Annotated in this window: 51 protein-coding genes and 7 tRNA genes; 38 read left to right on the top strand and 20 right to left on the bottom strand. The window is 45.0% G+C overall.

Translation table 11 applies throughout. The features are described 5' to 3' along the window. Positions 1 to 115: 115 nt before the first annotated feature. From lolB to OAG1_RS07065, 13 genes are all read left to right on the top strand, one after another. The gene (lolB, locus tag OAG1_RS07125) at positions 116 to 709 is read left to right on the top strand and encodes a lipoprotein insertase outer membrane protein LolB (RefSeq protein WP_152781503.1); all 594 of its coding nucleotides are present in this window, start codon (positions 116 to 118) and stop codon (positions 707 to 709) included. Continuing rightward, positions 690 to 1,568 carry a 4-(cytidine 5'-diphospho)-2-C-methyl-D-erythritol kinase gene (ispE, locus tag OAG1_RS07120; RefSeq protein WP_338625224.1) on the top strand — a complete coding sequence of 293 codons (879 nt, stop codon included), beginning with the start codon at positions 690 to 692 and terminating at the stop codon, positions 1,566 to 1,568. Before lolB ends, ispE begins: the two co-directional genes overlap by 20 nt. Positions 1,569 to 1,636: 68 nt before the next feature. Continuing rightward, entirely contained in the window at positions 1,637 to 2,578 is a 942-nt protein-coding gene (locus OAG1_RS07115) for a ribose-phosphate pyrophosphokinase (protein WP_016402182.1), read from the top strand. Positions 2,579 to 2,783: 205 nt separating this feature from the next. After that, positions 2,784 to 3,407, top strand: a complete 624-nt coding sequence (locus OAG1_RS07110) for a 50S ribosomal protein L25/general stress protein Ctc (protein ID WP_338625219.1) — start codon at positions 2,784 to 2,786, stop codon at positions 3,405 to 3,407. Further along, on the top strand, positions 3,407 to 3,997 hold the full coding sequence (gene pth, locus OAG1_RS07105) for an aminoacyl-tRNA hydrolase (RefSeq protein ID WP_016402184.1): 591 nt from the start codon (positions 3,407 to 3,409) through the stop codon (positions 3,995 to 3,997). Before OAG1_RS07110 ends, pth begins: the two co-directional genes overlap by 1 nt. 25 nt (positions 3,998 to 4,022) lie before the next feature. Beyond that, the gene (gene ychF, locus OAG1_RS07100; protein WP_016402185.1) at positions 4,023 to 5,114 is read left to right on the top strand and encodes a redox-regulated ATPase YchF; all 1,092 of its coding nucleotides are present in this window, start codon (positions 4,023 to 4,025) and stop codon (positions 5,112 to 5,114) included. Positions 5,115 to 5,511: 397 nt separating this feature from the next. After that, positions 5,512 to 5,588: transfer RNA gene (locus tag OAG1_RS07095), tRNA-Met, on the top strand. Positions 5,589 to 5,623: 35 nt separating this feature from the next. After that, positions 5,624 to 5,708, top strand: a tRNA-Leu gene (locus OAG1_RS07090). A gap of 37 nt (positions 5,709 to 5,745) precedes the next feature. Continuing rightward, positions 5,746 to 5,820, top strand: a tRNA-Gln gene (locus OAG1_RS07085). A gap of 122 nt (positions 5,821 to 5,942) precedes the next feature. Further along, positions 5,943 to 6,017: transfer RNA gene (locus OAG1_RS07080), tRNA-Gln, on the top strand. A gap of 143 nt (positions 6,018 to 6,160) precedes the next feature. After that, positions 6,161 to 6,237 (top strand) — tRNA-Met (locus OAG1_RS07075). Positions 6,238 to 6,259: 22 nt separating this feature from the next. Then, positions 6,260 to 6,344: transfer RNA gene (locus OAG1_RS07070), tRNA-Leu, on the top strand. 38 nt (positions 6,345 to 6,382) lie between these two features. Further along, positions 6,383 to 6,457, top strand: a tRNA-Gln gene (locus OAG1_RS07065). 106 nt (positions 6,458 to 6,563) lie between these two features. Here OAG1_RS07065 and OAG1_RS07060 read toward each other — a convergent pair. Then, positions 6,564 to 7,721 carry an FAD-dependent monooxygenase gene (locus OAG1_RS07060; RefSeq protein ID WP_338625214.1) on the bottom strand — a complete coding sequence of 386 codons (1,158 nt, stop codon included), beginning with the start codon at positions 7,719 to 7,721 and terminating at the stop codon, positions 6,564 to 6,566. Further along, complete coding sequence (locus OAG1_RS07055) at positions 7,708 to 7,977, bottom strand: hypothetical protein (protein ID WP_338626456.1); 270 nt, start codon at positions 7,975 to 7,977, stop codon at positions 7,708 to 7,710. Before OAG1_RS07055 ends, OAG1_RS07060 begins: the two co-directional genes overlap by 14 nt. On the opposite strand from OAG1_RS07055, the gene miaB reads away from it, so the two are divergent. Genes miaB through lnt form a run of 5 tightly spaced genes read left to right on the top strand, consistent with a single transcriptional unit; the run spans position 7,939 to position 13,410 of the window. Further along, positions 7,939 to 9,366: a tRNA (N6-isopentenyl adenosine(37)-C2)-methylthiotransferase MiaB gene (gene miaB, locus OAG1_RS07050; protein WP_338625211.1), complete on the top strand. Its 1,428-nt coding sequence runs from the start codon at positions 7,939 to 7,941 to the stop codon at positions 9,364 to 9,366. The two genes, OAG1_RS07055 and miaB, sit on opposite strands and share 39 nt — an antisense overlap. A gap of 57 nt (positions 9,367 to 9,423) precedes the next feature. Continuing rightward, complete coding sequence (locus OAG1_RS07045; RefSeq protein WP_016402189.1) at positions 9,424 to 10,485, top strand: PhoH family protein; 1,062 nt, start codon at positions 9,424 to 9,426, stop codon at positions 10,483 to 10,485. A gap of 2 nt (positions 10,486 to 10,487) precedes the next feature. Further along, positions 10,488 to 10,934, top strand: coding sequence for an rRNA maturation RNase YbeY (ybeY, locus tag OAG1_RS07040; RefSeq protein WP_016402190.1), 447 nt, complete (start codon positions 10,488 to 10,490; stop codon positions 10,932 to 10,934). A gap of 37 nt (positions 10,935 to 10,971) precedes the next feature. After that, positions 10,972 to 11,856: a CNNM family magnesium/cobalt transport protein CorC gene (corC, locus tag OAG1_RS07035; RefSeq protein WP_016402191.1), complete on the top strand. Its 885-nt coding sequence runs from the start codon at positions 10,972 to 10,974 to the stop codon at positions 11,854 to 11,856. Then, positions 11,857 to 13,410, top strand: coding sequence for an apolipoprotein N-acyltransferase (lnt, locus tag OAG1_RS07030; protein ID WP_338625206.1), 1,554 nt, complete (start codon positions 11,857 to 11,859; stop codon positions 13,408 to 13,410). Positions 13,411 to 13,616: 206 nt separating this feature from the next. Here lnt and OAG1_RS07025 read toward each other — a convergent pair whose 3' ends face one another. Further along, positions 13,617 to 14,111, bottom strand: coding sequence for a hypothetical protein (locus tag OAG1_RS07025; RefSeq protein WP_016402193.1), 495 nt, complete (start codon positions 14,109 to 14,111; stop codon positions 13,617 to 13,619). Positions 14,112 to 14,284: 173 nt separating this feature from the next. Between OAG1_RS07025 and leuS the strand changes: the two genes are divergently transcribed. From leuS to lipA, 14 genes are all read left to right on the top strand, one after another. Then, positions 14,285 to 16,864: a leucine--tRNA ligase gene (gene leuS / locus OAG1_RS07020; protein ID WP_338625203.1), complete on the top strand. Its 2,580-nt coding sequence runs from the start codon at positions 14,285 to 14,287 to the stop codon at positions 16,862 to 16,864. 45 nt (positions 16,865 to 16,909) lie between these two features. After that, positions 16,910 to 17,404: an LPS assembly lipoprotein LptE gene (gene lptE, locus OAG1_RS07015; RefSeq protein ID WP_016402195.1), complete on the top strand. Its 495-nt coding sequence runs from the start codon at positions 16,910 to 16,912 to the stop codon at positions 17,402 to 17,404. A 1-nt stretch (position 17,405) separates the two neighbouring features. After that, positions 17,406 to 18,416, top strand: a complete 1,011-nt coding sequence (holA, locus tag OAG1_RS07010; protein WP_338625199.1) for a DNA polymerase III subunit delta — start codon at positions 17,406 to 17,408, stop codon at positions 18,414 to 18,416. Next, complete coding sequence (nadD, locus tag OAG1_RS07005; protein WP_338625196.1) at positions 18,409 to 19,050, top strand: nicotinate-nucleotide adenylyltransferase; 642 nt, start codon at positions 18,409 to 18,411, stop codon at positions 19,048 to 19,050. Before holA ends, nadD begins: the two co-directional genes overlap by 8 nt. A gap of 57 nt (positions 19,051 to 19,107) precedes the next feature. After that, the gene (gene rsfS / locus OAG1_RS07000) at positions 19,108 to 19,452 is read left to right on the top strand and encodes a ribosome silencing factor (RefSeq protein WP_016402198.1); all 345 of its coding nucleotides are present in this window, start codon (positions 19,108 to 19,110) and stop codon (positions 19,450 to 19,452) included. Continuing rightward, the gene (gene rlmH / locus OAG1_RS06995) at positions 19,449 to 19,919 is read left to right on the top strand and encodes a 23S rRNA (pseudouridine(1915)-N(3))-methyltransferase RlmH (protein ID WP_016402199.1); all 471 of its coding nucleotides are present in this window, start codon (positions 19,449 to 19,451) and stop codon (positions 19,917 to 19,919) included. The genes rsfS and rlmH overlap by 4 nt, the downstream gene beginning before the upstream one ends. Positions 19,920 to 19,929: 10 nt before the next feature. Further along, positions 19,930 to 21,792, top strand: a complete 1,863-nt coding sequence (mrdA, locus tag OAG1_RS06990) for a penicillin-binding protein 2 (RefSeq protein WP_040307274.1) — start codon at positions 19,930 to 19,932, stop codon at positions 21,790 to 21,792. 2 nt (positions 21,793 to 21,794) lie between these two features. Next, positions 21,795 to 22,907: a rod shape-determining protein RodA gene (rodA, locus tag OAG1_RS06985; RefSeq protein WP_016402201.1), complete on the top strand. Its 1,113-nt coding sequence runs from the start codon at positions 21,795 to 21,797 to the stop codon at positions 22,905 to 22,907. Between the two features lie 8 nt (positions 22,908 to 22,915). After that, positions 22,916 to 23,893, top strand: a complete 978-nt coding sequence (mltB, locus tag OAG1_RS06980) for a lytic murein transglycosylase B (RefSeq protein ID WP_338625189.1) — start codon at positions 22,916 to 22,918, stop codon at positions 23,891 to 23,893. Beyond that, entirely contained in the window at positions 23,883 to 24,692 is an 810-nt protein-coding gene (locus OAG1_RS06975) for a septal ring lytic transglycosylase RlpA family protein (RefSeq protein ID WP_338625187.1), read from the top strand. The genes mltB and OAG1_RS06975 overlap by 11 nt, the downstream gene beginning before the upstream one ends. Before the next feature lie 93 nt (positions 24,693 to 24,785). After that, on the top strand, positions 24,786 to 25,964 hold the full coding sequence (locus tag OAG1_RS06970; protein ID WP_016402204.1) for a serine hydrolase: 1,179 nt from the start codon (positions 24,786 to 24,788) through the stop codon (positions 25,962 to 25,964). Between the two features lie 139 nt (positions 25,965 to 26,103). Beyond that, positions 26,104 to 26,367 (top strand): DUF493 family protein YbeD, encoded by a 264-nt coding sequence (ybeD, locus tag OAG1_RS06965; RefSeq protein ID WP_016402205.1) that lies wholly within the window; start codon positions 26,104 to 26,106, stop codon positions 26,365 to 26,367. Beyond that, positions 26,367 to 27,023 carry a lipoyl(octanoyl) transferase LipB gene (gene lipB, locus OAG1_RS06960; protein WP_338625183.1) on the top strand — a complete coding sequence of 219 codons (657 nt, stop codon included), beginning with the start codon at positions 26,367 to 26,369 and terminating at the stop codon, positions 27,021 to 27,023. The genes ybeD and lipB overlap by 1 nt, the downstream gene beginning before the upstream one ends. After that, the gene (gene lipA / locus OAG1_RS06955; RefSeq protein ID WP_016402207.1) at positions 27,020 to 27,988 is read left to right on the top strand and encodes a lipoyl synthase; all 969 of its coding nucleotides are present in this window, start codon (positions 27,020 to 27,022) and stop codon (positions 27,986 to 27,988) included. The genes lipB and lipA overlap by 4 nt, the downstream gene beginning before the upstream one ends. An 83-nt stretch (positions 27,989 to 28,071) precedes the next feature. On the opposite strand, the gene OAG1_RS06950 is transcribed toward lipA, so the two are convergent. From OAG1_RS06950 to OAG1_RS06930, 5 genes are all read right to left on the bottom strand, one after another. Then, positions 28,072 to 29,292: an outer membrane protein transport protein gene (locus tag OAG1_RS06950; protein ID WP_338625180.1), complete on the bottom strand. Its 1,221-nt coding sequence runs from the start codon at positions 29,290 to 29,292 to the stop codon at positions 28,072 to 28,074. A gap of 108 nt (positions 29,293 to 29,400) precedes the next feature. Beyond that, the gene (locus OAG1_RS06945) at positions 29,401 to 30,390 is read right to left on the bottom strand and encodes an efflux RND transporter periplasmic adaptor subunit (protein WP_016402209.1); all 990 of its coding nucleotides are present in this window, start codon (positions 30,388 to 30,390) and stop codon (positions 29,401 to 29,403) included. Between the two features lie 3 nt (positions 30,391 to 30,393). Next, entirely contained in the window at positions 30,394 to 30,891 is a 498-nt protein-coding gene (locus OAG1_RS06940; RefSeq protein WP_338625177.1) for a magnesium transporter, read from the bottom strand. A 69-nt stretch (positions 30,892 to 30,960) separates the two neighbouring features. Further along, the gene (locus OAG1_RS06935) at positions 30,961 to 31,455 is read right to left on the bottom strand and encodes a hypothetical protein (RefSeq protein ID WP_338625175.1); all 495 of its coding nucleotides are present in this window, start codon (positions 31,453 to 31,455) and stop codon (positions 30,961 to 30,963) included. 48 nt (positions 31,456 to 31,503) lie between these two features. Next, a complete protein-coding gene (locus OAG1_RS06930; RefSeq protein WP_338625173.1) occupies positions 31,504 to 33,480 on the bottom strand; it encodes an alkyl sulfatase dimerization domain-containing protein in 1,977 nt (658 codons plus the stop codon). Between the two features lie 151 nt (positions 33,481 to 33,631). On the opposite strand from OAG1_RS06930, the gene OAG1_RS06925 reads away from it, so the two are divergent. Then, on the top strand, positions 33,632 to 34,561 hold the full coding sequence (locus OAG1_RS06925; protein WP_338625171.1) for a LysR family transcriptional regulator: 930 nt from the start codon (positions 33,632 to 33,634) through the stop codon (positions 34,559 to 34,561). A 105-nt stretch (positions 34,562 to 34,666) separates the two neighbouring features. Here the strand turns inward: OAG1_RS06925 and OAG1_RS06920 are convergent, their stop codons facing one another. From OAG1_RS06920 to OAG1_RS06910, 3 genes are all read right to left on the bottom strand, one after another. Next, complete coding sequence (locus tag OAG1_RS06920) at positions 34,667 to 34,909, bottom strand: hypothetical protein (RefSeq protein WP_016402214.1); 243 nt, start codon at positions 34,907 to 34,909, stop codon at positions 34,667 to 34,669. A gap of 109 nt (positions 34,910 to 35,018) precedes the next feature. Further along, the gene (locus tag OAG1_RS06915; protein WP_338625169.1) at positions 35,019 to 35,603 is read right to left on the bottom strand and encodes a PEP-CTERM sorting domain-containing protein; all 585 of its coding nucleotides are present in this window, start codon (positions 35,601 to 35,603) and stop codon (positions 35,019 to 35,021) included. A 694-nt stretch (positions 35,604 to 36,297) separates the two neighbouring features. Then, complete coding sequence (locus tag OAG1_RS06910) at positions 36,298 to 37,758, bottom strand: DUF3360 family protein (RefSeq protein WP_152781546.1); 1,461 nt, start codon at positions 37,756 to 37,758, stop codon at positions 36,298 to 36,300. A 360-nt stretch (positions 37,759 to 38,118) separates the two neighbouring features. On the opposite strand from OAG1_RS06910, the gene OAG1_RS06905 reads away from it, so the two are divergent. Then, the gene (locus tag OAG1_RS06905; RefSeq protein WP_338625165.1) at positions 38,119 to 40,695 is read left to right on the top strand and encodes a DUF294 nucleotidyltransferase-like domain-containing protein; all 2,577 of its coding nucleotides are present in this window, start codon (positions 38,119 to 38,121) and stop codon (positions 40,693 to 40,695) included. A 256-nt stretch (positions 40,696 to 40,951) separates the two neighbouring features. Continuing rightward, positions 40,952 to 42,298 (top strand): glycosyl hydrolase family 8, encoded by a 1,347-nt coding sequence (locus OAG1_RS06900; RefSeq protein ID WP_338625162.1) that lies wholly within the window; start codon positions 40,952 to 40,954, stop codon positions 42,296 to 42,298. A 42-nt stretch (positions 42,299 to 42,340) separates the two neighbouring features. On the opposite strand, the gene OAG1_RS06895 is transcribed toward OAG1_RS06900, so the two are convergent. Beyond that, a complete protein-coding gene (locus OAG1_RS06895) occupies positions 42,341 to 44,104 on the bottom strand; it encodes a sigma-54-dependent Fis family transcriptional regulator (RefSeq protein WP_338625160.1) in 1,764 nt (587 codons plus the stop codon). Between the two features lie 243 nt (positions 44,105 to 44,347). On the opposite strand from OAG1_RS06895, the gene OAG1_RS06890 reads away from it, so the two are divergent. Further along, complete coding sequence (locus tag OAG1_RS06890; protein WP_338625158.1) at positions 44,348 to 45,868, top strand: aldehyde dehydrogenase family protein; 1,521 nt, start codon at positions 44,348 to 44,350, stop codon at positions 45,866 to 45,868. A 73-nt stretch (positions 45,869 to 45,941) separates the two neighbouring features. On the opposite strand, the gene OAG1_RS06885 is transcribed toward OAG1_RS06890, so the two are convergent. Further along, a complete protein-coding gene (locus tag OAG1_RS06885; protein WP_016402222.1) occupies positions 45,942 to 46,664 on the bottom strand; it encodes an SDR family oxidoreductase in 723 nt (240 codons plus the stop codon). 133 nt (positions 46,665 to 46,797) lie between these two features. Here OAG1_RS06885 and OAG1_RS06880 point away from each other — a divergent pair, with 133 nt between their 5' ends. Further along, positions 46,798 to 47,643, top strand: a complete 846-nt coding sequence (locus tag OAG1_RS06880; protein WP_338625155.1) for a LysR family transcriptional regulator — start codon at positions 46,798 to 46,800, stop codon at positions 47,641 to 47,643. Between the two features lie 5 nt (positions 47,644 to 47,648). Here the strand turns inward: OAG1_RS06880 and OAG1_RS06875 are convergent, their stop codons facing one another. Continuing rightward, a complete protein-coding gene (locus OAG1_RS06875) occupies positions 47,649 to 50,063 on the bottom strand; it encodes a glycoside hydrolase family 2 protein (RefSeq protein WP_338625152.1) in 2,415 nt (804 codons plus the stop codon). Positions 50,064 to 50,465: 402 nt separating this feature from the next. Here OAG1_RS06875 and OAG1_RS06870 point away from each other — a divergent pair, with 402 nt between their 5' ends. Beyond that, complete coding sequence (locus tag OAG1_RS06870) at positions 50,466 to 51,032, top strand: hypothetical protein (protein WP_338625150.1); 567 nt, start codon at positions 50,466 to 50,468, stop codon at positions 51,030 to 51,032. A gap of 432 nt (positions 51,033 to 51,464) precedes the next feature. On the opposite strand, the gene OAG1_RS06865 is transcribed toward OAG1_RS06870, so the two are convergent. The 6 genes from OAG1_RS06865 to OAG1_RS06840 all read right to left on the bottom strand — a co-directional run bounded on the left by OAG1_RS06865 (position 51,465) and on the right by OAG1_RS06840 (position 57,628). Then, positions 51,465 to 51,992 (bottom strand): histidine phosphatase family protein, encoded by a 528-nt coding sequence (locus tag OAG1_RS06865; RefSeq protein ID WP_338625148.1) that lies wholly within the window; start codon positions 51,990 to 51,992, stop codon positions 51,465 to 51,467. A gap of 69 nt (positions 51,993 to 52,061) precedes the next feature. After that, complete coding sequence (locus OAG1_RS06860) at positions 52,062 to 53,315, bottom strand: glutamate-5-semialdehyde dehydrogenase (RefSeq protein WP_338625146.1); 1,254 nt, start codon at positions 53,313 to 53,315, stop codon at positions 52,062 to 52,064. A 10-nt stretch (positions 53,316 to 53,325) separates the two neighbouring features. Next, positions 53,326 to 54,435 (bottom strand): glutamate 5-kinase, encoded by a 1,110-nt coding sequence (proB, locus tag OAG1_RS06855; protein ID WP_016402228.1) that lies wholly within the window; start codon positions 54,433 to 54,435, stop codon positions 53,326 to 53,328. 105 nt (positions 54,436 to 54,540) lie between these two features. After that, positions 54,541 to 54,936: a sigma factor-binding protein Crl gene (gene crl / locus OAG1_RS06850; RefSeq protein ID WP_016402229.1), complete on the bottom strand. Its 396-nt coding sequence runs from the start codon at positions 54,934 to 54,936 to the stop codon at positions 54,541 to 54,543. A 76-nt stretch (positions 54,937 to 55,012) separates the two neighbouring features. Further along, positions 55,013 to 56,242 (bottom strand): alpha/beta hydrolase, encoded by a 1,230-nt coding sequence (locus tag OAG1_RS06845; protein ID WP_338625143.1) that lies wholly within the window; start codon positions 56,240 to 56,242, stop codon positions 55,013 to 55,015. Positions 56,243 to 56,338: 96 nt separating this feature from the next. Next, positions 56,339 to 57,628: an NCS2 family permease gene (locus tag OAG1_RS06840; RefSeq protein ID WP_338625141.1), complete on the bottom strand. Its 1,290-nt coding sequence runs from the start codon at positions 57,626 to 57,628 to the stop codon at positions 56,339 to 56,341. Positions 57,629 to 57,671 lie beyond the last annotated feature (43 nt).

The following is a 57,671-nucleotide window of genomic DNA, read 5'->3' as shown; positions in this document are numbered from 1 at the left end:
TAAGCCGCGCCTGATTAGCTAAAATTTATCGCCTAAAGCGACACATCTTTGCTTTTAAGCAATTTACAGCCGCTACCTTGAACTTTTATACTGCAAAAAAACAATCGGAATTGCTGTGCGTCATCTAGCTGCTCTATTCATTTTGGTACTTGGCCTTAGCGCATGTACTTCTCCTCCGCCCATTACTACGCAAAACAGTGAATGGGGCCAGCACCTAAGCGAACTTCAACAGATAAAAAATTGGCAACTTAGCGGCAAAATAGCCTTTATCAATGACAATGAAAGACAAGCCGCCAACCTATTCTGGCAACAAAACAACAATAAAAGTGTACTGCGTATTAATGGGCCACTTGGCATGCAAGGTATCGAGTTGCACTACCAGCCAGGTAAAGTATGGGTAAAAACCAAAGATGAAGAGTACCAAGGCAGCGATGCGCAATTGTTAGTTTACCGTTTAACCGGTTGGCAAGTACCGGTAGAGCAACTGCCCTCTTGGTTGCTTGGCATTCCAACTCAAAATGATTACCAGCTTAATGCTCAAAACCGTTTAGCCGAGTTCACCACCAAAGAGCAATGGCAGATTGATTACTTAAACTATGGGCAATATAACCAACATACCCTGCCCCGTCAGCTAACACTTCGCTCGGCCGACAACCTACTAAAACTGAATATTCACAAATGGCAAATTAATGACTCAACACCCCATTAGCGGTCCATGGCTCTCACCAGCTAAGTTAAACCTGTTTCTATACATCACAGGTCAGCGCGACAATGGCTACCATGATTTACAAACCCTGTTTCAATTTATTGACTGTTGTGACCAGCTTTATTTTAAGTTAACAGACGATGGCGTAATTAACTTAGAAAGCCAACTAGATTTCCCAGCCGAAGATAACTTAATTGTAAAAGCTGCGCGTTTGCTACAGCAACACTGTACTGTTAGCCGAGGCGCCAATATTAAACTAGACAAACAACTGCCCATGGGCGGTGGTATTGGTGGTGGCTCTTCAAATGCAGCAACGGCTCTATTGGTGCTAAACCGCTTATGGCAATGCGAATTAAGCTTAACCGAGTTAGCCCAGCTAGGTTTGCAACTTGGCGCTGATGTGCCTATTTTTATTCATGGCCATAGTGCATTTGCCGAGGGTGTAGGAGAGCAAGTTCAAGCAGTAGACATTGATGAGCCTTGGTACGTTGTTTTGCATCCCGATGTACATGTTTCTACGCAAAGTGTATTTGGCCACCCAGAGTTGCCAAGAAACACGCCTAAGAGAACATGGCAGCAGCTTTTGAACGATAATTGGCAAAATGATTGCCAAGAAATTGTGGCTAAAGTTTATCCGGAGGTTGCACAAGCTCTTAGCTGGTTGGTAGAATACGCGCCGTCGAGGATGACAGGAACAGGTTCATGTGTTTTTGCCGCCTTTGCAACAGAGCGTGAAGCCTTGTCAGTGCTGAATAAACGCCCTAAAAACATTTCTGGTTTTGTGTGTAAAGCCTGTAACCAATCGCCGCTTCATCGGCAGTTGGCTAACGAAAAAACACTCTTAAACACAGCAGGTTTTTAAGAAATTTCATTCTTTCAAACTTAAAAAACGTAACGCTCTTTTGACCCGATAAATCTGAGGTTTCCATCGTGCCAGACATGAAACTCTTCGCCGGTAACGCCACGCCCGAACTTGCCCAGCGTATCGCTGACCGCCTCTATACCACCCTAGGTGATATTTCAGTAGGTAGATTCAGTGATGGCGAGATTAGTGTACAAATCAATGAAAACGTTCGTGGTGGAGACATCTTTGTTGTCCAATCCACTTGCGCTCCAACAAACGACAACGTGATGGAGCTGATTGTTATCGTTGATGCTCTACGTCGTGCCTCTGCGGGTCGTATTACTGCAGTAATTCCTTACTTTGGCTACGCTCGTCAAGACCGTCGCCCACGCAGCGCGCGTGTGCCAATTACCGCAAAAGTAGTGGCAGATTTCCTATCAAGTGTAGGTGTTGACCGCGTACTAACTGTTGACCTTCATGCTGAGCAAATTCAAGGCTTTTTCGACGTACCAGTTGATAACGCTTTTGGTAGCCCAGTATTACTACAAGACATGCTAGACAAGAATCTAGAGTCTCCAGTAGTTGTATCACCAGACATCGGCGGTGTTGTACGTGCGCGTGCAGTAGCTAAAATGCTAAACGACAGCGACTTAGCGATTATCGACAAACGTCGTCCTCGCGCTAACGTGGCTCAAGTTATGAACATTATTGGCGATGTTGATGGCCGTGACTGCATCATGGTAGATGACATGATCGATACTGGTGGCACACTTTGTCAGGCAGCTGCAGCACTTAAAGCAAAAGGCGCTAAGCGCGTATTTGCTTATGCTACTCACCCAGTATTTTCTGGTAATGCTGCAAACAACATTACCGAATCAGCACTAGATGAAGTGATTATCACTGACTCTATTCCGCTAACTGAAGAAATGCGTAATGTTGAGAAAGTTCGTCAATTGTCACTAGCACCAATGCTAGCAGAAGCTATTCGTCGCGTAAGTAACGAAGAGTCTATCTCTGCAATGTTCTAACTAGCATTAGACAAAGAATCTTAAAAAGCGCGGTAATGTGAATTACCGCGCTTTTTTATTGGCTTTCAAAAACGTCAATGGTAGAATGCCGCGCCTTTTGAATTGAAGTGGCCAAGTGTTACTCACTTTAACGCTGATTCAACGAGGTACTGGTTAGAGTTTGGTCGCGAAACTTTAGCCTCATTTTATTATTTGGAGAAACACAATGTCTAACATTAAACTTGACGCTGAACTGCGTACAGACCTAGGGAAAGGTGCGAGCCGCCGCCTACGTCACGAAGAGAAAGTTCCTGCTATCGTTTACGGTGCTGGTCAACAACCTGTATCAATCACTCTTGAGCAACGTCACGTGATGAAAGCTCAAGAAGCTGAAGCATTTTACTCAAGCATCATTACTTTAAGTGTTGCTGGTGAAGCAGTAGACGTATTAGTAAAAGACATGCAGCGTCATGCATACAAGCCACGTGTTCAACACATCGATTTCCAACGTGTTGATAACACTAAAGCTATCCACAAAGCTGTACCTCTGCACTTCCTAAACGAAGATTCTGCAGAAGCAGTTAAAAACGGTGGTAAAGTACATCACTTAGCTACTGAGATCGAAGTTAGCTGTCTAGCTAAAGATCTACCTGAGTACATTGAAGTGGACGTAGCTAACCTAGAACTAGGTAGCTCACTACACATTTCAGATATCACTCTACCTGAAGGCGTTACCTCTGTTGAGTTAGCTAAAGGTGAAGATCACGACCAAGCAGTAGTATCTATTACTACTCCTAAGGGTACATCTGAAGAAGCTTCTGATTCTGAAGAAGAAGCTACTGAAGAATAGTGATAAACGATATTCGTTTACTCGTGGGCCTGGGTAATCCAGGCCCCGAATATGCAGCCACCCGCCATAACGCTGGCGCATGGTTAGTCACTCAGCTAGCCAACAATCATCACGTCCAACTAAAACCAGATAGCAAACATTTCGGATTAACCGGCCGCATTCAAATGGCGGGTCAAGAAATGCGTTTGTTAATTCCTACAACGTTTATGAATCTTAGTGGCAAGTCTGTCGCTTCTTTAGCTAAATTCTATCGCATTGAACTTGAGCAGATTATGGTTGCTCATGATGAACTCGATTTACCACCTGGCGTAGCTCGCTTTAAAAAAGGTGGTGGGCATGGCGGCCACAATGGCCTGCGCGATATCATCAGCAAATTTGGCAACAATAAAGATTTTCATCGTTTACGGATAGGTATTGGACACCCCGGTCATAAAGACCGTGTTTCTGGGTTTGTTCTAGGTAAAGCGCCTAAAAACGAACAACTACTGATTGATGATGCAATTGATGAGGCGGTACGCAGTACCGATGTTTTGCTTAAAGATGGTTTAAGCAAAGCAATGAATCGATTACACAGTTACAAAGCGGGCTAAGCCCCTTACACAAATAGGTATTATTATGGGATTTAAATGTGGCATCGTTGGTTTGCCAAACGTAGGCAAGTCGACCCTTTTTAACGCTCTGACGCAAGCCGGCATTGAAGCTGCTAACTTTCCATTTTGTACTATTGAGCCAAACACCGGCGTAGTACCGGTTCCTGATGAGCGCCTAGACGCCCTAGCAGCCATTGTTAACCCACAGCGTATTCTTCCAACCACCATGGAATTTGTGGACATTGCAGGTTTGGTTGCCGGCGCTTCTAAAGGTGAAGGCTTAGGTAATAAATTCTTAGCTAATATTCGTGAAACCGACGCGATTGGCCATGTTGTTCGTTGTTTTGAAAACGACAACATCGTTCACGTATCTGGCAAGGTTGACCCTGCAGAAGACATCGACACCATTAACACCGAGTTAGCGTTATCTGATTTAGATACCTGTGAAAAAGCGCAAATCCGCGTTGCTAAGAAAGCCAAAGGTGGCGATAAAGATGCCAAATTTGAAGCAGAAGTATTAGTAAAAGTACAAGCGCATTTAGAAGCTGACTTAATGCTACGTAGCTTAGAGCTAAGCAAAGAAGAAAAAGCAGCCATTGCTTACATGAACTTCTTAACTGCTAAGCCAACAATGTACATTGCAAACGTAAATGACGATGGTTTCGAGAACAATCCTTACTTGGATAAAGTGAAAGAGATTGCAGCAAGCGAAAACGCAGTAGTAGTAGCCGTTTGTGCAGAAATTGAAGGCGAAATTGCCGAGCTAGACGCCGAAGAAAAAGCCGAATTCATGGAAGAAATGGGCCTAGAAGAACCAGGTCTAAACCGGGTAATTCGCGCAGGTTACGAACTACTAGACTTACAAACCTACTTCACAGCAGGTGTAAAAGAAGTTCGCGCTTGGACCGTACCCGTGGGTGCTACAGGCCCGCAAGCAGCCGGTAAAATCCATACCGATTTTGAGAAAGGCTATATTCGTGCAGAAGTGGTTGGTTACGACGACTACATTGAGCACCAAGGTGAAGCTGGCGCAAAAACAGCCGGTAAATGGCGCCAAGAAGGTAAAACTTACGTAGTAAAAGACGGTGATGTGATTCACTTCTTATTTAACGTATAAACCTTATCTGTAAACCCAAAAAGCCAACGTTAAGTTGGCTTTTTTGTATCTGCAATTCAAGTTTAGCTAAAACGCTTTTGCCAGTTTAACCGCCACTCACACCAAATTCAGCTCTAAACAAAAGCGTTAAAGCATCTCCAAAAGATAGTTTTTAGGCTTATTCACTCTATTATTAGCAACAGCTAATTAGCGCCCCCTAAAAACCTATTAGGCCAAAGCGAGCAAGTAACAGTCAATTGCGCACAAAGCAAACAGCAGAAATGAGCAAACTAAGTACATCGCGTACACAAACTGCGCAAACAAACTTTTTTGCCGTTTTTTGGCAAAAAAACGGTTGACGCTGTTGGGTCTCATCAGCATAATACGCCCCGTTCTCAACGCAAAGCGTAGAAAACAAGGCTATGTAGCTCAGCTGGTTAGAGCACAGCACTCATAATGCTGGGGTCGCAGGTTCAAGTCCCGCCATAGCCACCATTACTGTATACTGCTAAAGTTACAGTAAGAAATTTGCGGAAGTGGCGGAATTGGTAGACGCGCTAGATTTAGGTTCTAGTATCGCAAGGTGTGAGAGTTCAAGTCTCTCCTTCCGCACCATTCTTCTTTTAAGAAGAAACCAATAGTAAGACCCTGCAGGGATATCGCCAAGCGGTAAGGCAGCGGCTTTTGATGCCGCCATTCGTTGGTTCAAATCCAGCTATCCCTGCCACATTTTAAGGCTTGAGTTTAGTAACTTGAGTTAAGCAGCAAGAACCATGATTCTTGGTTGCAGTCTAAACCTTAGGTTTAGACAATCGAAACATCGGTAAGCTTGTTTCGAAAAGTTTCTGCAGGGATATCGCCAAGCGGTAAGGCAGCGGCTTTTGATGCCGCCATTCGTTGGTTCAAATCCAGCTATCCCTGCCACTTTTATTGTGCTCAGGTTTACCTGAGAATGCAGTAACTGAATAGGGCAATGTGCCCAGGTAAGACAGTAAAAGCTATGTTGTTGACTAGTATTTGCTTGCCCTGCCGATAAATTTGTAAGTTCACATTGTGAAATTGCAGATGGCTATGTAGCTCAGCTGGTTAGAGCACAGCACTCATAATGCTGGGGTCGCAGGTTCAAGTCCCGCCATAGCCACCATTAGTTTTAAGAAGTATTTCGTGCGGAAGTGGCGGAATTGGTAGACGCGCTAGATTTAGGTTCTAGTATCGCAAGGTGTGAGAGTTCAAGTCTCTCCTTCCGCACCATTCTTCTCTAATGAAGAATCCAGTTCAAAGAGTTTTGTAGGGATATCGCCAAGCGGTAAGGCAGCGGCTTTTGATGCCGCCATTCGTTGGTTCAAATCCAGCTATCCCTGCCACCTTAAAAGGCCTGCTTTTTAGCAGGCCTTTTTTCTTTCTGCCTTTCAGACAATAAAAAACCTGCTTAAAGCAGGCTCATTCAATGTTAGCGAATAAACAATAGCGCTACTGCAAATCTCCTAAAGCATATTTAAGTGCCCAGTCTTTTACTGGACCAGCTTGTTGCACGCTTTTAATTGCAAGCTTTCGAATGGCCTGCAGCGGCGGCAAACTGTTGGAGAACATTAAGTAAAACAAATCCATGCCGCTTTGCATAAGGTGATTATCGGGCTTACGGCGTACTTCAAAGCGACGTAATGCCTTTTGTTTATCCGCCATGCCATAGCGCTCGAATTGTTCCAACAAGCACTTCACGTCACGGTAACCAAGGTTCACCCCCTGTCCTGCTAATGGGTTAATAGTATGAGCGGCATCGCCAATCACTACTGCGCTATGTTTTACATAACGATCTACGTGGCGTCGAGTTAACGGAAAACTGGCGCTATCTAGTATTTCAATATCACCCGGTAAAGCAGGAAACTCTGATTCGATGCGTTGTTTTAGCTGCGCTTTGTTAAGCTGCTTGAGGCCTTGAATAGTGGCTTTAGCGTCATACCAAATAAGGGCAGCGTGTTGATCTGCCAGTGGTAACAAAGCTCGAGGGCCAGTAGGATAAAACTGTTGCCAAGTAGCCGTTTGCTGAGGCGCATCTAACTTAACGTTAATGGCAAAGCAATCATGGCGATAATCCCAAGCGCTAATGCCTAAACCTAGCTGCTGGCGCATTTGAGAATTTGCGCCGTCTGCTACTACCATCAAGCCTGCACTCACCGCTTTCCCATCAACATTAAGCTCTACACTTTGCGCGGTATTACTAACAAGCTGTACTTGCTTCACGATATTACGTGTTACTCCGACCTGCTCGTTGGCTTGCCATAAACCTAATTGGATAATGCGATTTTCTAGCATAAAACCTAATTCGGGCAAATCGAGTTGGGCTGAATCAAAAATCAGCTTGTCCTTGGGGTCTTCCCACACTTGCAGTTGTTGGTAGGGACACAAGCGCATAGCGCGAATGTGCGGCCAAGCATGCAAGTGTTTAAGTAAATTAACGCTGGCTTGGCTTATTGCGCTTACGCGCAAGTCTATCGGCTGATTAGTGTCAAAAGCGTTAGGCTCAAAAGACTCCAACATCAATACCGATAAGCCCTGCAAGGCAAAACCTTGCGCACTAGCCGCGCCAATCATGCCGCCGCCAATTACCACAACATCAAATTTTTCCATGGTATTTCAATTTGTTCTCACTATTTTCTGCAGTGTAACCTGAAGCGATAAATGGATGCGAATCTTGAAATGAAAATTTGAGCGGCAAAGCCAACACAACAGCACGCGGATGTTTTTTGACCTTTTTCTGGCAAACACCGTTATTGTTACTAGCAAGGCTTGCTATAAACCAGTAAAATACGCCTCCTTTTTTAACGATGTAATGATGAGTAAAACGATGGGAAATAAGCTGCATATAAAAACTTGGGGCTGCCAAATGAACGAGTACGATTCCTCGAAAATGGCCGACCTACTCGATGCAACCCATGGTTTTCAGCTAACTGAAGAAGCTGACGATGCCGACGTACTGTTGCTAAACACTTGCTCTATTCGCGAAAAAGCGCAGGAAAAAGTATTTCACCAATTAGGTCGCTGGAAAACACTCAAAAACAAAAAGCCAAACTTAGTGATTGGTGTAGGCGGCTGTGTAGCCTCGCAAGAAGGCAAAGCCATTCGTGAGCGCGCTCCTTACGTAGATATTGTGTTTGGTCCGCAAACCCTGCACCGCTTGCCGGAAATGATCAAACAAGTGAAAGGCGGCGAGAAATCGGTAGTAGACGTAAGCTTCCCAGAAATTGAAAAGTTTGACCGTTTACCAGAGCCTCGAGCCGAAGGCGCAACCGCGTTTGTATCAATTATGGAAGGCTGTAGTAAATATTGTACCTTCTGTGTTGTGCCGTATACCCGTGGCGAAGAAGTAAGCCGCCCGCTTGACGATGTTCTTTACGAAATTGCCTCGTTAGCCGAACAAGGGGTACGTGAAGTAAACCTGCTTGGGCAAAACGTAAATGCCTACCGCGGTCTTACTCACGACGACAATATTTGTACTTTTGCCGAACTACTACGTTACGTTGCTAGCATTAACGGCATCGACCGTATTCGCTTTACCACTAGCCACCCTATCGAATTTACCGACGATATTGTTGAGGTATATGCTGATACTCCTGAGCTAGTGAGCTTTTTACACCTACCTGTACAAAGTGGTGCCGACCGCATTCTTAACTTAATGAAGCGTGGCCACACTGCCATTGAGTACAAGTCAATTATTCGTAAGTTACGTAAAGCGCGCCCAGACATCGAAATTAGCTCAGACTTTATTGTTGGCTACCCTGGCGAAACCCAAGATGATTTTGCCGATACCATGAAGCTTATCGAGCAAGTTAACTTTGATATGAGCTTTAGCTTTGTTTACAGCGCACGCCCAGGTACGCCAGCGGCAGACTTACCAGACGATGTAAGTGAAGAAGAAAAGAAACAACGCTTATATATTTTGCAAGAGCGCATTAACCAACAAGCGATGCAAGTTAGCCGCCGTATGCTAGATACCGAGCAACGCATTTTAGTTGAAGGCCCTTCGAAGAAAAACCCGATGGAATTGCGTGGTCGTACTGAAAATAACCGCGTAGTGAACTTTGAAGGCAGCCATGACGTTATAGGTCAATTCGTTGATGTGAAAATTGTTGATGTGTTTGCTCACTCTTTACGTGGTGAATTGCTAAGAACAGAACAACAAATGGAGTTGCGTAATGACGTTGCCCCTGCCACTATTATCGACAAATCCGATGGGCAAGCTGACCACCTAGGTGTGGCGAGCTTTACGCCTTAGTCGCCGATACGCTTTTAAGGAGTTGAGGCTGGCTACCATAGCCAGCCCGAAAACAATTTGAGTAATAAAATCAATTCTATTGAAATACATCTAGAGCCAGCCTCTAGCCCTCGCCTTGCCCAACTTTGCGGCCCACTTGATGACAACTTAAAGCAACTTGAACGCCGTTTAGGTGTAGAAATTAGTTACCGCAGTAACAACTTTCAAATTACTGGCCGCCATGGCATGTGTTTGATTGCCGGTAGCATTTTGCGTTCGCTATATGTTGAAACCGCGCCGCTAAAAGGTGGAGATATTCCAGAGCTAAGCCCAGAAAAAGTCCACTTAGCGATTCAAGAGAGCCACGCACTCGAGCAAGACGAAGAAAATACTCAGCACTACGGCAAAGAATTAAACATTAAAACCAAACGGGGTGTAATTAAGCCGCGTACACCAAACCAAGCAAGCTATATTGGTAACATGCTTGGCCACGACGTAACCTTTGGTATTGGCCCTGCAGGTACCGGTAAAACCTATCTAGCTGTAGCTTGTGCAGTTGACGCCTTAGAGCGCCAAGAAGTGCGCCGTATTTTGCTTACTCGCCCAGCGGTAGAAGCCGGCGAAAAACTGGGCTTTTTACCCGGTGACTTAAGCCAAAAAGTCGATCCTTACCTACGCCCACTTTACGATGCCCTATTTGAAATGCTCGGCTTTGAAAAAGTAGAGCGCTTAATAGAACGCAATGTTATTGAAGTTGCTCCTTTAGCTTACATGCGTGGCCGTACTTTAAACGATGCTTACATCATTCTCGATGAAAGCCAAAATACCACGGTAGAACAAATGAAAATGTTCTTAACCCGTATTGGCTTTAATTCGCGTGCGGTGATTACCGGTGATATCACTCAAATTGACTTACCTCGCCATCAAAAATCTGGCCTACGCCACGCCATTGAAGTACTGAGTGAGGTGCCAGCACTAAGCTTTAATTTCTTCCAAGCCGCTGACGTGGTTCGCCACCCTATTGTCGCAGCCATTGTAGAAGCTTACGAAGAGCAAGATGAGCGCGACCGCATTGCCGAAGAAAAACAAAAGCAACGCCGCGAAGCTGCGCAAAAACTTAGCCAAAGTGGCGGAGAATAAACATGGCGGTTGTTGATCTACAAATCGCCACGGGTGATGAAGAAAATCTGCCAAGTATCAGCGCATTTGAAGCGTGGTTGCATGCAACTTTGGTAGAACAAGACCATGATAGCGAAATTACCGTTCGCATTGTTGACGAAGCCGAAAGCCAAGCGTTAAATTCTCAATACCGTCATAAAGATAAACCAACTAACGTGTTATCTTTCCCATTTGAAGCGCCTCCGGGCGTAAGTTTGCCACTATTAGGTGACTTAGTGATATGCCGCCAAGTGGTAGAACGTGAAGCCGAAGAACAGGGAAAACCGGTGTTTGATCACTGGGCACACATGGTTGTACATGGAAGCCTTCATCTGCTAGGTTATGATCATATCGAGGATCAAGAAGCAGAAGAAATGGAAGCACTAGAAATCGCAGTGCTTACCAAATTAGGTATTAGTAACCCTTACTAATACCTGTTGAATAACTAACTAGGTAAAAAAGAAAGATATGAGCGACGACAACCCTCACTCTAGCAACGGTTCTGCTAAGAAAGGCTGGATAGATAAAATTGTTCAGCTGGTACAAGGAGAGCCGAAAAGCAAAGAGGAATTGGTAGAAGTAATACAAGACGCCAATCAACGAGAACTGATCGACCAAAATACCCGAGAGATGATTGAAGGTGTGCTTGATGTATCAAGCCAGCGTGTAAGAGACATCATGATCCCTCGCTCGCAAATGGTAACCTTAGATGTTAGCCAAACCATTGCACAGATTTTACCCACGCTAACCGAAGCGCGTCACTCTCGCTTTCCGGTTATCAACGAAGACAAAGACCACATTGAAGGCGTACTTCTCGCCAAAGATCTGCTCAAATTCGCTTTTACCGAAGAAGCATCAACCACGCCCCTTAGTGAAGTGATTCGCCCAGCAGTTGTAGTGCCAGAAAGTAAACGCATCGACAAACTGCTAAAAGAGTTTCGCAGCGAACGCTACCACATGGCTATTGTAGTTGATGAGTTTGGTGGTGTATCCGGTCTGGTGACCATTGAAGACATACTCGAAATTATTGTGGGTGATATCGAAGACGAGTTTGCTAATGAAGAAGCCCTACAAGATGATATTCGCCGCATCAATGATAAAACCTTTGCGGTAAATGCCCTCACCGACATCGAAGATTTTAACCAATACTTTGGTTGCGAATTTAGCGACGAAGAAGTGGATACGATTGGTGGAATGGTGACTCATGCCTTTGGCCATTTACCTGGTCGGGGGGAATCAATTGAAATTGAAGGCTACCGCTTTAAGGTTCGCACCGCCGACCGCCGCCGCTTAGTGCAGCTACAGGTGAGCATACCGGAAGAGAAAGCCTTGCAATTAAGCATTCAAGAATAAATGAAACAAGTATTAACACCGCGGCTACGTTTGTTAGCCGCTTTTGTTTGTGGCCTTATCGCCCCCTTCGCCTTTGCTCCTTATGGCCTCTGGCCACTGATGCCTCTCTCACTATTAGGTTTATTGCTACTGTTAAAGCCCGAGCAGTCAGGCTTTAAACTGGGCTTTAGTTATGGCTTAGGCTGGTTTGGCTATGGCATTCACTGGGTGCACGTAAGCATGGCCGAGTTTGGCGGCATGCCTTTGATAGTTAGCCTTGCACTAATGGCGCTATTGGTTGCCTACCTTGCCCTATACCCTGCCTTTTCCTGTTGGCTTGCAAACAAATGGCAAGGGCCGCGCCGGCTTACGTTTTTCTTGCTGTGGTTTCCCGCCTGCTGGTTACTAGGTGAATGGCTGCGCAGCTGGGTGTTAACGGGCTTTCCTTGGTTGCAACCTGGTTACAGTCAAATAGATTCGCCATTATCAACTATTGCACCAGTGTTTGGTCTTTATGGGGTTACTTGGCTAGTGTTGTTAATTGCAGCATCAGCTGCACTTATCTTGGTTAACAAGGGAAAGGTTCGCTGGGTCGCTTGCCTAACAATTGCCTTACCGCTGGTGCTGGGATTAACCTTTAAAGGTGTAAGCTGGACCCAAGCTCAGGACTCACTAAAAGTCGCATTGGTACAAGGCAATGTACCTCTAGATATAAAATGGTTACCACAACATCGTGCAGCAAGCCTTGTTATGTACCAACAAGAAACCGCCGCGATAGAAGATGCCGATGTAATAGTCTGGCCCGAATCCGCTATCGCAGCCTTAGAATATGAAGTCATTGATTTCTTACATGACCTAGACGGCCAATTACTTAATAAACAACAAGCCTTAATCACTGGTGTTATTGCTCACGATCTACAAAACAACCAGTATTACAACGCGCTAATAACACTGGGCCAGCAAACAGAAGAAGCGGGTGCAAGCTCTGCCTATTACTACGAAAACCCTAATCGCTACTATAAAAATCACTTATTACCGATAGGTGAGTTTGTGCCTTTTGAGCAATTGCTACGCCCCTTAGCGCCGTTTTTCAATTTGCCAATGTCTTCGTTTAATCGCGGGGATACTATGCAGCAGAACTTGGAAGTAAAAGGACATCAATGGCTAGCGGCAATTTGCTATGAAATCGCCTTTGGTGAATTACTAAGACCGCAATTTACGCCAGAGACCGACGCGATTATAACGGTCAGCAACGATGCTTGGTTTGGCACCTCTATTGGGCCACAGCAGCATTTAGAGATTGCCCAAATGCGCGCCTTAGAATTTGGCCGTCCAGTAGTGCGCTCTACCAATACTGGGGTAACCGCAATAATCGACCGCTTTGGTAATATTCAGCAGCGTGCGCCTGAGTATCAACAGCTAACACTCACCTATGATGTTACCCCTGCTACTGGGATAACACCTTATCAACGCTTTGGCCTATGGCCAGTCGCATTAATCGTGTTACTAGGTTTAGCTTCTGGCTTGGTACAACGGATCCGCCAGCGAAAGCTGCAACCTGCTGCCAACTATTAAACTAAGCATCAAAGCGCTGGCGTGATACCAATCACACTAAGTAAGTGAACATAAATAATGCAGGAAAAATACTCGAGAATAAGGAAGGATTTTTCGATAAGTAGTTATTCTACAATCAAAAATTCTAACGCAGTTATCGAGTATTTTAACCAGATAGAATGAACCGTTACTTAGTACGATTGATAAAACAAGCGCTTTGAGTTATCTCAAGCCTGCTGCTCACTAATAGGATGACGATAAAATCGCTTACCTTGGCAATGTTCGCAGCTACTAATAATGGTTGGGTGCCACAGTGCGGTTTTATCACCACATTCAGCGCACTCTATCACCCCTAAACCAATTAGCTCGCCGCTTTGATACACGCCTTGATGTTGCAGATCACCAATCAACTCATGCCACTCTACTTGGCTTTGGTCACTTAACTTAGCCAGCCAATACCATATGCTTTCTTTAAGCAGTGCCATTCCAGGGCTTTCGTCATAAGCGCGCTGGTAATCGGTTTTCCAGTCGCTTAAATCTCGACGAACGTAGTTAGCAATAAGCTGCCATTCATCTTGGCTTAAATCACTAGCAGCTTGTAAATACTCTTGCGTGGTATCAATTAGCTTAGACAGCTCTTCTTGACCCACTTCCCCACTTTCTTGAATGCGTTTTTCAAGGTCTTCCACAAAGGCTTGATAGGCTTTTACTCGCTTTGGCATAACTCACCCACAGTCTAAAGTGCATTTACATTATTAAGCATAGACCTTTTGTTTCACTGCAAATGTGCGCTAGCTATTGTTGTCGGCAGGCGGACTCGGTATCCTATGCGGATCGAGTATGGTAGCAATAGGCTGCCTAATCCAAATTTGGTTCATTCTGGAAGATTCCATCAATGCAAGAGCAATACAATCCGCGTGATATTGAAACCAAAGTGCAACAGCACTGGGAGCAAGCGCAAACCTTTAAAGTTGTTGAACAGCCGGGTAAAGAGAAGTTTTACTGTCTGTCTATGTTCCCATACCCAAGCGGCCGCCTGCATATGGGTCACGTGCGCAACTACACCATTGGTGATGTAGTCTCTCGCTACCAGCGCATGCAAGGTAAAAACGTTATGCAACCAATGGGTTGGGATGCATTTGGTCTTCCAGCAGAAAACGCAGCGATTAACAACAATACTGCGCCAGCTAAATGGACCTACGAGAATATCGAATACATGAAAACTCAGCTAAAGCAGTTGGGTTTTGGCTACGACTGGGACCGTGAACTGGCAACCTGTAAGCCAGATTACTACCGTTGGGAGCAGTGGTTCTTCACTAAGCTTTACGAAAAAGGGTTAGTTTACAAAAAAATGGCCACGGTAAACTGGGATCCAGTAGACCAAACAGTATTAGCCAACGAACAAGTTATTGATGGCCGAGGCTGGCGTTCTGGCGCTTTAGTAGAGCAAAAAGAAATCCCTCAGTGGTTTATTAAAATCACCGATTACGCACAAGAGTTACTTGATGATCTCGACCAACTAGACGATTGGCCTGAGCAAGTAAAAACCATGCAGCGTAACTGGATTGGCCGTTCTGAAGGCGTAGAAATGCAGTTTGGTTTAGAGAACAGCAACGAGCAGTTCTCTATTTACACCACCCGCCCAGACACCGTAATGGGTGTAACCTACGTTGGCGTAGCTGCGCAACATCCACTTGCTTTAGAAGCCGCTAAAACTAACCCAGAATTAGCCGCCTTCATCGAAGAATGCAAAAACAACAAAGTGGCCGAAGCCGATATGGCGACCATGGAGAAGAAAGGTATGGCCACTGGCCTAAATGCCGTTCATCCTCTAACGGGTAAACTAGTACCAATTTGGGTCGCTAACTTTGTATTAATGGGTTACGGCTCTGGTGCTGTAATGGCCGTGCCAGCACACGACCAACGTGATTTCGAATTTGCTCAAGCTTATGGTTTAGACATTGTAGGTGTGATTAAGCCAAGCGATGCTGAGCTAGACTTATCAGAGCAAGCATTCACTGAGAAAGGCGTATTGTTTAACTCGGGTGAATTTGACGGCTTAGAATTTAAAGCCGCCTTTGATGCCGTTGCAGCCAAACTTGAATCCATTGGTAAAGGTAACAAACAAGTTAACTTCCGCCTACGCGATTGGGGCGTAAGCCGCCAGCGTTACTGGGGTACGCCAATCCCAATGCTAAACCTAGCTAACGGTGATGTTGTGCCAGTGCCAGAAGACCAACTACCGGTTGTTCTTCCAGAAGATGTGGTGATGAATGGTGTAACCTCGCCAATTAAAGCCGATCCAGAGTGGGCAAAAACTGAATTTGAAGGTCAAGAAGCCTTCCACGAAACCGATACTTTCGACACCTTCATGGAATCTAGCTGGTACTACGCACGTTACTGTAGTGCTAACAACGAAGACATGATGCTAGACCCAGAGCAAGCAAACTACTGGTTGCCGGTTGATCAATACATTGGTGGTATCGAGCACGCGATTTTGCACCTACTTTACGCACGTTTCTTCCACAAACTTTTACGTGATACCGGCTTAGTGGATTCAGACGAACCGTTTAAACGCTTGCTTACTCAAGGCATGGTATTAGCCGACGCCTTCTACTACGAAGACGAGAAAGGCGGTAAGGTTTGGGTTTCTCCAGTTGATGCCATCACTGAGAAAGACGAAAAAGGCCGTATTACCAGTGCTAAAACTGCCGATGGCAAAGCACTTGTTTACGCCGGCATGAGTAAAATGTCGAAGTCGAAAAACAACGGCATCGACCCACAGGTTATGGTAGACAAATACGGTGCCGACACGGTGCGCTTGTTTATGATGTTTGCCGCTCCTGCCGAGCAAACACTTGAGTGGCAAGACAGCGCAGTAGAAGGCTCATTACGCTTCCTACGTCGTGTTTGGAAACTCGCCTACGACCACGTTAATGCTGGCGAAACACCAGAGCTTGATGTAGCAAGCTTGAGCACAGCACAAAAAGATCTACGTCGTGAAGTGCATAAAACCATCGCTAAAGTGAGTGATGATGTTGGTCGTCGTCAAACCTTTAACACTGCTATTGCAGCGATTATGGAGTTGATGAACAAACTCACTAAAGCTGATCAAAATGATGCCAATAACCGTGCAGTAACCCGTGAAGCGATTAATGCTGTAGTACTAATGCTATCGCCTATTACGCCGCACATCTGCGACCAGTTATGGACACTACTAGGCAACGAAGGTGACATTGATACAGCGGCTTGGCCAAGTGCAGATGAAAAAGCCATGGTAGAAGACAGCAAACTCATTGTTGTACAAGTAAACGGCAAGCTACGCGCTAAACTTACTGTGGCTGCAGATGCAGACCAAGAGGCAGTTCAAGCGCTGGCAATGGGCGACGAAAATGTCGCTAAGTTTGTTGACGGAAAAACCGTACGCAAAGTGATTTATGTTGCAGGTAAACTGCTTAACATTGTTGCTAACTAAGTTATACGGCGGGCTAACACCCGCCGTTTTTTACTGCGAGAAAGCATGACTTTAACAACCATTCGTTTCGCCGTTATTGCCTTAGCCATTAGCCTAATTTCGGCCTGTGGTTTTGCACCACGTGGCAGCTATTTGTTAGATGAGAAACTCACTCAAATTTACGTATCTTCAAGTGATGAATTTAGCCCACTAGTTCGTGAGCTAAAACGTCAACTAGCGCAAAACAATGTCGCAGTATTTGAATTTCCTGAAAGTGGCATTCCAACCCTGCACCTAAGAGGCGAAGATATTAGCAAGCGCACGCTATCGTTATTCGAAAACGGTCAGGTCGCAGAATATGAGTTAAGTTATCAAGTGGGCGGTTACTTGCAAATTGCCGACCAAGGCAACTTCCCGATTAATGTGCAACTTCACCGAGACTTCCAAGATAACCCCTTAGCAGCACTAGCAAAACAACGAGAGCGAGAGCTATTGTACGACGAGTTACGGGTAATGGCTGCCGACCAAATTATGCGTCAATTGGCTACGGTTAGTTGGTAATATGCGCATCTACGCTGACCGCTTGTCACAGCAAAATGCAGCAAACTACAGCTGCTATTTAATAGCAGGTGAAGAACCGCTGATTAAGATTGAAACTATCGACAGCATTCGCCAACAATTACAACAACAAGGTTTGGCTGAAGAGCGCTTAAAGTTCACCTTTGATGCAGACTTTCAATGGCCAGATATTTTTGATGCAATGTCTGAGCTGTCGCTCTTTAGCCAATATCGTTTAATTGAACTGCAACTTGATCGAGTGCCCGACAAAGCCATTCAAAATCAGCTTGATGAACTACTCCAGCTGCTCAACCCTGAGACTCGATTTTTGCTCAGCGTGCCTAAGTTAACCAAAGCTAATGAAAAGCAAAATTGGTACAAGCTTTTTGACCAACAAGGCTTAGTGGTTATGATTTATCCACCAGAAGGTGGACAATTGCACGCTTGGGTAAGGCAACGTTTAGGCCAACAACACCTGCCCGCCGATAACGACCTAATAGCCTTATTACTGCATTATTACGAAGGGAACTTACTCGCGCTTAGCCAGGCAATATCAACCATTGCATTACGCTGGGGGCAGCAACTTCCTTCGTTAAAAGAAATTGAAGCGGGCTTGTCACATGCCAATCATTTCTCAAGTTTTCAATTGGTCGATGCCCTATTAGGCGGTGACTTTCAGCGCAGCTTATTAATCATTAAGCAGCTGCAACTTGAAGGCGAAGAGCCAACCTTAATCAATTGGGGCCTAGACAAAGAGTTTAAGTTACTACAGCTTTTGCAAGAGCAGCCCTCTAGCCACCATTCCAGTTTATTTAAACAGCATGGCGTTTGGAATAAGCGCCAAGGCTTAGTCAGTAGCGCGGCAAAACGCTATAGCCCACAACAAGTTAACGCTGCGCGTATGCAAGTTGCCGAAATAGACAAGGCCATTAAGCAATTTACCGGTGACCATGCTTGGCACCAATTAGAACGCTTAGTATTTGAACTGGCATCACCAGCGGTAAAACATGCTTAAGCTGTTTTTTGGCGGCTCATTTGACCCTATTCACCTTGGACACGTTATCAGTGCTCAGCAATTGCTAGCTGCCACCCATGCTGCCGACATAACGCTGCTTCCCAATGCCTTATCACCGCTTAAAGAGAAGCAATTTAGTACCGCACAACATCGCCAACAATTGCTAGAGCTAGCACTCAGTGATTATCCTCAGCTTAAACTAGACTGGCGCGAAGTTGCTAGAGGCGGCCACTCTTATACCTGCGATACCCTTAAACAACTCGCTAATGAATACCCAAATCAGCCGCTTGGCTTTGTGATGGGTTTAGATTCATTCAACCATTTAGATAAATGGCGTGAATGGCAAACGCTTTGCGACTATGCTCATTTGATCGTGATTGCGCGCCCCGGTTACCATTTACAAGTCTCAGAGCAGCTAAGCCAATGGTTTGAAGCTAAATTATGCGAAGATGTTAGTGAGCTAAGCGCTCATAACAATGGCAAAATATACTTTTGTCAGCTGCAAGAAATGGATATGTCTTCGAGCGAGATCCGCCAGCACTTGCTAAACCAAGCAAACCTAGACTTACTGAAAAATCAGTTATCTGAAAAAGTCCTTAGCTATATTCTTCAACATAAGCTTTACGGCGCTTAACCTAGCCAGACAGAGCGTGATATACTTATCTTTTAAGCCAAATTTGGGGTTCTTTTGTTGCAAAACCAACAACTGATCGATTTTGTAGTAGACAAAATTGAAGATATGAAAGGTCGAGATATTCAAAATCTAGACGTAAGCCAACTCTCTAACGTGACCGATACCATGATAATTTGTAGTGGTAATTCTAAGCGACATGTTAAATCCATCGCCGACAATGTAGTTAAAGAAGCCAAGCAAGTTGAACTTGAAGTGATTGGCATCGAAGGCATGGACGAATCAGAGTGGGTATTGGTTGATCTAGGTGATGTGGTATTGCACGTAATGCAAGACAGCGCTCGCGACTTTTACCAACTTGAAAAACTATGGGCACCCGCTGTTTCTGAGTCTAAAGCCGGATGAAAATACAGTTAGTGGCTGTAGGCACTAAAATGCCTGCTTGGGTTGAGACGGCCTATCAAGAGTATGCGCGTCGCTTTCCTAAAGATATGCCACTAGAGCTGGTTGAAGTAAAAGCCGGGAACCGCGGTAAAAATGCCGACATAAAGCGCATTCTTGATAAAGAAGGTGAGGCCACCTTAGCGGTTATACCTAAAGGCAACCGTGTTGTAACTCTAGAGGTTACCGGTAAAGCTTGGACCACCCCGCAGCTTGCGAAGCAACTAGACAACTGGAAAATGGACGGCCGCGATGTAAGCCTGTTAATTGGTGGCCCAGAAGGTTTAGCCCCAAGTTGCACCAACATCGCCGAACAACGCTGGTCGCTATCGGCACTCACTTTGCCCCACCCAATGGTGAGAGTTATCGTTGCCGAGACTCTCTATCGCGCGTGGAGTGTTACGGCTAACCACCCTTATCACAGAGAATAAACGCTAAAGTATGGCAAGACAGCGCGTCGCAATGCGAGACCACTCGGCTGAATCACGGTTGTTTAACCGTCGTTCATTAGTGGCTATTTTAGGTACCTTCGCGCTTATTTGTGTATTGCTGGGCAACCTTTATTACCTGCAATTTGAACAGCACGAAACCTACACCACTCGCTCTAACGACAACCGCATTAAAGTTTTACCTATCGCCCCTCCCCGCGGCTTGGTTTACGATAGGAATGGGGTATTACTAGCAGAAAACCGCCCCAACTTTAGTTTAGAGATCATCCCTGAGAATGTAGATGACCTCGACCAAATGATCGCCGAGCTAAGTGAATTATTAGCGCTCAGCGAAAACGATGTTGAGCGATTCCAGCAAAACCGCAAACACACCCGTCGCTTTAAACCAGTAGTGCTTAAGTCGCAACTTACTGAGCAACAGGTGGCCATGTTTAGCGTGCAACAGCACAAATTTCATGGCGCCAGCATCGATGCCAGCTTAATTCGCTTCTACCCCTATGGCGACAGCCTCACCCACTTATTGGGCTATGTAGCGCGCATTAACGCAAAAGACTTAGAGCGGTTAGAAAAAGAGAACAAACTGGCCGAGTACGATGCAACGCGCACTATCGGCAAACAAGGTATCGAGCGCTACTACGAAGAAATTCTGCATGGCAGTGTTGGCTATCAAGAAGTTGAAGTGAATAACCGTGGCCGAATTATTCGTACCATGAAGATTGTTCCACCTATTCCAGGTAAAGATCTCTACCTCAACGTAGACATTCGCTTGCAACTAGAAGCTCAAAGGTTGCTGGCAGGGCGCCGCGGTTCAGCGGTTCTTCTTGATGCCAAAACCAGTGGCGTACTAGCCATGGTATCTAGCCCAAGTTATGACCCTAACCTATTTGTAAATGGCATTAGCAGCAAAAATTACAACAAGCTGCTTAACTCTACCGACCGCCCGCTGATTAACCGAGCCACCAAAGGCGTTTACCCTCCGGCTTCTACGGTTAAACCACAGTTAGCTGTAATGGGATTAGAGCTGGGTAAAATCACTGTTGAGCAACGTATGTGGGACCCAGGCTGGTTCCAAATTCCTAATACCAAACGCCGCTTCCGTGACTGGAAACGCTGGGGACATGGTTGGGTTGATGTTTATAAAGCTATTGAACAAAGTGTAGATACTTATTTTTACAAACTAGCTTACGAAACCGGCATCGATGAAATGCATGCCTACATGAGCAAGTTTGGTTTTGGTAAATATACTGGTATTGATATTCATGAAGAAAGCCGCGCCAACATGCCTAGCCGTGAATGGAAGCGTGCTCGCTACCGCCAACCGTGGTGGCAAGGTGACACCATTTCTGTTGGCATTGGCCAAGGCTATTGGACCACCACCCCTATACAGCTCGCTCAGGCCACCAATATTTTGGTAAACAAAGGTAAAATTATTACCCCACGTATTTTAAAAAGCGTCGGCGATGCCAACTCACACATTGGCTTACCGCCGCAAATTCAAGCGCCTATTGCTTTAAACAGTGATAAAAACTGGCAGGTTGCTTTAGATGGTATGTACGGCGTAATCAACAAAAGTAACGGTACCGCGCGTAAAGCTTTTGAAGACACCACTTATGTCGCTGCCGGTAAATCGGGTACTGCGCAAGTTGTTGGCATCGCCGAAGATGCAGAATACGATGCCGAAAGCCTTAAAGAACAGCACCGCGATAACGCGATGTTTGTCGCCTATGCGCCCTTCGAAAAACCCGAGATTGTTGCCTCAGTGGTTGTAGAAAATGCCGGTGGTGGTAGCTCCAATGCAGCGCCAGTTATTCGCGAGTTGTTTGATAGTTATTTTGAAACCAAGGAAACCTTTTAAGCATGGGCAACTATAGCCAAGAGCAGAAAAACTCTTTGTGGTGGCGACTGCACCTAGATTGGCCTTTATTGCTTGGTTTAGTGTTATTAATGGGCTTGGGCATGTTTGTTTTATACAGCGCCAGCGGCGAGAGCATGGCGATGCTAAACCGCCAACTGGTGCGCATTGCCTTAGCGACTGTAGTGATGTTTGTACTGGCGCAAGTTCCCCCTGACGTATATTTGCGCTGGGCGCCCTTCTTCTTTTTCTCCGGTTTGTTGATGCTATTGGCGGTGCTGATAGTGGGCGATGTGGGTAAAGGTGCCCAGCGCTGGTTAGATCTCGGTTTTATCCGTTTCCAACCATCTGAAATTATGAAGCTCGCCGTGCCACTCATGGTCGCGCGTTATATTAGCCAACACCCTCTTCCACCTAGCTTCAAACACTTACTGATTGGTGCCACCATTGCAATTGCGCCAACCTTGCTTATTGCTAAGCAGCCCGATTTAGGAACATCTTTACTGGTTGCTGCCTCTGGGATTTTTGCCTTGTTCTTAGCCGGAATGAGCTGGCGATTAGTGGGCGCAGCAGGTGCAGCGATTGCCGCCTTTATCCCTTTGCTATGGTTCTTCTTAATGCGCGACTACCAGCGCCAACGAGTACTTACTTTACTTAACCCAGAAAGTGACCCTCTCGGCGCGGGATACCACATTATTCAATCTAAAATTGCTATTGGCTCTGGTGGCTTTGCCGGTAAAGGCTGGCTGCAGGGCACCCAATCTCAATTAGACTTTTTGCCAGAACGGCATACCGATTTTATTTTTGCCGTATTTGCCGAAGAGTTTGGCTTTTTAGGCGTAGTGCTGCTGATGTGTTTGTATTTCTACATCATTGGTCGTGGCTTGTTTATTGCCACTCAAGCGCAAACAGCCTTTGGCCGCTTGTTAGCTGGTTGCATTATTTTAACCTTCTTCGTTTATATCTTTGTAAACATTGGCATGGTGAGCGGTTTACTACCTGTGGTAGGTGTTCCGCTTCCTTTAGTGAGCTATGGCGGCACATCGATAGTGACACTGATGGCAGGTTTTGGCATTCTGATGTCTGTTCATACTCACAAACGGCTTTATGCCCAATAAGGATTGCTATGCGCTTATGTTGTTGCTTATTACTTGCTCTGTCTCAAATCTGGTCATTTTCTGCCTTGGCCAACACCGAACAGCAGCAACGTATTGAAGCATTAAGCCAAGAACTTGATATTCCGCTCGAAAGCTTAGAAAAAGCCGCCGAGCAAGCCACCTATCAGCAAGCGGTAATCGATGCAATTACTCGCCCATGGGAAGCCAAACCTTGGCACCTTTACCGCGATTTATTCCTTACCGAAGAACGTTTAGCAGCTGGCTTAGCCTTTTGGCAAGAGCACCAAGAAACCATAGAGCGCGCTGAAAAAGAGTTTAAAGTTCCAGCTCAAATAATAGTTGCCATTATTGGCGTTGAGACCTACTACGGGCGACACAAGGGAACTTACCCAGTCATTGATGCCTTGTATACTTTAGGTTTCCATTACCCTAAACGCGGCCAGTTTTTTAGCAAAGAGTTCGCGTATTACATTCGTTTAGCAGAACAACAAGGCTGGGCCTTAGACGAAGTTAAAGGTTCGTACGCTGGCGCAATGGGTTTTGGTCAATTTATCCCTTCTAGCTATATCCATTACGGCGTAGATTTTGATAACGATGGCAAAGTAGACATGCTAAACAACCCAGTTGATGCCATAGGCAGCGTAGCTAACTACTTTGCTAAACACCGTTGGCAATTAGGCAAACCCGTAGTGCATGCCGCTGAGTCAAACACTACACAAGCCAAACCATGGTTAAGCAAAAAGTTAGAAATTAATAATACTTGGCAAGAGCTGTCTCAAGCTGGAATTAAAACCGAAGCGAGCTTAACAAATAACACCCCCGTTAAACTGCTAGAGCTGGAAGAAGCTGAAGGCAACAGTTATTGGTTAGCGGAACATAACTTCTATGTGATTACTCGCTATAACCGCAGCCCGCTTTATGCCATGGCCGTGTATCAATTTAGTGAGCAACTACGAAAGGCTCAGGCGCAAACTAATGCCAATTAAGTTTAAACGCCTTGTCACCGTTTACTTGAGCAGTGTTGCCTTAGCCGCACTGCTTAGTGCTTGTAGCTCTTCACCAAGCGATCAGCGCTATGGGATGAGTAATGACAAGGCACCCGATTCAGCTCCAGAGCTAGATCATATTGAAAACCCCATCCCTCGTTTTGAACCATACAGCCGCCAAGGTAACCGTGACTACACAGTACGAGGGAAAAGCTATCAAGTATGGCGCGATATAGAGCAGCACGAAGTTGAAGGGGAAGCGTCCTGGTACGGCAAAAAGTTTCATGGTCACCTCACCTCCAACGGTGAGATTTACGACATGTATAGTATGTCGGCTGCCCACAAAAACTTGCCACTGCCTAGCTATGTAGAAGTTACCAACTTAAGCAATAACAAAACCGTTATTGTGCGAGTTAATGACCGTGGTCCTTTTCACCAAAAACGCATCATCGATTTATCCTATGCTGCGGCTTACAAGCTCGACATGCTTAAATCGGGTACTGCCAAAGTAAAAATTAAGCTGTTGCGTTTTGATAACGATAATACCGCCGCAAAGCCTCAACCGGGTGCTCAGCAATACTATGTTCAACTGCTCGCCAGTAAAAATCAGCAAGTATTAGAGCAACACCAGCAACAGTTACAAGCTGAAGGCTTAAGCACTCAATTAGTTACCGAGAATGGCTGGCAGAAACTGCGATTGGGCCCCTATTACGATGTATTAAGCGCCGAGAAGTACCTGGCAAACATGCGTAAAGGTCCCTATAAAGACGCTTATATCATTAATCTAAAAGCAAACTAGTGGATTTAGAGCAGGATACTAACAAACTGCCGAAAAGTTTTGTTATAGTGTTTGCCGTCCGTGTTTATTGACTAACAAGCCAAAGAGCCAACCATGATAAAAAATGTATTTCAGCGTGTTAGCTGCGCCTCTGCGCTTCTGATTGCAAGTAGCATGAGCGTAGCTTATGCCGCTCCTCAAGTTATCCCTAATGCTCCTATTGTTTCAGCCAAAGCCTACTACTTAGTAGATTTTGACTCAGGCCGAGTGCTCGCTGCCGAAAATGAAGAAGACAGCCTAGCGCCAGCCAGCTTAACCAAAATCATGACCAGCTACATCATTGGTAAAGAAATCAAATCGGGCAAGCTTGACCCAAATGGCATGGTAACCATTAGCGAAAAAGCTTGGTCGAAGAACTTCCCTGATTCGTCAAAAATGTTTATCGAAGTAGGCAAGCAAGTCAAAGTTGCTGACTTAAATCGCGGCATCATTATTCAATCAGGTAACGATGCCTGCGTAGCCATGGCAGAACATATCGCCGGCAGCGAAGACTCATTCACCAGCTTAATGAATTCTTGGGCTGGCCACTTAGGCATGGTAAATACTCACTTCGCTAACAGCCACGGTCTAGATAGCACCGAGCAATATACCACTGCTAAAGATATGGCAATTTTGGCCACAGCGATGATCCGCGATGTGCCAGATGAGTACGCCATTTACAAAGAGAAATCATTCACTTTTAACGGTATTACTCAGCACAACCGCAATACACTACTATGGGATAAAAGCCTAAATGTAGATGGCATGAAAACTGGCCATACTAGCAAGGCTGGTTATAGCTTAGTTTCTTCAGCTACCAACCAAGACATGCGTCTAGTAGCAGTAGTTATGGGAACTAACTCTGCGAAAGCTCGTGCAGCCGAGAGTAAAAAGCTACTTAATTGGGGCTTTAGATTTTTCGAAACCGTTAAACCTTATAAAGCTGGCGACAGCTTTGTAGAACAAACGGTATGGATGGCCGACCAAGACACGGTATCTTTAGGTGTTAACCAAGATATCGCCCTTACCCTACCGCGCGGCCAAGCCAGTCAGCTTCAAGCAAGCTTTGAGCTAAAAGAAGAGCTTAAAGCGCCATTAAGCCAAGGTCAAACTGTAGGCTCTGTGTATTTCCAAGTAGGTGAAGAAGATGTTGCCGAGTACCCATTAGTTGTTCTGCAAGAAGTAGAACAAGGCGGGATCTTCAAACGTTTACTGGATTACATTAAGTTGTTCTTTGCGTCTTTATTTAGTTAAGCAATAAGACCAATGCATAAACTCTAAGCCAATTGGCGGAAATTTTAGGCAAAGCTCACAAAAACGCGTTAGAATAACGCGTTTTTTATTTCTAGCTCGACCAAAAATCGCGGCTTAAATCAGTATTCTTAGGTCAGAAATGCAAACTAAATTTGATGAATATTTAGAGTTTCCATGTGATTTTACTTTTAAAATCATGGGCGTAAACAACAACACTTTAGAAGATGAAGTATTAAGTGTTATTCAAGGTTTAGCGCCGGGTGATTACAGCCCTAAAACGCGTCCAAGCAGTAAAGGCAATTACAAATCAATTACCTTGGTGGTTAAAGTTACCAGCAAACAACACATTGAGAGCCTTTACACCCAAATTGGTGCCATTGAAGACGTACGCCACGTACTATAATGCCTGAGCAAAACCGCTTAATCATTCGCCAACTAGGCCTTCAAGACTATTCAAGCATCTTGCAAGCTATGCGTGATTTTACTGATCAACGCAGCGCTGAGCAGGATGACGAATTGTGGCTGGTAGAGCACCAGCCAGTGTTTACTCAAGGTCAGGCGGGTAAAGCGGAACACCTACTAGCCAATAGCGACATCCCAGTTGTGCAAGCAGATAGAGGCGGTCAGGTCACTTACCATGGTCCTGGCCAACTAGTGGCTTACCCCTTGCTCAACTTGCGTCGCCGTAAACTTGGTGTTCGCGACTTAGTCACCATTATCGAACAAAGCATCATCGAAACCCTTAGTCATTATAAGATTGAGGCTTTTGCCAAAAAAGACGCACCCGGTGTGTATGTAGACCAGAAGAAAATAGCCTCTTTAGGTTTACGTATTCGCAAAGGCTGCTCTTTCCACGGTTTAGCATTAAACGTAGACATGGACCTAAGTCCGTTTTTGCAAATTAACCCTTGTGGTTATGCCGGTTTAGAAATGGCACAAATTAGCGACTATGTTGCTAGCCCAAACATTAGTCAGGTTGCCGAACACCTTAGCACGGTGTTAGTGAAGCAGCTGGCTTATAGCAGTACAGAACATCAACAAGGACTACCCACACTATGAGTGCAAAAAAAGTGCGTATGGAGCCCGGAGTAAAACTTCGCGATGCCGACAAAATGGCATTTATTCCAGTGAAGGTAATACCCTCGGAAAAGGAAACCATGTTACGTAAGCCAGATTGGATGCGTATTAAACTTCCTTCTGATAGCACTCGAATCAATGAAATTAAAAGTGCTATGCGCAAGCATAATTTGCACTCGGTATGTGAAGAAGCATCTTGCCCAAACTTGGCAGAGTGTTTTAACCACGGTACTGCTACCTTTATGATTATGGGTGACATTTGTACTCGTCGTTGCCCATTCTGCGATGTTGGCCACGGTAAGCCTTTAGCACTTGATGCCGAAGAACCTGCCAAGTTAGCTGCCACCATTGCCGACATGAAGCTTAAGTATGTGGTAATTACCTCGGTAGACCGCGACGACTTGCGTGATGGCGGTGCCGCCCACTTTGCTGAGTGTGTGAGTGAAATTCGCCAACGCAGCCCACATATTCAAATAGAAACCTTGGTACCTGATTTTAAAGGCCGTATGGATCGCGCTTTAGAAATCTTAGACAAAAACCCACCAGATGTTTTTAACCATAACTTAGAAACAGCTCCAGGTTTATACAAGCAAGTTCGCCCAGGTTCAGATTACCAATGGTCATTAACGCTGCTAAAGCGTTTCAAAGAGCTACACCCCAATGTGCCTACTAAATCAGGCTTAATGATGGGGCTTGGCGAAACCAATGAAGAGATCCTGCAGGTTATGCGTGATTTACGCGAACACGGCGTAACCATGCTAACGCTTGGCCAATACTTGCAACCTAGCCGTCATCACCTACCAGTAGCGCGTTACGTGCCGCCAGAAGAGTTCGATGAACTAAAAGAAAAAGCAGAGGCCATGGGCTTTACTCACGCAGCTTGTGGGCCATTAGTGCGCTCAAGCTACCACGCTGACTTACAAGCCAAAGGCGAAGAAGTGAAGTAAGCTTAGCTAAACCAGTTTCCTCTTCATAAAAAAACCAGCAATTACATGCTGGTTTTTTATTGCCTTGCGCTTAATACCACAAACTAGAACTGGTAGTTAAACAATACACCAAAGAAATGAACTGCCGCCTCATAATCACCTTTTAACGAGCTTTCCGCAGCTGAGCCTTCGAATAAGGTGTAATCAATACTTGGGGTGCCGCCGTAGTAGTACTCGTAATACATTTGCATCCGCCAATTTTGGTTAATCTTGTAGCTAGCACCAAGCCCAAGTTTCCATAACTCTCCGGTAGGCACATCTGGGTATTGTAAGCTCGGATCATCTTGCGATGATGTCTCGTAATATACACCACTTTCTAAGCGCCACTGCTGGTTTAAGGGGTAATGCATACCAACACTGGCAGAAAAGGTGTCTTGCCATTCTCGCGCGATGCCTGCTTCACGATTAGCCAGCGAAATAGCTGTTTCAGACACTTTGCTAAAATCGCTCCAGCCTAAACTCCATAATAAAGCAGGTTTGCTTTCAAGTTGGTGATAACCACTAACAATGGCCACAGCTGGCATAATAATGTTAATGGATGAAGAACTGCTGCGATTGTCAGAGCTAATATCACCATCCATATCGTGGTTTAACTCAGAGCGATAAGTAAAGCCGATACGATTGTCGTCATTAAATTTATAGAGGCTGCTAAGGGTGTAACCAAACTCGATACTGCTACCTTCTGCCGAGACTGAAGGTAAAAAGGAATCGGAGTGACCTGCAAAGTTTTGTTCTAATACGCCATATTCAGCAACCAAGCCTAAACCTATCGACCAGTCATTATTCACTTGGTAAGCAATGCTAGGATTAAACTGTACAGTGGTTAACTGCGCATCTTGTAGCAATAGAGAACCTGCGAAATTCGGCCCATAATCAATAATGGAACCGCCGGCAGATGCTATAGCTAAACCAACAGACCAACGATCGTAAAGCGGAGTAACGGCATATATAGATCCCACCGGCATCGCAGTACCAGCTTTCGAAAATGATTCCCCACCCGCAAACACGCCAGTTGAACCATTGTCGGTATAGTTAATGTTAGACACCATACCCTGCACATTAAATGCAAGTGTGGTGGTGTTAAGTTCCGTCATGGCAGCAGGGTTAGCAAAAGCTGTTTCAGCGCCTTCGGCAACGGCTTGAGCCCCTGCACCAGCAGTGCTAATGCTCATCATGCCAAGTTCGGGGAACATGTAAGCGCCGGCATAAGCTTTTCCAAATAAGAAGGAAGCACTTACTAGCAGCAGCATTTTGATTGTATTCATGAATAACCTAAGTTCAGCACTAAGCAAAATTAGTGCTGTAAAAAATAATAAGTGGGGAATGGAACGTGTGTTGTACGCCCTCACAATGGGCGTACTTTTAAACAGCTATTACATCGCGTTTAAGTAAGACTTATAAGAGTGCAGGCGCACCGTAGCCGCGCCAATAACATCAATAAAGCCGAAGAATGGATGCGGTTTATTAGCCGAAATCCACGCCGAACCCGTAGCGCCAATAGGGATAACTTTACCTTCGGGTTCAACAATTTCTAATATTACCGTTCGGCCATGCGAGCTGGCGTTTGCTCCCACATGTTGGCGAACACTTTGCGGGCCCTGCATTGGTGAGACCGCTGACTCTCCGGTACCTGCAGTAAGGCTGTGAACTCTAGCTCGGAAAATCTCGCCTGGATAGGCGTCTACATAAAACTCAGCAAACTGCCCTACCTCAACGTAACGATAGGTTTGATCCGGAATACGCATTTCCATAAATTTGCGCCCAGTATCGTATATATGCATGTTGCCCACGCGGCTTCCGTCGGCCACATTAACCACTGCAACTTGGCCATCAAATGGCGCACGAATTGTTTTCCTTTCCTGTTCAAACTCAGTTTTTTTAGCGTCTGCATGTAGCGAAGCGAGTGCCGAATTAGCAATACGTAATTGCGAATGGTAGTACTCAACCTCACGCTGTTTGAAAATTTCTGGTGATTTTTTAGCCCTAGCCACATCACGCTTCAACTGGGCAATAGCCTCTTCTTGTTTAACAATAGAGGCCTTTATCTTCTCTAACTCGGCACTCGACGTTGTGTCGATAAGGGTGTAAATCACCTCACCTTGTTTAACGTATTGATTATGCTCTACATGAATTTTATCGATTTGTTCGCGCAATAGCGGCGACAATACCGAATGCGGAGCTTTAACCGTTGATGAGTAACTTAAATCTACCGGCGCCCATAGGCGAGAAAGCACGCCTAGCAATACCAAGATCATAAGTCCACCAGATACAATCCAAAACGCGCTTTTTAATGTCCATTTAATCGCCCCAGTAGAAACTAAAATCCACATAATTAGGATGTAAGGAATCATTACCTCTTTCATTGCTTAGGCCTCTGAATGTTCGGATGGACGACGAGGAGAATGCGCTTTTTGTCTGCCATTACTAATAATCTTGCTAATCGACGCGCCAATATGTGCCCAGTTAGCAAAAGCAATAATGATGGCTAACACCCACCAAGCCTTATGCAGAAATAGGCCACATAACGACAAAGCAAAAACCAATTGAATATGTGCACTTTTTTTCTCATGTGCTTTATGCACTGCTACTTCGTGTAACTCCCACAGCAAATAAGCCACAAACCCTACTAAGGCGATAGTGACGGCAAACAGGTACCCACTAAAATACTCAGAGTTAAATAACACCATCATGGTGTGATTAGGTGTGTTGCTGTAGATGCTCATGTCGATGTCTTTAGAATTGATCGTTCCCATTGGGGCTAACAAATAAGCACCACCCAGCATCACCAACATGAAGCAGGTAAACTTAACTAACACCATAAAGATGATGCGGATCTTAGAAATAATCGTGCGAAGTAGGCGCATAAAGCCCTCCTCAAAATAAAGTTGAAAGCCGCTAGCAATGTTCAAAAAATCTTGCCAACGCCTTAATGTTTAAGCCCTAGCTAAAAACAGCGATGCAAACCAACGCTCTAGTTGCGCTACATCCTCGGCATTGCCATTTATGGCAATCAAACCTTGAGCGTGCGCCTGCCGCCAACTTAGCGTTCCTGATGCAAGTGCGTCTAATACATCCAGCTCGGTGATCACCAGCAACTCTTGTTGACTAGGCCGGGTATCACGCCCCACAATTTTCAGCTTTGGCTCAAGCAAAATTTGTCGATAGTGCCCTTTAATTGCCTCAAATAAGCTAAAACTAATTTTGTCTGGATTAGCTTTAGCTAGGCTACGCATAAACAAATAAAGCCGAAATTGCTCAGGCTTATTAGCATTGCCTAAAGCGTCACGCATTCTCGCGTTTACAACACTTTCAACTACCGCTAAAGAGCCAGGTTCGGTCTGTAAATACAAACCGGTACTCTGGTGAAGGCCACATGCAGATACTGCGATTGGAATAATGGCCAAAAGATAGCTAAACAATCTAAACATCTGAGTCCCCTCAAAAGAGGGGCCACAAGGGCCCCTTACCAGCTTTGCTTAGCGTACAATTAGCATTAAGTCTTGTGGGCGAGTTGCTTGGTCAAAGTAGCTCATGAATAAACCGAAGTCTTTAATGCTGCCTTCTGCAAAACTAAAGCTGCCTGTTTCCATATTGCGGGCGATCACTTGCAGTGCATTTGGTCCAGCCATGAGTATTTGGTTAAGCACTGCACGAGATGTGTTGATCTGCACATTGGCCTCAGTTAGCACTTCTTCATGTAACTGAGCAATACCATTGCGGATCTCAATAGTGAAAGACTCACCAGTATCAGCAAAGCTGTAGCTCATAGACATGTTCACATCTATGGTTTTTTCAGCAATTAAGGTAGCGGTCATCATGTCGAAGATTTGTTTGCTTGGTAGCGCCGTTAATACGTCAACCGAGGCAAAACTAATTAGGTTAGAGAAATCACGCTCTCCCTCTAGCTCAGCTGCAGCATTAAGAGCCCAGTTACGCCAATTAATGTTTACTTGCTCAGCAGACCAGGCTTTATAAGCATCGGCCTTAAGCTGGCGAGCCTGCATATCGTCTTTATTCACGGTAATTGGGTACGATAGGATCTCTGCGGCAAAAGTGTAGTTTTTGGCTTCAATTGCCGCTTTTGCTGTGTTGATAATGTTGTCACGTCCGCCCATTAGCTCAACAAAAGCCTTAGCGCGTTGCTGATAAGCCATCGGTTCTAGTTGCCAAGGATCAGCTTCAAAGAAGCCCACATAGCCAACGTAAATCTGACGAACAGCATGCGCAACGGTGCCGTAGTGCTCGCCTAACCAAGGATGCTCTGCTAGATGCTTAGGTAACTTCACCACTTCAACTAATTCGTCAGGTGTTAATCCTTTATTCATGTAACGAATAGTTTGGTCATGGGTATATTGAATCGCATCTCGATAAGCCGTTAAAACGTTAGCTACTGCTGCTTTACCTTCAACTGGACGGCCATGTGAGTTGATCATGATTTCAGTATCAAACTGACGCATCACATCAATACCTTTAAACCACATTGCTGGGTCGCGGAACTTAGTACCACGAATAGTGTGTAAGTTAGGGAAGTTCTCACCTTGTAATACTTCCGCAGCATGCAGGATTTTTTGCTCGGGTAAGTAAACAACCACTTCGTCTTTAGTCTCAGAAGGTACGTTTACAATTTGCATGTGCACGCCAGCAATAGTGATATCTAAGGTAGCGTTGGCCGCAATTAGTGTATTAGGCTCAATAAAAGAAATAGCGCCCTGCATAAAGCGCGGGCCAAGACCGTCGTTTACGGTACCGTGTTCGCCCTCTTCAACATGCTTTGCCCCAGTGTATGAAGTACGGTGACCAAACAAGGTACCAAGGTTAGATGACCAGTTTGCTACCGCATCGGTTAGGCCGTCCTGAGCAATAATTTTAACTGCACCAGAGCTTACCTCTTCATCGCTAACCCAAGCTCGCACACCAGAGATGTGGTCGATATGATTGTGCGAGTAAATTATTGCTTTCACAGGCTTAGTGGTGATTTGCCTAAATTGCTGTTTAACCGACTCAGCCATCTCTACAGACTCACCAGGATCAACAATGATGATGCCATCATCACCTTCAATCATAACTGGTGTATCAATACCAAATCCGTAGCCTAGGTAAACATTGTGATCTACCTGAATGATGGCTTGATCCATCTTGCGGCTATGTTTAGTCAACGTTGGGTGAACATGCTCAGATTCAGCCGTGTAAGCTAACGTCTCACCGGTTTTAGACAATACCTTGATTCGCTCACCTTTACCCCAGAACAGGTTTGATGAATGCTCAATCAACACGCCGTCGTTATAGCGAGCACCTAAATCAATATTTTGGTATTGGCTTGCTGCACTCGTTTGCAGTTCTTGTCCTACGCTAGAGCTAGCTTCGATTACGGGTGTTGCTTGGGTATATCCCGCTACAAGCAAAGTACTAGAAATAGCTAGTGGCAATAACACCTGCTTACATCGATTTGTCATAGTTCAACCTTAAAGCCTTACAATTATGAAATTGCAGCCACTTTATTTATATCTGGAGCATTAAAAAATAGGCTGATATGATTTCAAACTATCGTAAATACGATAATTACTTATAAGAGCTTTAGCACTAGCGTTAAATACGGTGAGCAAAATGCACAACGATATCCCCAAATACAATTTGCTGGCGGCATTTGCAGCGGTAATGGAGCATGGCAGTTTGAGCAAGGCAGCAGAGCACCTAAATACAAATCAGTCGACCATTTCAACTATGCTAGGGCGCCTAAAAAATGAGGTACAGCAGGAACTGTTTATTCGCAGTGGTCGCGGCGTTGCCCCCACCAATTATTCGGTAAACCTTTACGCGCAAATTCAAGAGCCGCTGCAGCAACTTAATTCGGTGTTCCACTCCTTTGGACAGTTTGACGCTGCTCACTCAAAACGAAATTTTGTAATAACCGCTCCCGAGCACTTACAGTGGGTATTGCTCGATCAGTTTGCCAAGCTGCCCAATAAAAACATCAGCCTCGAAGTGTTCGACCAACCGGTATACGAAGAAAACATATACGACGCTTTAATCACGCAAGAATACGACCTAATGATTGATATTCTGCCGCCCAAAGAGCCAAGCTTGAATAGCCAGAAACTCTATGACGGCGACTTTGTGGTGGTATGTAGCCAAGACCACCCTAGGATTCAAGGCAGCTTATCTGAAGCGCAGTATATGCAAGAAGAGCACGCAGTATTAGAAAGAAAACGACAACACCTTTACACCATGAGCCACTATACCAATATTGATTTAAGCAAACGGCGAGTGGCTTACCACGGTGGTTCGTTGTTTAGCAATATTATGATGTGTAGCCAATCACACTACCTGTCTGCTGTGCCTCTATCCATGGCGTTACAGTTTGAAGAACGGCTACAGCTGCAGGTTTTTAGACCACCATTCGAATTTAAACCTGTGTCCAATTACCTTATTTGGCCGAAAAAGGTTAATCAAGATCCCGCAAATACTTGGCTGAGAAATGAGTTGATTAACATAGCTAATAAAATTGAAGAATATATGCAGGAAAATTTTCAATAAGTGCCCAAGACTTAGTTTATGAATTTACGCTTGGCAAAAGATAAATCTATTAGCAGCACAATAAAAAAGAGAGCCTTAAGGCTCTCTTTTTAAATACTTATTCAACTAGTTTGGTGAAGCCGTTAAACCACCACCACCAGCGCCGCCGCCGTTACCCGGCAAGCTAGGCACAAAGTCTGGCAAACCCGCACTAGCTAACAAGTTAGCTGTAGTAATAGGCGTTCCAGCACTAATCGCTGCAAACAAATCGTTTGGAGACAGCGTTGGTGCTGCAGGCGCATCGGCCGCAACGGCATAGGTACTAGAAAGCAACAAAGCTGCTGTCAAAGTCCGTTTTACGTAAACCATAATTGGCTCCTTCTGTTACAACGTCGAACAAAATATAAACTACATATAAAAACAGCTATTAACAAGATTAATTAAATGAAAATTCAATGACCCTGTAAGCCGCTATAGTTTATTTAGCGAATAATGAACCGCGCATTCTTCTGCCCACAATGGCAAGTAAACCAAATAGCACTAAGGCATAACTTGCTGGTTCTGGAACTGAAAATTGCTTACCGCCAATTACACTTCCTTCAACTGCAGCAACCACTGTCCAAGCGCCACTTTCTACTAAGCCGTCGTCAAACAAACTGCTATCACTCCATACAGCAAGAACATCAAAGGTAGGCTGCCAAGCTTCGATTTGATCCCAAGAGTAAGGGTTATAGTTTTGCCACACTAAATTAGCCCCATTAAACCAGTAAAACTCGAGGTCCAATAGGCCATTTAAGTAGCTGCCAGTACCTTCATCTGTAGTTTCATCTAACATATCAAGATCAAGCATAAATGCCGCTCGAATGTCAGAGCCTGCGTCAAACACGCTTTGAGCAACAGGAACGTTAGGAAAAGCAGTCGGATCACTAAAAGGTGTTGGAAAATCACCTAAATAGGTTTCCACTCCCGGTGCTTGCACTGGGTTGTCGCTAGTTAACATTACCGTTGCATTTGCCGACATAGCCATAAACAATGTCGTTAAGGTTAATAGTAGTGCTTTCATTGCTCAGATCCTTTGCTGTTATTAAAAGGTATTCCTTTAACGCACTAGATTCTTCGCAAGTACTAAGCCAAATCTATAGAAAGACTTATAAAATAATTAAGACTATGTTTTATAAAGATTTTATTTTTAGCACACCAAAACCACAAAGTGATGCAGATCACACAAAGTGTAAGCTATATCGACAAAGCAAACCTTTATCAAAGCGCTTCTAGCCTAGGTTTATATGACAATTTGCAGTAGTAGCCGCTAGGCGAGGCGCTATATATCTATACATCCGCTGTTTCTAAAAGTTCTGGTATTTGTCTTTAAGCAAGTAAAAAACACCAGCATTTAAAATGATGAAATTTTTCTACAGAATATTACGTCGAAAATTTAATCAACCGCAAAATACCACTCAATAAATGATGTTTTTATGATGTTTTGATGAAAGCGCTATTCATCATAAATATGGTCATTACAGCGCTAGATCCTAACCAAAGAATAAAGTGTAAAGAAATCCGACACCGAAAAACATCAGCAAAAACAACTGGAATTAGTGCTTATCGGCATTTAAAGCGAGCGGCTTTAGTCAGAAAACAAAAGGTAAAAGCCCAATTAATGTAGTTAAGGTACTTTGGTATTAGTGTTTCTTGAGGAAGTAAAAAGGCAGCCAACGAGGCTGCCTTGTAGCTAAACCAGATTGCATTTATCTCGTTTAATTACCAATTAAAGCTGGAATGCCAGGGAGCTGCCCCACCATCGCTAGCGAACCCACACAAATCACAAAGGCAATGCCTGGAATAAGGTACTTATCTTTAGCCGATAGTTCTTTAGCGCGCTCATGGTCGCCAATTAAGCCCATGTTATCTAGGAGCATGGTAGTGGCCCAACCAAACACTGGGTTAACAAAGGCACAGGCAAAAATACAAATACCGGCACTTAAAGAATCTTTGTGCTTGTGAATCATTTGCATGCCAGCTTCAAGCAAAGGCAAGAACACCCCAACGATAAGAGCAACACGCAACACTGGCTCCCACATGGCTAAGTCCATTGGATAACCAAGTACCGATGCCAATACACACAAGATACCGGTTAGCAAAGCGCCACCGGGAATCGGGCGCTTAGCAATAGCAGCAGGGATCATGTAGGTTCCCCACGATGAGGCTAAGTTACCTCCGCCCAATAATGCACCAACACCTTGACGCACCGATGCACCCACCATGGTGTCATCCACATCCATTAACACGCCTTTGGCTTCTTTCGGATAATTAAGCTCTTGGAATACACGGTGACCTAAATAGTCTGGAGACCACATAGCTACCGCAAGCAAGGCAAAAGGAATAACCGCAATGAAGTGCTGAAGATTAGGCCAACCCAATTGCCAACCAGTATCTTCACCCCACCAGTAAAACGGGCTGAAATGTGGTAAGCCAGGTGCGGTGGTAAAGGCAAAATCTGCTCCACATACATAGGCAACAATGCCTGCTAAAGCTGAACAAAGCGGAATAGCTAACCAACGTTTACCTACTTTTGCTAAATAGGCATACACTAAAACGGTAACGCCAATCACCGCAAACGATATGTAACCTTGGTCACCGGCAGATGCCCAAGCTTCGGTTTTGTTTATTTGACCAATTAAGCCCACAGCACCAAGGTAAATCAACAAGCCCCCTCTAACACCAACCCCGGTTAGTGTCATTAACTTAGAGCCCCCCTTGGTATAAGCCAAAATCAAACCAAATACACACACCATTAAACCCAGCGCGAGTGGGTGTCCTCCTGCGGCGGCAATTAAAGGAATTAAGGGGATCATTGGCCCATGAGTACCGGCCAAGTTTGCATTGGGGTTTAAAATAGCAGAGAACAAAATTACAAATAAGGCGCCTGCAATAAGCAGCTCATAACGTACGTTTTCAGCAACAAACTCTGGCGATAAACCAAACTGTGCAGCGAACGCTGCAACCATTGCGGTTACCATTACAACTTTACCTATGGTGGCGGCTAGCGCAGGTACCCAATCTTCAATTTCAATACTGTAATCTCGAAGCGGTAAATGGATCCCCCAACGGCGAAAACTCATAATTTTGAGATCGTGGTTCAAAAATTCTTCACGGTTGTCGAATTCCTGCGCTTTTCGGCGCATATCTCTATAGAATGTCTTGTTCTTACTAGACATGTTTTTACTTCCTATGTAATTGCGGGGGCCATTGCGCGTTAACTTCCATTTATGCTCTGTATGTTAACCTTCGGCTAACACGAGACGACATCCCAGACGCTACAGAACACCTAGTAAGCAGGTGCCTAAAAGCTGGGAGCTAAAGCCACATATTTTCCCGCAGGCTGAAAAAAGGGTACGATACGCGCCCTTAGTAACTGGTACTGGAAAATTTGTCTTAGTATAAGACAATAAAGTTTGATGACTTTTTGATTTAGATTACTTTTCATGCAAGTTAACTGCTTTTTATTTTACCCTTTCATCGATATGCTAATTCTCTACTAATTGTTATGCTGAACTTAGTTCAACCAACTGATTACGATGAAAATTTCCGAGCACGCGCAGCGCACAGAACAGCTATTTGGCATACGAGCAGAAGACATCCATAAATGGATTGACGGCTTTTTCGACCACGACGGATTTGATCACTACCTGCGTGAAGGCAAGCTAGACCAATACGACCCTTACGACCATCGCAGGTTTAGACACTGCAAAGAAGCACTTCAAGAAGCCTACCAAGAGTTCGATGGCAAATACTCTCGCCAACAAATTAAGAACGTTGTCGAAACACATATTAAAGATGATTACGACGGCTACCTGCCTTCTCGTGCCGATTTTGAAAATGGTACGTTTACTGCCAAATACCATGACGCCACCCACAATGAAGAACTGAGCGCGGTATTAGACGCCAAAGAGCTAGCCGAATATTTTGATGGCCTGCGTGATAACGAAGCTAATCAACAAGGTTTTATTGGCAGCTTTGCTTTTCGCATTGTACTGCCCACCATTTTGGCCATTATATTGTTTGTCAGTGCGGTTGCTTTGGTGATTATCCCGCTGGTAGAAGACTCGATGATGGGTCAAAAACAGCAAATGATCAAAGAGCTCACTTCCTCGGCCATTAGCATTGTCGACAGTTACGTAGCGCGAGAACAAAGCGGAGAACTAAGTCTAAGCCAGGCACAGGCGAAAGCGGCCACCGAGCTAAAAGCGATGCGCTATGGTGATGAAAACAAAGATTACTTCTTCATTACCGACATGCATCCACGAATGATCATGCACCCCTACCGTAAAGACTTAAAAGGCCAAGATCTCACTCATTACTCAGACAATGAAAACAAAAGTGGCAAACACATTTTTGTTGAGTTCACCAAGCTGGTTAAAGCCAACCATGAAGGCTACTTAGAATACCTCTGGCAATGGAAGGATGATGCCAACAAAACAGCGCCCAAACTTAGCTACGTGCAAGCAGTGGAAGAGTGGCAATGGATAGTCGGAACCGGTGTCTATTTTGACGATGTGCAAAAAGAAATCGATAAGCTAGAACAAACGCTGTTTACCACCTTCTTCCTCATTACCTTGGGGCTTAGCGCTATAATGAGCTACATCATTGGCCAAAGCCGAACTATCGAAAACCGGAAAAAACGTGCCGAAGTAGCCCTGCACGAGGCAAAAGATCGTTATAGAGCCTTGGTTGAATCATCCAACGAAGGTTACATTCTAGAAGCCGACGGCGATATTCTTTACTCAAACAACCGGCTACATCGTATGCTGGGTTACAGTGACTCAGAGCTTCAAAGCACCACTATTTGGCAGCAGCTATTTCCCGCCAACCCCAAAAATACCCCTTTATTGCAGCATTTAGGTGAACTGTTCAAACACTCCGCCGAGCCTGCAGAGTTTGAAGCTTGCTTAAGCACCAAAAGCGGCAAACAGTTAGATATAATAGTTAGCTCATCAAAGATATTCTTTTCTGAAAAACAGGGTCATGTGATTTCATTTCGCCCAATAACCCGAAAGATTTATGGCGGCGCCTATGGTCTTGTAAAGCAAGTCAGCGATTACCAAGTACTGAATAGTCGCGTGGTCGAAGATATTGCGCTTAGCGATAGCCAAGGCGGCGTGGTAGAAACCCTTAATCAACTGCCAGACTTAGTACGCGAGATGATTGATGCAGGCTCTCGCCCTGATAATCTTCGCCGAGCTATTGGCAGTGCCTACGATGCAGCCATCTGCCGATTTATAGAGCTAAGCATTCAAGAACTAGGAAAGCCGCCGGTCCCCTTTTCCTTTATTTCCTTTGGCAGCAATGCTCGCCACGACATGACGCTATTTTCAGACCAAGACAATGCCATTGTATTTGAGACGCCCAAGGATCCAAGCAAACTAAAACAAACCAGACGTTACTTTTTGCATCTAGCCGAGCGGGTTTGTGGCCTGCTCAACCAAGCCGGTTATCCCTATTGCGATGGTTTGATTATGGCCACCAATCACCAATGGTGCCTAAGCCTAGATGAATGGACCGCAAACTTTAGCACTTGGATTAATCACGCCAAGCCTGATTCGATATTAGAGTTAAATGTATTTTTTGATATACGTGCTACCTATGGAAAAAAGCAGCTGGTCGATAGCATTCAACAGCATATTCAAACTACTGTGCAAAACCAGCCGCAGTTTCTAGCCACCTACGCCAAAAATTGCCTATCTTACAAAGTGCCACTCACTAGCTTTAAACAAATCAAAACCGAGAATATCGACGGCGTAGAGTCAGTTAATCTAAAAGCCTGTTTACGCCCCATGGAAATTTTTTGCCGAATTTACGCACTTAAACACGATATTCGCGAAGCGAACACCATGACAAGACTTAAGCAGCTAGCCGCCAAACAAGAAATCGACGCCATGAGCTTTCGCGAGATGGTCTACATTTTCGACCATATTTGGCAGCTGCGCTTTATGAATCAAATTGTGGAATACACAGACTTACGTAAGGTAAATGATGTACTGGCCTTGGCAGATTTAACCGAGCTAGAGCAACAAAATCTGCGCAACGTATTGAAAAGAATTAGCTTATTTCACGACAAAATTAGCCATGATTTCCTCAATGCTAAATCTAGCTAAAAGAAAATCTATAAATGAACAATAATTCCCCTCCGGTAATTACTAAATTTACACAGCTGCTTTTACCATATTTGTTTGCCTTGGCCAGACTAAGCTGATGCAACGCAAACTATCCAGATTTCACAGTCTTTTGCGGAAAATCACAGTATAAGCTCCCAGCCCTTTGCACTAGCCTGAATACATCGTTTGGCTTAGCACGTATTTAAAAGCCCTATGAACAGTGATTACAATTAGAACAAAGGTAACAAAGCATATTATGACTATGAATACTTTTACCACCCACCGTAATACCCTAATGAAAACGGTGAAAACCTTGGCGTTTTGCGCCTTGCCTTTAGGTTTAGCCTCTTGCGCGGCACCCGTTGAGCAATCTTCTGCTCCAGCAACTAAGCAAAGCAACACTAGCACCAGCAACATTAGTGCTCCTGGGGCTTTTTATACTGGTGAATACCGCAATGCCTTTGTTGAGCTAGGTATCGCTTCACCAGAGCAAGTGAATAAGAAAGTACAAGATACTTACCAGCAGCTGTTTTACTCTGATTCTCGCAGTGAAAGCGGCAAAGCGGTGTTTTTCCCGGTTGGTGACGACATGGGCTTCATTAAAGATATTGGTAGCAACGATATTCGCTCGGAAGGTATGTCTTACGGCATGATGATCGCCGTGCAAATGGACGACCAAGAGATGTTCAATAAGCTTTGGAAGTTCTCTAAAACTTACATGCAACACCATGAAGGCTGGTACAAAGATTACTTTGCTTGGCATCTAAGACCAGAAGCACCTTTTGCCAAAATGGATAACAACCCTGCACCAGACGGCGAGCTTTACTTTGCTATGGCCTTATTCTTTGCAGAGAACCGCTGGGGTGCCGGTGAAGGTATTTTCCAATATAGCGATGAAGCTAACGTAATTCTGCAAGCCATGGTTAACAAAGAAGAAACTGACTCGCAGGTTCCGATGTTTAGCCGCGACGAGAAGCAAATCTTATTTGTTACCGAAAAAAGCCTAGGTTTATACACCGATCCGTCTTACCACGTTGCTGCTTTTTATGAGCTACTGGGCCGTTGGGCAGATGAAGACCAACAACTATGGCTTGATGCCGCACAAGTAAGCCGCGATTACTTGTATAACGCAGCCCACCCAGAAACAGGCTTGTACTCTGAATACGCAGCTTTTGATGGAACTCCACAAAAAACCTCGTTTAACGATATTAGCCATAAATCTGGTTACGATGCGTTCCGCGTAATTGGTAACATTGCCATGGACTACCATTGGTTTAACGATGACCCTCGCCAAACCGAGCTAGCTGACCGTTTAATTTCGTTCTATGCCGACGAGTACAAACGTAAAGGTCAAAACTTTGCGGTACATGAAATGGGCGGAAAGATTGCATCTGAATGGGGCAGCTCTGGCCAAAACGCAATGAACGGCACTGCTGCTTTAATTACCGATAGCCAAGAAGCCAAAGAGTTCACCGAACGTTTGTGGAAACAAGCTACGCCAACCGGTAAATGGCGTTACTACGACGGCTTATTACACATGTTTGCAGTACTGCAAATGTCGGGTGAATATAAGATTTACGGCCCAACAGACGCAAATCAGTAAACAACTACCTTAAAAAACCAAAGAGAGCCTAGGCTCTCTTTTTTAATGTTTAAGTTTTAGTTGGCGTAACTTGCGATACAAGGTATTGCGGCTAATCCCTAGCAGTTTGGCACTTTTTGTCACATTACCTTGGCAATGCTGATAAACCTGCGCGATGTTTTGCTCAATGGTTTGCTGCAGCTCTGCTTGTTCACAGTTTTGCTCTAGCGGGCTAGTTAAGACCAGTTGCTGTTGCAACGATTCGGGTAAATCAGCACTGCGTAGCAAGGCTTGCTGCTCGGTCATTAAACAAGCCACTTGCATAAAATTGTCTAGCTCACGCAAATTACCCGGCCAAGTATACGCCAACATTTTGCTAAACAAACGTTGCTCTATATCTTGCTTATGCTCGCAATAACGTTGGTGAAGCTTATTGATGAGCAAACCAATGTCGCTGCGCTCTCGCAGGGCTGGCAGGCTTATCTGCAAACCTTTTAAGCGATAGTAAAGATCTTCTCTAAACAAGCCTTCACTCACCCTTTGCTGCAAATTAACATGCGTTGCTGCAACCACTTGAATGTCTACCTTATAGGCCTGATTGCCACCCACCGGCACAACTTCTCGCTCTTGCAGCACCCGTAGTAAACGAGCTTGGGCAGCCAAAGGCATTTCACCAATTTCATCTAAAAACAAAAAGCCACCATCGGCTTGACGAATTTTCCCCACAAAACCCTTAGGGTTAGCCCCAGTAAATGCGCCTGCTTGATACCCAAACAGCTCTGCTTCCACCAGCTCGTTTGGCAGGGCTGCGCAATTTACGGCTTGTAAGGCCTTGCTAGCTCGTTGGCTTTGTTGGTGCAGCTGTTTTACAAAACGCTCTTTACCTACACCAGTTTCACCTAAAATGAGCAGTGGAATTGATTTACTCACCACCTTGCAAGCTTGCCACCAAGCGGTATTAACCCGAGGATCGCGAGACTCACTCTTGCTAGTAATACTTTTACTAACGATTGGCCTTGCTTTTAAAGCCTTAGTTTGCAGATGAAGGTTTGCCTTATCTGCCAAGTGAGCTTGCTGCCAATCCTCACCAAAGTGACTGGCCAAGGCTTCGCCTACATGTAACTTATCCACCAACTGACGCGCCATTGGGTTTAAGCCTAATACCTTGCCTTCGCTGTCAGCCACCACAATGCCTTGCCAACCAGAGTTGAGCAAATGCGGCTGCGCGGCAAGATCAACCCGATAATGGCTCTCGGGCAACTGGCATAACAAAGCTGTTTCAACTTGTTGGGCTAGGCTGGCAGCAAGTAACATGGTTTGCTGAGTATGCCGCTGCTGCTCGCTGGTAATATCTAAAATGGCTAGCATTTCTCCCTTCGGACTAAAGATTGGGCAAGCGCTGCAACTCATAAAGCGATGCTGTTGAATAAAGTGCTGCTCGCCAATTACCGATACTGCTTGCCCAGTGGCAATAGCGGTACCAATCGCATTAGTGCCTTTATATTGCTCTAACCAATTCACCCCAGTCTCTAGCGCAATAGTTGCCAACTTATCGTTATAGCGTTTCACTCCCCAATGGTGAATAAGGTAACCGTCTACATCCGACAAAATGAGCCTGCTAGAACTATGGGCCATTACTTGCTCAAACAAGGGATAGGCGTAGCGCTCTACCAATGCAATCAACGCTTGTTGTCGATGGTGACGCTCTGCCAACTCGGTTTTAGCCAAGCGTAAAACCTGAGGAACGACTTGCTCTTGCAGGCCGGCATCTTGGCTACGTAACCAAGATGCATTAATAGAGCTAGGAAGTTGTAGCTTGTTGGTCATTGCAGTGTTCCATAGTGAGACAATGTAACTGTGCCAAAAAGTAACAGTGTGACAAGCCCATTAAGCCGGCTAGTTTTCGCTACTCACACTGTGCAAAATTGTTTGTGTGAATAATCATAGTTTTACATTTTGTTAACAACAAGTTTCTGTGCAATGGCTTAGCACTTGCTATGTAAAGCGCAGGCGTGTCACGAAATGCGCTCACAAGAAACATATTGATAACAAAACAAAAAGGAATTGACTATGGTTTACGCACAGCCAGGTACCGAAGGTTCGTTAATCACTTTTAAAGAGAAATACAACAACTTTATTGGCGGCGACTGGGTAGCGCCAGTAAACGGCCAGTACTTTGATAACCCTTCTCCGGTTAATGGTGAGGTTTATTGCCAAGTGGCCCGCTCAGACGCTGACGATATCGGTCTTGCTTTAGATGCTGCCCATGCAGCCAAAGAAAGCTGGGGAAGTACTTCAGTTACCGAGCGTTCAAATATGTTGCTGCGCATTGCCGATAGGATTGAACAGAACCTTGAGTATTTGGCCGTGGCCGAAGCTTGGGAAAATGGCAAAGCGATCCGTGAAACGCTCAATGCCGATCTGCCTCTTGTGGTTGATCACTTCCGCTATTTTGCTGGCTGTATTCGAGCTCAAGAAGGCGGTGCAGCCGACTTAGATGCCAGCACTGTGAGTTATCACTTCCCCGAGCCACTAGGCGTTGTGGGTCAAATTATTCCTTGGAACTTCCCAATGCTAATGGCGGCCTGGAAGCTCGGCCCAGCCTTAGCAGCAGGTAATTGTGTGGTGCTTAAACCCGCCGAACAAACCCCTGCCTCCATTATGGTACTAATGGAGTTGATAGAAGACCTTATTCCAAAAGGCGTGGTGAACATAGTAAACGGATTTGGTGAAGAGGCTGGCCAAGCCTTAGCCATTAGCCCTCGCATTGCCAAACTAGCGTTTACTGGGTCAACCGAAATTGGCCAACACATTCTTAAATGTGCGGCAGATTCATTGATTCCTTCCACTGTAGAGCTAGGCGGTAAATCGCCCAATGTGATATTTGCCGATGTCATGGACCACGAAGATGAGTATTTGGATAAAGTGATTGAAGGCCTACTTCTAGCCTTTTTCAACCAAGGCGAGGTGTGTACTTGCCCTTCACGCGCACTAATTCAGGAATCTATTTACGATAAGTTTATGCAGCGGGTATTAGAGCGAGTAAAAACCATTAAGCAAGGTGATCCCTTAGATGTTAATACCCAAGTTGGCGCTCAGGTTTCTAAAGGGCAGTTAGACAGAATTATGAGTTATTTAGAGATAGGCAAAAACGAAGGCGCTGAGGTATTAACTGGTGGCGTCACCGCAGCGTTGCCGGGTGAGCACAATAACGGCTATTACGTTAGCCCGACTATCTTAAAAGGCACCAATGACATGCGAGTATTTCAGGAAGAAATATTCGGCCCGGTCATCTCTGTTACCACCTTTAAAGATGAAGCAGAAGCACTTGCCATTGCTAACGATAGCGAATATGGCCTAGGCGCAGGAGTATGGACACGCGACATGAACTTAGCGCAGCGTATGGGACGAAAAATTGAAGCAGGTCGAGTATGGATAAACTGCTACCATGCCTACCCTGCCCATGCTGCGTTTGGCGGCTACAAGCGCTCGGGCATTGGCAGAGAAACCCATCAAGTAGCAATTTCTCATTATCAAAACACCAAAAACCTACTAGTGAGTTACGACGTTAACCCACTAGGCTTCTTTTAAGCTTTAACAGTCAGCCATAAAAAAGAGAGCTTAGGCTCTCTTTTTTGTTTGCTATCTTAATGACTAATAATACCTAAGCAGGTTGGCCAGTGGCAGCGAGTACTACTTCACGAATACACACGTTTTGCGGCTGGCCATAAGCGTAAGCGACAGCGTCTGCAATGTTTTGGGTATTAAGCACGCCACCCATTTCTTCTTTCCATACTTCATAACCATCTTTAATCTCTTGGCTGGTTGTATGGCTAAGTAATTCGGTTTCTACCGCGCCTGGGGCAATCACGGTTACCCGTACGTTATCTCCTGCCACTTCTTCGCGAATGTTCTCACTTACCGCATGAACCGCAAACTTAGTACCGCAATACGCAGCATGGCTAGGAAAGGTTTTACGCCCAGCAATTGAGCTAACATTAATAATAGTACCTTGCTGGCGCTGCTTCATGCCAGCTAATACCAAGTGAATACCATTAAGTAAGCCCATAACATTTACGTCCAACATGGTTTTCCACTCGCTAGGTGCTTGCTCGTGAGCCGCACCTAATAACATGACTCCGGCATTGTTTAACAACATATCTACTGGGCCATACAAGGCTTCGGCATCTTTAATTGCTTGCTCAAAATCGGCAAGCTCGGTCACATCAACTTTACGACAAAGGGTATTTGGCAGGTTTAGCGCTTCCAACCGCTCAATACGACGCGCTACCAATAACAGCGGATGCCCCGCAGCCGACAAGGTTTTTGCACATGCTTCGCCAATTCCAGAACTGGCACCAGTAATAACAACTAAAGGCTTAGACATAAGATTCTCCAATACATAAATAACCCACCACAAGGCGCTACATTTGCGCTTGCTGCTTTATTGGCGCTAACTATAGTTCTGCTATATATAGGTGTAAAATATCGATTTCCTTTGGTTGTTATAGGCAATAATTATGGATGCGCGTTTACTAAGATCCTTTGTGGCAGTTTTTGAAGAGCGCTCGATGACAGCAGCCGCCGAGCGTTGTTATGTCTCTCAGCCATCACTATCTTCGGCCATTAAACAGCTTGAGTCTGAGTTAGGGGTTCAGCTATTTATTCGCCATAAGCGCGGGGTTGATTTAACCGACCAAGCTCATCACCTTTACCCGATGGCCGTTCAAACGCTAGGTCAGCTCAAGCGCATGTCTAATCTGTTTGCTGAGCAACCGGCCAGCCTGCCGATTAAACTGGCTAATTTTGACGACCTAAGCCCTAGCTTGTTGGCGGAGTTTATTCAGCACTGTAAAAGCCAACAGCCATTGTTTAGCTTTGAGCTACTCGATCACCAAGATAAAAGCGCTCAGGCTAGGTTAACTCTTGATGTGTTTAAACAAGAAGACGAGCTATTCATTCCGCTTTGGCAAGAAGATTACGTACTGTGCGTACCTCGCCAACACCCTCTCGCCCAGCAAAACCAGGTAGAGATTGCAGCTTTAAACAATTACAACTTTATTGAATGTGTAGTGTGTGAAGCCCACCAACAAACCTTGAGTTTGCTGGCTTCACAAGGTTTTGCAGTTAACTTGGTCGCCAAAGCGCAACACAAAACCCAAGTTAAACATTTGGTAAATGCAGGCATTGGCATCTCTTTTTTACCTAAAGGCGTGCTCGAAACAGCGCCGCAACTACAGCAAGTAAAACTGCTAGCACCTCGTATGTACCGCAGCATTGGTTTATGCATAAAAGCCAGCGCCAGTGCTAAACCTGCGCTAGCCGCATTAATTGATGCGGCAAACACATGGCCAAACAACAACTAAACGAGCTAATAGCTATCCGCCAACTGGTAAACCCGCAAACTACTCACCATGGATGCAAAGTCATCACCCAAATATTTGATAGTTTGCGGCTGATTAGCCAACAAAGTAATGCTTGAATCGGAAAAGCGTCCCGGAGCATCACTTTCTAAATGAACAAAAAATGCCGGTTTATCTGCTAATAAAATAATGGTTCTAGTACTTTCATCCACCGCGCAAGAGACCTTAGCCTTGGCTAAAGGTAAGTTTTTGTAGCTATCCCCTACCCAAGTATTTTGAACGCGAGAACCTTCACATGTGAGTGAAACAATCAAAAAGCCTTGCGTACGCCACTCATCAAGTTGAGCTTTAGCACATAGCCACGCTGATACATTGGCATCTGGCTCAAGGCTTAAGGCTAACTGCTCGCTAAATTCCACCTTGCCTTGCCAGTTAACTCGCTGGAGATACGCTTTAATAGATTTGGTTTTGGGGCTGTCGTTAATTATCCGCAGTTCTAAACCCTGCTCATCCTCTATAAAACTCGGGTATTGCGGAGCAAAAAAGCGCTTGGCGTGATAGTGCAACTGCTTCCAGCGGCCGCTATATTCGATGCTCGACCACGAGCTTACCGGCCAATTATCATTAAGCTGCCAATACAGCATTCCTCTACATTGGGGGCTATTAGCTCGCCAAAAATCACAGGCCGTTTTTATCGCAAGTGCTTGTTGCACTTGGCTCAAATAAAGCATTTGTTCAAAGCTTGCCGGAAAGCGGAACATCCGCGTAAACAACTCGGTAATAATGCTATTACCACTAGGGTTCTTTTGATGCGCTTCAAAAGTGGGTGAGCAAATATTCCAGTCATCTTCGGGTACAAAGCTTTTCACCTCCGCTAATGACGGCCAAGACTGATAGCCAAACTCAGAGCAAAAGCGTGGCTTAATTTGTTGATAAGCAGAGAAGGATTTACCCGAATGCCAAACATCCCAAAAGTGCATATCGCCTTTACTATCATCATGCCATGCATCGCCATAATCTAATGCGCCATTACAGGGCGAACTAGGCCAGAATACCCGGCTAGCATCATGCTGCTCCACCGTCTGTTGAATAGCGCGATTAAGCCTGTCGTAATTCACCACATAACGTTCTCGATTAGCTTTGGATTCTGGGTACCAGTTAATTGCACCAATCACTTCGTTGTCGCCGCACCACAGCACAATACAGCTATGGTCACGTAAACGTTGAATTTGGTCGCTTAATTCAAGCTGCACGCTTGCTACAAACTCATCGGTACTGGGATACAATGAACAGGCAAACATCATGTCTTGCCACACCATTAAGCCTAATTCATCACACAGTTGATAAAACTCATCAGCCTCGTATTGGCCGCCGCCCCAAACCCGCAGCATGTTCATGTTGGCGGTTTTGGCATCAGTTAATAGCTGACGATAACGCTCGGCTGTTTGCCTCGATGGCATCGCATCAAGCGGGATCCAGTTAGCGCCTTTGGCGGTAATGGGGCAATCGTTAATCACAAAGGTCATGGCAGAACCATGGCTGTCGGCTCGTGTATCTAGCTCTAGCTTTCGCAAGCCAATCTTCTTCTCAATAAGCTGCTCAGCCAACTGAACTTGCAGCGAATATAAAGACTGCTCACCATAACCTGCTGGCCACCATAGCTGTGGCTCCGCAATGTGGAATCGGGCCTCAGTAATGGATGATTCAGTTGCGGGCTGTATTTGCAAGGCATGCTCTGCAAATTGAATATCAATTGGTGAGTGGCAAGATGAGTCATGACTAACCTTAACCAACACATCCACACTGTTGTCATGCCACTGCTGCTCAACTTGCACAGCTAACAATCGAGCTTGGTTGGTGAACTTAATTTCCACCGGATCGTAGATACCATTCACCATCAAACAAATTCCCCAATCCCAGCCAGCATGGCACTGCGACTTGCGCAAACTGTTCATATAAGGGATTTGGTTGTTGCCCATGGAAGATGGGACGGCAAAGGGTAAAGTGCTTGCTCGTTGCTTTGCGGCTAAATCAGAACGGGAAAACCGCACTTGCAGCTGATTACTGCCAGCCTTTAAATAAGGCTTAATATTAAAAGACCACAAACGAAACATATTGTCGCATTGCGCGACTAAATGCTGGTTAATATAGATATCGGCAATGGTATCGACACGACCTAAATGTAAATCGATAAAGTCGCTGTCGAACTGCTCAGCACTTACCTCAAAGCGGCTAGATATCACCCAGTTAGCCTGGCCCACCCACTGAACATCTGCTTCATTGCAGGCTTGATAAGGATCGGCGATTAAGCCCGCCTCAAGCAAAGCAGAATGGTTATCACCGGGAATCTGGCAAGCTACCTTAATCTCTGGATATTCTGGAGAACTTAACAGCCAAGCTTGGTTTAGGAATATCTGCGTCATTTAAGCACTCACTAAGCATTACAACATAAGATTTATAAGCAGCCTACGTAGTGCAGATATCAGGAACAAGAGATAGAGAAATGCTTTGTGGAAGGTATCAAAAATTACCGGTGTTGGCTGATAGAGTTTCAAGAGAGTTGTCATAGGGTTATAGCATTTTTGTAACTTTGTGCTTATAACTTCATCCACAAAAACACTGCGTTCATACACCTGTAAATGGCAGCTACGGTTTTCCACAGACGCCTGCACACCTCCATGCTGACACTTTTGTTACTTTTAGAGCTAGATGGCTGATGTAGCTTAGGAAAGGTGGTAATCTGTTTTCATTAAGTATATGACAACAAGAGGACTTTCTTATTTTAAACATGGAACATCTCCTCTTAATAAGTCGCTAGGGGAACCGTGAACGAAACACAGCAACACTATATAGAAACCATTTTGCCCTATAGGCTTTATGCTGTGGGGGCATTTGAAATGGCTTTGCATTTAGTAGCCGAATTTCCGGAAGGAGCAGATATTGAGTGCACTTTCGATGGAAAGCCGAAAATACAAGGAAGATCCACTGCCATAACAAATCCAACTATTGAAATGGGAATTGTTCACTCTAGAGTTCTATTTGAGTTCTTGGGTCTTAAACTCAATTCAAAAATGAACTTGGCTCCCACTACACCAAGAAAAACCGATATAAGTATTGAGAGTTTTGGTCTTGAGAAAGTGTCAGCTGAGGAGGCATTAGCACCATGTAATGGTGACAAAACCAAGGCTGGTGAAGCTGTTATTAATACACTAAAGGCTGCAAATAAACTGGTCGCTCACTCTACAGACATCATAAAAATGGATAACGACTCTATCAAAGGACACCTGATGACATGCAAGGCAATACCAGTTCTATTTAATCTTTACTTTTTTAAAAAGCTTGGCTTGCCCATGCCTAATAGTGAGATAGAGAAAAATGTTCACAGCTCCTAACAAAGCAATGAGTTGGAAACCGCTAAAGCAGCCCTCAAGATCACGGCGTTAAGTTTCTCTATGAAAATATCATCAGTTCAAAATAAGTATTATCGATATAGTTGTATATTTGTCTCTTTAACTGGATACATATGGGCAGCAATTTTTGTACAGCCTAAAATGCATGGTGGCACTATTTTTCAAAAGTTACTTCCCTACATAATTATTGTGGTTTGTGGCTATTGTTCATTAGAATGGTGGCGCGGTTGTTCTCGGTTTTATTCTAAATGTCTAGTTGGGATATGGGGTTCTACTTATTTTATCTTGATTCTTGTAGGACTCTTTTTTGGAGTGTCGAGATTAATTTAAATCTTTTAAGCTAAAACCTATGTAACCCAAACTTCTTCGTCATTTTATGATGCTTTGTAGATGTGCTTTGCTCCAAAAACAAACCTACAACTTCGCCGCCAACTTCTTGGGCGTATCAAACAGTCGCAAATAAGCACTCTGCTCACTCCAATTCTGCCACTCTAAACCAGCCTCAATCACCGCTAGGCTTGCGGTAGGAAACTTAATTAAGTCTTCACCGGTTAAGTAGTTTACTAGGTCTTCAAAGGCTGGGTTATGCCCTACTAGCGCAATTTTACTTATTTGCTTAGGCAAGCTTTGAATATGTACCAGCAAATCTGCCCAGCGAAATGTATATAGGCTGTTTTCACAAGTGATTTGAAGGTCGACCTCTACCTCACTGCCTTTAAGGTATTGGCTGCGCTGTGCTAACCAATATTCGCAGGTTTGCTGGGCTCGCAGTGCTGGTGAGTAATGTACTAATTCAAGCTGAGAAAACTGGCTCGCGTAGTGGCTTGCCATAAGCTTTGCGGCCTTGTGGCCGCGCTCTGCTAAGGGGCGTTGTCTATCACCTAAACTTGGATCGCCCCAACTGGATTTAGCATGGCGAATTAACCAAAGTTGGCGAGACATACGCATACTCCTGCATCCCAAAAACAAAAAAGCCTGCAAAGCAGGCTTTTAGCATAAGTGAATTAAAACTTAAGGGCGAGCTAACATGTCGCCAATACCGATCCACTTGTAAGAGGTTAACTCTTCTAAGCCCATTGGGCCGCGAGCATGCAGCTTTTGGGTCGAGACTGCTACTTCGGCACCTAAACCAAATTGCGCACCGTCGGTGAAACGGGTTGAAGCATTTACATAAACGGCGGCAGATCCAGCAGCATTCACAAAACGCTCTACAGCATTTAAGTTATTCGACAAAATTGCGTCTGAATGGCTCGCGTTGTGCGTACGCATGTGAGCGATTGCTTCTTCTACATCGGCAACCACTTTTACACCCAAGGTATAGCTTAGCCATTCTGTATCAAAATCACCTTCGCCAGCCGCTTGTAAGTCTTGCGCATTTGCCAAGCCAGCCATGGCGTTTTCGGTAGCCACTAACTTAACCGAGGCTTTGTTCATGCGTTCCGCTAACATTGGCAGTAACTCGGCTGCTACGTTTTGGTCAACTAACAGGCTGTCTAAGGCATTACATGCCGATGGACGTTGCACTTTAGAGTTTTCAATTACATCTAATGCTGCTGCTAAATCTACCGAGTTATCAACGTAAATATGGCTAATGCCAAAGCCGCCGATAATCACCGGAATGGTACTATTCTCCTGACACATCTTGTGCAGGCCAGCGCCGCCACGAGGAATAATCATATCCACGTATTCGTCTAAACGAAGCAGCTCTGCCACCAGTTCACGATCAGGCTTTTCGATGTATTGAACCGCAGCCGCTGGTAATCCACTTTGCTCTAAAGCAGATTGAATAACTGCTACCAAGGCCATGTTTGAGTGGAAGGTCTCTTTACCGCCACGCAAAATGCTGGCATTACCAGTTTTTAAACATAGCGCTGCAATATCAATAGTTACGTTAGGGCGAGCTTCATAAATAACCCCTACTACGCCAAGCGGCACACGGCGGCGTGATAAGCGCAGGCCATTTTCTAATACGCGGCAATCCATTTCGCTACTAATAGGGTCGTTAAGCGAAATAACGTTGCGAACATCGCTAGCAATACCTGCTAGTCGCTCACTGTTTAGCATTAAGCGATCGAGTAATGCTTCTGATAAACCCGATTGGCGAGCGGCGTCTAAATCAATTTTGTTAGCCGCTAAAATGCTTTCTTGCTGAGCTTCAAGCTGATCAGCAATTGCCGCCAAGGCTGCGTTTTTTTGGCTAGTACTTAAGGTGGCCAAATCAAAGCTGGCTTGTTTAGCCTGTTGACCAAGTGTTTGTAAGCTCATCTAACAATTCCTATTTTAAAACTAAATCGTCACGGTGCACCGCAACTGATCCGTAGCCATAACCCAGAGTCTTATCAATTTGCTCTGAATGTAGCCCTTTAATTAAATTCATATCTTTGGCCGGATAGCGGCATATACCACGGGCAATTTCAACACCTTGCGGATTTACAATGCGTACCACATCGCCGCGGTTAAACTCGCCGTTAATCGCGGTAATCCCTTTAGGCAGCAAACTAGAACCACGCTCTACAACTGCTTTACATGCGCCGTCATCCAATACTAACTCGCCATGTGGAGGAGGCCCAGCCAAAATCCATTGTTTGCGATTCTCCAGCGGGCTATTGGTTGGCGGGAAACGAGTGCCAACACTTTTTCCTTCACTTAAGCGGGTAATTACGTTCTCACTGTGGCCTGCGGCTATTACTACTTCAATGCCTGCTCTACCGGCTATTTCGGCGGCTTGCAGTTTAGTTGCCATACCACCAGTACCCAAACCGCTTACACTATCGCCAGCTAAAGAGCGAATAGAGGCATCAATCTCGGCCACTTCTTCAATGAGTTTTGCATCCGGGTTATTACGCGGATCGGCAGTAAATAGACCAGGTTGGTCGGTTAGTAATAACAATTTGTCTGCTTCGCCTAAAATAGCGGCTAAGGCCGACAAGTTGTCGTTATCACCCACTTTAATTTCTGCAGTGGCTACCGCGTCATTTTCGTTGATGATAGGCACAATACCGTGATTAAGTAGCGCTTTAAGCATGTCTTTAGCGTTAAGGAAACGCTCGCGGTCCTCTAAATCGGCGCGAGTTAACAGCATTTGGCCTACATGAATATCGTAGATGCTAAATAGGCTTTCCCATACTTGAATGAGTCGGCTTTGTCCTACTGCAGCAAGCATTTGCTTATTAGCAATGGTAGGCGCGATATTGCCATGGGTTAGCGATAAGTGCTCGCGACCGGCGGCAATGGCTCCAGAAGTAACCACAATAAGTTGATGACCCGCCTTTCGTAGCAGCGCGCATTGGCGTACCAGCTCTATCATATGGGCGCGGTCAAGTTTAGACGTGCCGCTGGTTAACACACTGGTGCCTAACTTAACGACGATGGTTTGCTTCGACATGCTATTTTACTATTCCAACTCGGCTAAAATGCAAAGCGAGTATTCTACCTGATATTAAACCGACGCACAGAGCCTGTGCGCCATTTTTTTGCGGAACTCTTCGGCTTACGCTGCCGGGAGAGCTAAATTGGGGGACAAAGAGGGGGCAGCGCTTAGGTCTAGCTCCAACTTTTGCAGTGTATCCAGCAGCTTTTGATAAAACACCTCTAGTGACTGTTGCACTTCTGTTTGGTGTTTACTCGGAATGGTACCTTCCTGCCATTCGCCTTGCTTGTCGTATAAACCAAACCAGTAGTGGTATTCAAAACTGTCTTCGTTTACCCGTAATTCAAACCACCAGCCATAAAACTCGCGTTCATCAGCTGCAGGTTTAGAGCTTACACAAGAGGCAAGGCAATCAAAAAAGTACATTTCTTTGCTGCTGTGTTCTTTACGAAAATACGGACCCATGGCCGTAAATCTCGATGTTAACTTTCCATGGCTTGGCCAAGTCACTTCCATGCGCTTAATCTCTCCACAGTAGGACAATAGTTTGTATAACGTACCGTATGTCCATAATGACCACAATTAAGCTAAATCACAATTGCTTTTGTAGCCAATGCGTGACCTTAGTGAAGATCTGATTGTAATTTTGTAGTGAATCAAGCTCTTTCAGCACTTCAACCTTGCAATTTGGCGAAGCCATACTAAGTAAAGAAACATCGGTTTCTGGGCATATTGCGTCATTTTTACGGCCAACCACAAACATTGGCAACTTTGTTCTTGGCCCGCCAAGTATGCCCTGAGTTTTCAAGGACAAAGGCATACAGCGATAATAAAGTCCTTCAGTATTTGAAGCATTCACGCCACTGCGATTAGCTAAACAATCTTGATACATTTGCGGTAAGTTATTAAATCGCTGGATATCACTAAATAACCTATCTACTGGTGCGCCAATAGTTACCACTGCGCGCAAACGCTCGGCGGCAACAAAAGCTAAGCGAGCAGCTACGTTACCAGCAAAGCGATAACCCAGCATGGCAACACGCGCATCATCGACCCATGGCACCTTCGGCAAGTGATCTAATATAGCCAAGTGAATACGGCTGCTATCTTGTTGTAGCTTCCAGTTAAGACAATGCCCCGCTCCTGGCATGTCTACGGTTAACATGGCAATACCTGCAGGCGCTAAGAAGCGTTCAAAAAACGGGTAAAGCTCTGTTTGAATAGTGTCTAAACCGCCACTCACCATCACCACTGGTTTTACAGAGTCGGTATCTGGAAGGTGCAAATAACAAGCAACTTGTTTACCGTCTATTGGTACGTTTATGGTTTTACACTCATATTTACTTTGCTCTGTAGCAGCCATTAAATTGCTGTGAGCTAAAGCATGAGCAGAAGCAACTAAATCATCGCCCTTAAAATGTGGGTAGGCAGCAATAGTAGCGCTATAGCTAGCGAGTAAGAATTCCTGATAGGCTTTATCTCGCTGACCATTTTGCTCAGCATCTTTAGCAGTAATTTGGTGTTTTACGGCACGTTGCATCCATTCGTAGTTCCAGTTGCCCGGCTGGTAACCACCAATGGTATCGAGCAACTCGCTAGTGCGCGGCTTATCGCACATTGCGATATCTGCAAACAGGCTTTCGGTTTCAATAGGATCTAAGCCTAGCCAAGCCCAGTATTCTCTGCGCAAGATACGGTACCAGTTGCGACCTTCTTCTTGGCCTACAGCGCTTAATTGAGCCGCGCTCGAATTAGACACGGTGGATGTTTCCACCACATTAATACGAGGTTTAAACAATACTTCCGACAGATTTTCTTTCAAAACAACCTACTCACTTGCTTATCAACTTATAAAATATATCACAAAAAAAAGCCGCCACTATGTGACGGCTTAGGATGCATTCTAAATGACTAAGCTTTAAAAGAACGCAAACTTAAGTACAAATACAGCAGCCAGTACCCAAACACTTAGTGGTACTTCTTTGTAACGGCCAGCTAGTAACTTAATAACCGCGTAAGAGATAAAACCTAATGCAATACCGTCTGCGATAGAGAACGACAATGGCATTAAGATAGCCACAATCGCTGCAGGAGCTGCTTCAGTAAGGTCGGTCCAATCTACGTTAATTAAGCCCGACAGCATTAAAGTACATACATAGAACAGTGCGCCAGCTGTAGCATAAGCTGGGATCATGCCCGCCAGCGGCGAGAACAATAGAGCAAGAATAAACAAAACGCCCACAACCACAGCAGTTAAGCCAGTACGGCCACCGGCTTCTACACCAGCACCACTTTCGATGTAAGAAGTCGTGCTAGAAGTACCTAATAGCGAACCGGCGATAGTGGCACTAGAGTCTGCCATCAATGCTTTTTTAAGATTAGGTAAACGGCCTTTCTCATCAAGCAAGTTTCCGCGCTGAGCAACTGCAGTTAAGGTACCTGCAGTATCGAACAAATCTACAAACAAGAAGGCAAAAATAACGCTAATCATGGTGACATCTAAGGCCCCCATAATATCTAACTGCAAGAAGGTAGGCGCTGGGTTTGGTGGCATAGAAACAATACCGCCATATTGAGTGTAACCCAATACAATAGACAGTACCGTAATCGCCAAAATAGAAATTAATACACCGCCTTTTACCTTACGGTATTCAAGACCAATGATTAAAAAGAAACCTAAAGCAGCCAGAATCATCTGGTGCGGGTTTTCGCTGCCTAAACTTACTAAGGTAGCTGGGTTATCAACCACAATACCAGCGTTTTTAAGCGCAATAAAACCAAGGAATAAACCAATACCTGCAGCAATACCTACACGTAAAGTTTGCGGAATCGAGTTAATAATCCACTCACGCACTTTAAATAGGCTTAGCAAAATGAAGATAACACCCGATAAGAACACCGCACCTAAAGCAACCTGCCATGTGTGGCCCATGCCTAGTACAACGCCATAGGTGAAAAAGGCATTTAAACCCATGCCTGGCGCTTGAGCAATTGGGTAGTTAGCGTACAAGCCCATAATGAAACAGCCAATGGCCGCAGCCAAACAGGTTGCAACAAAAACTGCACCTTGATCCATCTCGGTAGCAGCAAGCATGCTAGGGTTAACAAAGATAATGTAGGCCATGGTTAAGAAGGTGGTTAAACCTGCAATGACCTCTGTGCGCACATTGGTTCCGTGCTCTTTTAGCTTAAATAGTTTCTCTAACATAACGGCGTATGTTCCTTGGACAGACAGTTGGTTATTTTGGGCC

Origin of the sequence: Agarivorans sp. OAG1 (assembly GCF_037076485.1) — a bacterium.
GTDB classification, from domain to species: Bacteria; Pseudomonadota; Gammaproteobacteria; order Enterobacterales; family Celerinatantimonadaceae; genus Agarivorans; species Agarivorans albus.
This window is presented reverse-complemented; position numbering and strand designations above follow the sequence as displayed.

Bases quoted from the DNA above. Each gene is read 5' to 3' on its own strand.
- holA (WP_338625199.1), top strand. From the start codon at position 17,406: ATGCGCATCTACGCTGACCGCTTGTCACAGCAAAATGCAGCAAACTAC.
- OAG1_RS06910 (WP_152781546.1), bottom strand. From the start codon at position 37,758: ATGTCTAGTAAGAACAAGACATTCTATAGAGATATGCGCCGAAAAGCG.
- OAG1_RS06840 (WP_338625141.1), bottom strand. From the start codon at position 57,628: ATGTTAGAGAAACTATTTAAGCTAAAAGAGCACGGAACCAATGTGCGC.
- OAG1_RS06895 (WP_338625160.1), bottom strand. From the start codon at position 44,104: ATGACCAACAAGCTACAACTTCCTAGCTCTATTAATGCATCTTGGTTA.
- lnt (WP_338625206.1), top strand. From the start codon at position 11,857: ATGAAACAAGTATTAACACCGCGGCTACGTTTGTTAGCCGCTTTTGTT.
- rlmH (WP_016402199.1), top strand. From the start codon at position 19,449: ATGAAAATACAGTTAGTGGCTGTAGGCACTAAAATGCCTGCTTGGGTT.
- OAG1_RS07025 (WP_016402193.1), bottom strand. From the start codon at position 14,111: ATGCCAAAGCGAGTAAAAGCCTATCAAGCCTTTGTGGAAGACCTTGAA.
- OAG1_RS06915 (WP_338625169.1), bottom strand. From the start codon at position 35,603: ATGAAAGCACTACTATTAACCTTAACGACATTGTTTATGGCTATGTCG.
- OAG1_RS06875 (WP_338625152.1), bottom strand. From the start codon at position 50,063: ATGACGCAGATATTCCTAAACCAAGCTTGGCTGTTAAGTTCTCCAGAA.
- OAG1_RS07060 (WP_338625214.1), bottom strand. From the start codon at position 7,721: ATGGAAAAATTTGATGTTGTGGTAATTGGCGGCGGCATGATTGGCGCG.
- ybeD (WP_016402205.1), top strand. From the start codon at position 26,104: ATGCAAACTAAATTTGATGAATATTTAGAGTTTCCATGTGATTTTACT.
- miaB (WP_338625211.1), top strand. From the start codon at position 7,939: ATGGGAAATAAGCTGCATATAAAAACTTGGGGCTGCCAAATGAACGAG.
- OAG1_RS07110 (WP_338625219.1), top strand. From the start codon at position 2,784: ATGTCTAACATTAAACTTGACGCTGAACTGCGTACAGACCTAGGGAAA.
- nadD (WP_338625196.1), top strand. From the start codon at position 18,409: ATGCTTAAGCTGTTTTTTGGCGGCTCATTTGACCCTATTCACCTTGGA.
- OAG1_RS06865 (WP_338625148.1), bottom strand. From the start codon at position 51,992: ATGTCTCGCCAACTTTGGTTAATTCGCCATGCTAAATCCAGTTGGGGC.
- rodA (WP_016402201.1), top strand. From the start codon at position 21,795: ATGGGCAACTATAGCCAAGAGCAGAAAAACTCTTTGTGGTGGCGACTG.
- OAG1_RS06900 (WP_338625162.1), top strand. From the start codon at position 40,952: ATGACTATGAATACTTTTACCACCCACCGTAATACCCTAATGAAAACG.
- OAG1_RS06925 (WP_338625171.1), top strand. From the start codon at position 33,632: ATGCACAACGATATCCCCAAATACAATTTGCTGGCGGCATTTGCAGCG.
- crl (WP_016402229.1), bottom strand. From the start codon at position 54,936: ATGGAAGTGACTTGGCCAAGCCATGGAAAGTTAACATCGAGATTTACG.
- OAG1_RS06935 (WP_338625175.1), bottom strand. From the start codon at position 31,455: ATGTTTAGATTGTTTAGCTATCTTTTGGCCATTATTCCAATCGCAGTA.
- OAG1_RS06970 (WP_016402204.1), top strand. From the start codon at position 24,786: ATGATAAAAAATGTATTTCAGCGTGTTAGCTGCGCCTCTGCGCTTCTG.
- OAG1_RS06905 (WP_338625165.1), top strand. From the start codon at position 38,119: ATGAAAATTTCCGAGCACGCGCAGCGCACAGAACAGCTATTTGGCATA.
- ispE (WP_338625224.1), top strand. From the start codon at position 690: ATGACTCAACACCCCATTAGCGGTCCATGGCTCTCACCAGCTAAGTTA.
- lptE (WP_016402195.1), top strand. From the start codon at position 16,910: ATGACTTTAACAACCATTCGTTTCGCCGTTATTGCCTTAGCCATTAGC.
- OAG1_RS06920 (WP_016402214.1), bottom strand. From the start codon at position 34,909: ATGGTTTACGTAAAACGGACTTTGACAGCAGCTTTGTTGCTTTCTAGT.
- lipA (WP_016402207.1), top strand. From the start codon at position 27,020: ATGAGTGCAAAAAAAGTGCGTATGGAGCCCGGAGTAAAACTTCGCGAT.
- OAG1_RS06950 (WP_338625180.1), bottom strand. From the start codon at position 29,292: ATGAATACAATCAAAATGCTGCTGCTAGTAAGTGCTTCCTTCTTATTT.
- leuS (WP_338625203.1), top strand. From the start codon at position 14,285: ATGCAAGAGCAATACAATCCGCGTGATATTGAAACCAAAGTGCAACAG.
- corC (WP_016402191.1), top strand. From the start codon at position 10,972: ATGAGCGACGACAACCCTCACTCTAGCAACGGTTCTGCTAAGAAAGGC.
- lipB (WP_338625183.1), top strand. From the start codon at position 26,367: ATGCCTGAGCAAAACCGCTTAATCATTCGCCAACTAGGCCTTCAAGAC.
- ychF (WP_016402185.1), top strand. From the start codon at position 4,023: ATGGGATTTAAATGTGGCATCGTTGGTTTGCCAAACGTAGGCAAGTCG.
- OAG1_RS06945 (WP_016402209.1), bottom strand. From the start codon at position 30,390: ATGAAAGAGGTAATGATTCCTTACATCCTAATTATGTGGATTTTAGTT.
- OAG1_RS06885 (WP_016402222.1), bottom strand. From the start codon at position 46,664: ATGTCTAAGCCTTTAGTTGTTATTACTGGTGCCAGTTCTGGAATTGGC.
- proB (WP_016402228.1), bottom strand. From the start codon at position 54,435: ATGTCGAAGCAAACCATCGTCGTTAAGTTAGGCACCAGTGTGTTAACC.
- OAG1_RS06860 (WP_338625146.1), bottom strand. From the start codon at position 53,315: ATGAGCTTACAAACACTTGGTCAACAGGCTAAACAAGCCAGCTTTGAT.
- ybeY (WP_016402190.1), top strand. From the start codon at position 10,488: ATGGCGGTTGTTGATCTACAAATCGCCACGGGTGATGAAGAAAATCTG.
- OAG1_RS06880 (WP_338625155.1), top strand. From the start codon at position 46,798: ATGGATGCGCGTTTACTAAGATCCTTTGTGGCAGTTTTTGAAGAGCGC.
- mrdA (WP_040307274.1), top strand. From the start codon at position 19,930: ATGGCAAGACAGCGCGTCGCAATGCGAGACCACTCGGCTGAATCACGG.
- OAG1_RS06975 (WP_338625187.1), top strand. From the start codon at position 23,883: ATGCCAATTAAGTTTAAACGCCTTGTCACCGTTTACTTGAGCAGTGTT.
- OAG1_RS06940 (WP_338625177.1), bottom strand. From the start codon at position 30,891: ATGCGCCTACTTCGCACGATTATTTCTAAGATCCGCATCATCTTTATG.
- mltB (WP_338625189.1), top strand. From the start codon at position 22,916: ATGCGCTTATGTTGTTGCTTATTACTTGCTCTGTCTCAAATCTGGTCA.
- OAG1_RS06930 (WP_338625173.1), bottom strand. From the start codon at position 33,480: ATGACAAATCGATGTAAGCAGGTGTTATTGCCACTAGCTATTTCTAGT.
- OAG1_RS06890 (WP_338625158.1), top strand. From the start codon at position 44,348: ATGGTTTACGCACAGCCAGGTACCGAAGGTTCGTTAATCACTTTTAAA.